The organism is Comamonas sp. GW821-FHT11H03 (assembly GCF_058807955.1).
The window spans coordinates 1-52177 of sequence record NZ_JBXARF010000014.1 but is presented as its reverse complement, the minus strand read 5'-3'; the positions used below and the strand labels follow the sequence as shown (position 1 = coordinate 52177).

Annotated in this window: 70 protein-coding genes (1 of these 70 cut by a window edge); 17 read left to right on the top strand and 53 right to left on the bottom strand. The window is 62.6% G+C overall.

All coding sequences use genetic code 11. The features are described from left to right. The 3 genes in view from atpE to AC1RTQ_RS23145 are tightly spaced (at most 45 nt apart) and all read right to left on the bottom strand, a layout consistent with a single transcriptional unit that may run on beyond the window. Positions 1–157, bottom strand: partial view of a F0F1 ATP synthase subunit C gene (gene atpE / locus AC1RTQ_RS23155; RefSeq protein ID WP_003059376.1) — the 5' portion only. The gene continues 95 nt to the left of window position 1, outside the view; 157 of the gene's 252 nt are visible here — the first part of the coding sequence; it begins with the start codon at positions 155–157; the stop codon falls past the left edge of the window. A gap of 45 nt (positions 158–202) precedes the next feature. Next, a complete protein-coding gene (atpB, locus tag AC1RTQ_RS23150; RefSeq protein WP_034372528.1) occupies positions 203–1066 on the bottom strand; it encodes a F0F1 ATP synthase subunit A in 864 nt (287 codons plus the stop codon). Between the two features lie 13 nt (positions 1067–1079). Continuing rightward, positions 1080–1547, bottom strand: a complete 468-nt coding sequence (locus AC1RTQ_RS23145; RefSeq protein ID WP_019042020.1) for an ATP synthase subunit I — start codon at positions 1545–1547, stop codon at positions 1080–1082. Between the two features lie 377 nt (positions 1548–1924). Between AC1RTQ_RS23145 and AC1RTQ_RS23140 the strand changes: the two genes are divergently transcribed. Genes AC1RTQ_RS23140 through lipA form a run of 3 tightly spaced genes read left to right on the top strand, consistent with a single transcriptional unit; the run spans position 1925 to position 3964 of the window. Beyond that, positions 1925–2242, top strand: a complete 318-nt coding sequence (locus tag AC1RTQ_RS23140; protein ID WP_003059380.1) for a YbeD family protein — start codon at positions 1925–1927, stop codon at positions 2240–2242. A gap of 38 nt (positions 2243–2280) precedes the next feature. Continuing rightward, entirely contained in the window at positions 2281–2973 is a 693-nt protein-coding gene (gene lipB, locus AC1RTQ_RS23135) for a lipoyl(octanoyl) transferase LipB (RefSeq protein WP_492879236.1), read from the top strand. A 10-nt stretch (positions 2974–2983) separates the two neighbouring features. Beyond that, entirely contained in the window at positions 2984–3964 is a 981-nt protein-coding gene (lipA, locus tag AC1RTQ_RS23130) for a lipoyl synthase (RefSeq protein ID WP_003059385.1), read from the top strand. A 396-nt stretch (positions 3965–4360) separates the two neighbouring features. On the opposite strand, the gene AC1RTQ_RS23125 is transcribed toward lipA, so the two are convergent. The 5 genes from AC1RTQ_RS23125 to AC1RTQ_RS23105 all read right to left on the bottom strand — a co-directional run bounded on the left by AC1RTQ_RS23125 (position 4361) and on the right by AC1RTQ_RS23105 (position 7921). Next, on the bottom strand, positions 4361–4543 hold the full coding sequence (locus AC1RTQ_RS23125) for a hypothetical protein (protein WP_492879215.1): 183 nt from the start codon (positions 4541–4543) through the stop codon (positions 4361–4363). A 42-nt stretch (positions 4544–4585) separates the two neighbouring features. Next, positions 4586–6361, bottom strand: a complete 1776-nt coding sequence (gene ptsP, locus AC1RTQ_RS23120; protein WP_304349912.1) for a phosphoenolpyruvate--protein phosphotransferase — start codon at positions 6359–6361, stop codon at positions 4586–4588. Between the two features lie 205 nt (positions 6362–6566). Beyond that, a complete protein-coding gene (locus AC1RTQ_RS23115) occupies positions 6567–6836 on the bottom strand; it encodes an HPr family phosphocarrier protein (protein WP_034359051.1) in 270 nt (89 codons plus the stop codon). Further along, on the bottom strand, positions 6805–7260 hold the full coding sequence (locus tag AC1RTQ_RS23110; RefSeq protein WP_034359049.1) for a PTS sugar transporter subunit IIA: 456 nt from the start codon (positions 7258–7260) through the stop codon (positions 6805–6807). Before AC1RTQ_RS23110 ends, AC1RTQ_RS23115 begins: the two co-directional genes overlap by 32 nt. A gap of 97 nt (positions 7261–7357) precedes the next feature. Beyond that, a complete protein-coding gene (locus AC1RTQ_RS23105; protein WP_492879212.1) occupies positions 7358–7921 on the bottom strand; it encodes a hypothetical protein in 564 nt (187 codons plus the stop codon). Positions 7922–8072: 151 nt separating this feature from the next. Between AC1RTQ_RS23105 and AC1RTQ_RS23100 the strand changes: the two genes are divergently transcribed. Next, complete coding sequence (locus AC1RTQ_RS23100) at positions 8073–8585, top strand: TlpA disulfide reductase family protein (protein ID WP_003081729.1); 513 nt, start codon at positions 8073–8075, stop codon at positions 8583–8585. 151 nt (positions 8586–8736) lie between these two features. On the opposite strand, the gene AC1RTQ_RS23095 is transcribed toward AC1RTQ_RS23100, so the two are convergent. After that, positions 8737–9183 (bottom strand): c-type cytochrome, encoded by a 447-nt coding sequence (locus AC1RTQ_RS23095; protein ID WP_302092964.1) that lies wholly within the window; start codon positions 9181–9183, stop codon positions 8737–8739. A 150-nt stretch (positions 9184–9333) separates the two neighbouring features. Here AC1RTQ_RS23095 and AC1RTQ_RS23090 point away from each other — a divergent pair, with 150 nt between their 5' ends. The 4 genes from AC1RTQ_RS23090 to AC1RTQ_RS23075 all read left to right on the top strand — a co-directional run bounded on the left by AC1RTQ_RS23090 (position 9334) and on the right by AC1RTQ_RS23075 (position 12583). Further along, the gene (locus tag AC1RTQ_RS23090) at positions 9334–10038 is read left to right on the top strand and encodes a cytochrome b/b6 domain-containing protein (protein WP_492879209.1); all 705 of its coding nucleotides are present in this window, start codon (positions 9334–9336) and stop codon (positions 10036–10038) included. Positions 10039–10120: 82 nt separating this feature from the next. Then, the gene (locus tag AC1RTQ_RS23085) at positions 10121–10609 is read left to right on the top strand and encodes a GNAT family N-acetyltransferase (protein WP_302092962.1); all 489 of its coding nucleotides are present in this window, start codon (positions 10121–10123) and stop codon (positions 10607–10609) included. Between the two features lie 153 nt (positions 10610–10762). Then, positions 10763–11557: a flagellin N-terminal helical domain-containing protein gene (locus AC1RTQ_RS23080; protein WP_492879207.1), complete on the top strand. Its 795-nt coding sequence runs from the start codon at positions 10763–10765 to the stop codon at positions 11555–11557. Positions 11558–11695: 138 nt separating this feature from the next. Next, the gene (locus AC1RTQ_RS23075) at positions 11696–12583 is read left to right on the top strand and encodes a flagellin N-terminal helical domain-containing protein (RefSeq protein ID WP_492879205.1); all 888 of its coding nucleotides are present in this window, start codon (positions 11696–11698) and stop codon (positions 12581–12583) included. Between the two features lie 107 nt (positions 12584–12690). Here the strand turns inward: AC1RTQ_RS23075 and AC1RTQ_RS23070 are convergent, their stop codons facing one another. The 13 genes from AC1RTQ_RS23070 to flgB are packed head-to-tail and all read right to left on the bottom strand — an operon-like array spanning position 12691 to position 23358. After that, on the bottom strand, positions 12691–13491 hold the full coding sequence (locus tag AC1RTQ_RS23070) for a PilZ domain-containing protein (protein WP_492879203.1): 801 nt from the start codon (positions 13489–13491) through the stop codon (positions 12691–12693). Next, complete coding sequence (locus AC1RTQ_RS23065) at positions 13478–14539, bottom strand: hypothetical protein (protein ID WP_492879201.1); 1062 nt, start codon at positions 14537–14539, stop codon at positions 13478–13480. The genes AC1RTQ_RS23070 and AC1RTQ_RS23065 overlap by 14 nt, the downstream gene beginning before the upstream one ends. Then, entirely contained in the window at positions 14536–15450 is a 915-nt protein-coding gene (gene flgL / locus AC1RTQ_RS23060) for a flagellar hook-associated protein FlgL (protein WP_492879199.1), read from the bottom strand. The genes AC1RTQ_RS23065 and flgL overlap by 4 nt, the downstream gene beginning before the upstream one ends. A gap of 40 nt (positions 15451–15490) precedes the next feature. After that, positions 15491–16876, bottom strand: a complete 1386-nt coding sequence (flgK, locus tag AC1RTQ_RS23055; protein ID WP_492879197.1) for a flagellar hook-associated protein FlgK — start codon at positions 16874–16876, stop codon at positions 15491–15493. Further along, the gene (locus tag AC1RTQ_RS23050; RefSeq protein ID WP_304349916.1) at positions 16873–17241 is read right to left on the bottom strand and encodes a hypothetical protein; all 369 of its coding nucleotides are present in this window, start codon (positions 17239–17241) and stop codon (positions 16873–16875) included. Before AC1RTQ_RS23050 ends, flgK begins: the two co-directional genes overlap by 4 nt. Before the next feature lie 11 nt (positions 17242–17252). Further along, positions 17253–18428: a flagellar basal body P-ring protein FlgI gene (locus AC1RTQ_RS23045; RefSeq protein ID WP_492879195.1), complete on the bottom strand. Its 1176-nt coding sequence runs from the start codon at positions 18426–18428 to the stop codon at positions 17253–17255. A gap of 6 nt (positions 18429–18434) precedes the next feature. Next, the gene (flgH, locus tag AC1RTQ_RS23040) at positions 18435–19106 is read right to left on the bottom strand and encodes a flagellar basal body L-ring protein FlgH (RefSeq protein WP_492879193.1); all 672 of its coding nucleotides are present in this window, start codon (positions 19104–19106) and stop codon (positions 18435–18437) included. Beyond that, entirely contained in the window at positions 19103–19888 is a 786-nt protein-coding gene (gene flgG / locus AC1RTQ_RS23035) for a flagellar basal-body rod protein FlgG (protein ID WP_302092952.1), read from the bottom strand. Before flgG ends, flgH begins: the two co-directional genes overlap by 4 nt. A 54-nt stretch (positions 19889–19942) precedes the next feature. After that, positions 19943–20665: a flagellar basal body rod protein FlgF gene (locus AC1RTQ_RS23030; RefSeq protein ID WP_492879191.1), complete on the bottom strand. Its 723-nt coding sequence runs from the start codon at positions 20663–20665 to the stop codon at positions 19943–19945. 13 nt (positions 20666–20678) lie between these two features. Beyond that, entirely contained in the window at positions 20679–21872 is a 1194-nt protein-coding gene (locus AC1RTQ_RS23025; protein WP_492879189.1) for a flagellar hook protein FlgE, read from the bottom strand. Between the two features lie 42 nt (positions 21873–21914). Next, on the bottom strand, positions 21915–22574 hold the full coding sequence (locus tag AC1RTQ_RS23020) for a flagellar hook capping FlgD N-terminal domain-containing protein (RefSeq protein WP_492879187.1): 660 nt from the start codon (positions 22572–22574) through the stop codon (positions 21915–21917). Continuing rightward, positions 22571–22990, bottom strand: coding sequence for a flagellar basal body rod protein FlgC (gene flgC, locus AC1RTQ_RS23015; protein WP_003081762.1), 420 nt, complete (start codon positions 22988–22990; stop codon positions 22571–22573). The genes AC1RTQ_RS23020 and flgC overlap by 4 nt, the downstream gene beginning before the upstream one ends. 2 nt (positions 22991–22992) lie before the next feature. Continuing rightward, the gene (gene flgB / locus AC1RTQ_RS23010) at positions 22993–23358 is read right to left on the bottom strand and encodes a flagellar basal body rod protein FlgB (RefSeq protein WP_302092948.1); all 366 of its coding nucleotides are present in this window, start codon (positions 23356–23358) and stop codon (positions 22993–22995) included. Between the two features lie 377 nt (positions 23359–23735). Here flgB and flgA point away from each other — a divergent pair, with 377 nt between their 5' ends. Beyond that, positions 23736–24488 (top strand): flagellar basal body P-ring formation chaperone FlgA, encoded by a 753-nt coding sequence (flgA, locus tag AC1RTQ_RS23005; RefSeq protein ID WP_492879184.1) that lies wholly within the window; start codon positions 23736–23738, stop codon positions 24486–24488. Here the strand turns inward: flgA and flgJ are convergent. Genes flgJ through fliE form a run of 17 tightly spaced genes read right to left on the bottom strand, consistent with a single transcriptional unit; the run spans position 24466 to position 37890 of the window. Beyond that, the gene (gene flgJ / locus AC1RTQ_RS23000; RefSeq protein WP_492879182.1) at positions 24466–25269 is read right to left on the bottom strand and encodes a flagellar assembly peptidoglycan hydrolase FlgJ; all 804 of its coding nucleotides are present in this window, start codon (positions 25267–25269) and stop codon (positions 24466–24468) included. The genes flgA and flgJ overlap by 23 nt on opposite strands. Beyond that, positions 25256–25717, bottom strand: coding sequence for a flagellar export chaperone FlgN (gene flgN / locus AC1RTQ_RS22995; protein WP_409811607.1), 462 nt, complete (start codon positions 25715–25717; stop codon positions 25256–25258). The genes flgJ and flgN overlap by 14 nt, the downstream gene beginning before the upstream one ends. Continuing rightward, positions 25714–26004 (bottom strand): flagellar biosynthesis anti-sigma factor FlgM, encoded by a 291-nt coding sequence (flgM, locus tag AC1RTQ_RS22990; protein ID WP_492879179.1) that lies wholly within the window; start codon positions 26002–26004, stop codon positions 25714–25716. The genes flgN and flgM overlap by 4 nt, the downstream gene beginning before the upstream one ends. A gap of 40 nt (positions 26005–26044) precedes the next feature. Further along, positions 26045–27007, bottom strand: coding sequence for a flagellar motor protein MotB (locus tag AC1RTQ_RS22985; RefSeq protein ID WP_492879177.1), 963 nt, complete (start codon positions 27005–27007; stop codon positions 26045–26047). Continuing rightward, positions 27000–27884 (bottom strand): flagellar motor stator protein MotA, encoded by an 885-nt coding sequence (gene motA / locus AC1RTQ_RS22980; protein ID WP_003081778.1) that lies wholly within the window; start codon positions 27882–27884, stop codon positions 27000–27002. Before motA ends, AC1RTQ_RS22985 begins: the two co-directional genes overlap by 8 nt. Positions 27885–27916: 32 nt before the next feature. Further along, positions 27917–28678: a FliA/WhiG family RNA polymerase sigma factor gene (locus tag AC1RTQ_RS22975; RefSeq protein ID WP_492879175.1), complete on the bottom strand. Its 762-nt coding sequence runs from the start codon at positions 28676–28678 to the stop codon at positions 27917–27919. Between the two features lie 17 nt (positions 28679–28695). After that, positions 28696–29157, bottom strand: a complete 462-nt coding sequence (locus AC1RTQ_RS22970; protein WP_492879173.1) for a hypothetical protein — start codon at positions 29155–29157, stop codon at positions 28696–28698. 6 nt (positions 29158–29163) lie between these two features. Next, complete coding sequence (locus tag AC1RTQ_RS22965) at positions 29164–30231, bottom strand: flagellar hook-length control protein FliK (protein WP_492879171.1); 1068 nt, start codon at positions 30229–30231, stop codon at positions 29164–29166. Beyond that, a complete protein-coding gene (locus AC1RTQ_RS22960; RefSeq protein WP_492879169.1) occupies positions 30228–30533 on the bottom strand; it encodes a hypothetical protein in 306 nt (101 codons plus the stop codon). The genes AC1RTQ_RS22965 and AC1RTQ_RS22960 overlap by 4 nt, the downstream gene beginning before the upstream one ends. Next, positions 30520–30918 carry a flagellar export chaperone FliS gene (gene fliS, locus AC1RTQ_RS22955; RefSeq protein ID WP_302092938.1) on the bottom strand — a complete coding sequence of 133 codons (399 nt, stop codon included), beginning with the start codon at positions 30916–30918 and terminating at the stop codon, positions 30520–30522. The genes AC1RTQ_RS22960 and fliS overlap by 14 nt, the downstream gene beginning before the upstream one ends. Positions 30919–30941: 23 nt before the next feature. Then, a complete protein-coding gene (fliD, locus tag AC1RTQ_RS22950) occupies positions 30942–32315 on the bottom strand; it encodes a flagellar filament capping protein FliD (protein WP_302092937.1) in 1374 nt (457 codons plus the stop codon). Between the two features lie 36 nt (positions 32316–32351). Next, on the bottom strand, positions 32352–32804 hold the full coding sequence (locus AC1RTQ_RS22945; RefSeq protein WP_302092936.1) for a flagellar FliJ family protein: 453 nt from the start codon (positions 32802–32804) through the stop codon (positions 32352–32354). Continuing rightward, a complete protein-coding gene (locus AC1RTQ_RS22940) occupies positions 32801–34132 on the bottom strand; it encodes a FliI/YscN family ATPase (RefSeq protein ID WP_302093165.1) in 1332 nt (443 codons plus the stop codon). Before AC1RTQ_RS22940 ends, AC1RTQ_RS22945 begins: the two co-directional genes overlap by 4 nt. An 8-nt stretch (positions 34133–34140) precedes the next feature. Further along, complete coding sequence (gene fliH, locus AC1RTQ_RS22935; RefSeq protein ID WP_492879166.1) at positions 34141–34836, bottom strand: flagellar assembly protein FliH; 696 nt, start codon at positions 34834–34836, stop codon at positions 34141–34143. Positions 34837–34838: 2 nt separating this feature from the next. Beyond that, complete coding sequence (locus tag AC1RTQ_RS22930) at positions 34839–35897, bottom strand: FliG C-terminal domain-containing protein (protein ID WP_302092934.1); 1059 nt, start codon at positions 35895–35897, stop codon at positions 34839–34841. Beyond that, positions 35875–37545 (bottom strand): flagellar basal-body MS-ring/collar protein FliF, encoded by a 1671-nt coding sequence (fliF, locus tag AC1RTQ_RS22925; RefSeq protein WP_492879163.1) that lies wholly within the window; start codon positions 37543–37545, stop codon positions 35875–35877. Before fliF ends, AC1RTQ_RS22930 begins: the two co-directional genes overlap by 23 nt. A gap of 15 nt (positions 37546–37560) precedes the next feature. Then, on the bottom strand, positions 37561–37890 hold the full coding sequence (fliE, locus tag AC1RTQ_RS22920; protein ID WP_492879161.1) for a flagellar hook-basal body complex protein FliE: 330 nt from the start codon (positions 37888–37890) through the stop codon (positions 37561–37563). A 212-nt stretch (positions 37891–38102) separates the two neighbouring features. Here fliE and AC1RTQ_RS22915 point away from each other — a divergent pair, with 212 nt between their 5' ends. Genes AC1RTQ_RS22915 through AC1RTQ_RS22885 form a run of 7 tightly spaced genes read left to right on the top strand, consistent with a single transcriptional unit; the run spans position 38103 to position 44300 of the window. Further along, positions 38103–38855, top strand: a complete 753-nt coding sequence (locus AC1RTQ_RS22915; RefSeq protein WP_409811623.1) for a hypothetical protein — start codon at positions 38103–38105, stop codon at positions 38853–38855. Continuing rightward, the gene (locus AC1RTQ_RS22910; protein ID WP_114865000.1) at positions 38852–39217 is read left to right on the top strand and encodes a FliM/FliN family flagellar motor switch protein; all 366 of its coding nucleotides are present in this window, start codon (positions 38852–38854) and stop codon (positions 39215–39217) included. Before AC1RTQ_RS22915 ends, AC1RTQ_RS22910 begins: the two co-directional genes overlap by 4 nt. Before the next feature lie 16 nt (positions 39218–39233). Beyond that, positions 39234–40001 (top strand): flagellar type III secretion system pore protein FliP, encoded by a 768-nt coding sequence (gene fliP, locus AC1RTQ_RS22905; protein ID WP_492879158.1) that lies wholly within the window; start codon positions 39234–39236, stop codon positions 39999–40001. A 4-nt stretch (positions 40002–40005) separates the two neighbouring features. Beyond that, positions 40006–40275 carry a flagellar biosynthesis protein FliQ gene (gene fliQ, locus AC1RTQ_RS22900; protein WP_003081826.1) on the top strand — a complete coding sequence of 90 codons (270 nt, stop codon included), beginning with the start codon at positions 40006–40008 and terminating at the stop codon, positions 40273–40275. 8 nt (positions 40276–40283) lie between these two features. Next, positions 40284–41060, top strand: a complete 777-nt coding sequence (locus tag AC1RTQ_RS22895; protein WP_492879155.1) for a flagellar biosynthetic protein FliR — start codon at positions 40284–40286, stop codon at positions 41058–41060. Positions 41061–41064: 4 nt separating this feature from the next. Then, positions 41065–42204 carry a flagellar type III secretion system protein FlhB gene (gene flhB / locus AC1RTQ_RS22890; protein WP_492879153.1) on the top strand — a complete coding sequence of 380 codons (1140 nt, stop codon included), beginning with the start codon at positions 41065–41067 and terminating at the stop codon, positions 42202–42204. Next, complete coding sequence (locus tag AC1RTQ_RS22885) at positions 42201–44300, top strand: flagellar biosynthesis protein FlhA (protein ID WP_302092927.1); 2100 nt, start codon at positions 42201–42203, stop codon at positions 44298–44300. Before flhB ends, AC1RTQ_RS22885 begins: the two co-directional genes overlap by 4 nt. 148 nt (positions 44301–44448) lie before the next feature. Here AC1RTQ_RS22885 and AC1RTQ_RS22880 read toward each other — a convergent pair whose 3' ends face one another. Next, entirely contained in the window at positions 44449–45207 is a 759-nt protein-coding gene (locus AC1RTQ_RS22880) for a hypothetical protein (RefSeq protein WP_492879151.1), read from the bottom strand. A gap of 203 nt (positions 45208–45410) precedes the next feature. On the opposite strand from AC1RTQ_RS22880, the gene AC1RTQ_RS22875 reads away from it, so the two are divergent. After that, positions 45411–45992: a hypothetical protein gene (locus AC1RTQ_RS22875; protein ID WP_492879149.1), complete on the top strand. Its 582-nt coding sequence runs from the start codon at positions 45411–45413 to the stop codon at positions 45990–45992. A 60-nt stretch (positions 45993–46052) separates the two neighbouring features. Here the strand turns inward: AC1RTQ_RS22875 and AC1RTQ_RS22870 are convergent, their stop codons facing one another. The 13 genes from AC1RTQ_RS22870 to AC1RTQ_RS22810 form a co-directional block, all read right to left on the bottom strand. Further along, the gene (locus AC1RTQ_RS22870) at positions 46053–46562 is read right to left on the bottom strand and encodes a peroxiredoxin (RefSeq protein ID WP_302092924.1); all 510 of its coding nucleotides are present in this window, start codon (positions 46560–46562) and stop codon (positions 46053–46055) included. Positions 46563–46678: 116 nt separating this feature from the next. Further along, positions 46679–46948: a 30S ribosomal protein S17 gene (rpsQ, locus tag AC1RTQ_RS22865; RefSeq protein ID WP_003059401.1), complete on the bottom strand. Its 270-nt coding sequence runs from the start codon at positions 46946–46948 to the stop codon at positions 46679–46681. A 9-nt stretch (positions 46949–46957) separates the two neighbouring features. Then, positions 46958–47155 carry a 50S ribosomal protein L29 gene (gene rpmC / locus AC1RTQ_RS22860; RefSeq protein ID WP_003059403.1) on the bottom strand — a complete coding sequence of 66 codons (198 nt, stop codon included), beginning with the start codon at positions 47153–47155 and terminating at the stop codon, positions 46958–46960. 10 nt (positions 47156–47165) lie between these two features. After that, positions 47166–47582: a 50S ribosomal protein L16 gene (gene rplP / locus AC1RTQ_RS22855; protein ID WP_003059405.1), complete on the bottom strand. Its 417-nt coding sequence runs from the start codon at positions 47580–47582 to the stop codon at positions 47166–47168. Between the two features lie 2 nt (positions 47583–47584). Further along, positions 47585–48454: a 30S ribosomal protein S3 gene (rpsC, locus tag AC1RTQ_RS22850; protein ID WP_003059406.1), complete on the bottom strand. Its 870-nt coding sequence runs from the start codon at positions 48452–48454 to the stop codon at positions 47585–47587. A gap of 16 nt (positions 48455–48470) precedes the next feature. Beyond that, positions 48471–48803 (bottom strand): 50S ribosomal protein L22, encoded by a 333-nt coding sequence (gene rplV / locus AC1RTQ_RS22845; protein ID WP_053284304.1) that lies wholly within the window; start codon positions 48801–48803, stop codon positions 48471–48473. A gap of 10 nt (positions 48804–48813) precedes the next feature. Continuing rightward, positions 48814–49089: a 30S ribosomal protein S19 gene (rpsS, locus tag AC1RTQ_RS22840; RefSeq protein ID WP_003059413.1), complete on the bottom strand. Its 276-nt coding sequence runs from the start codon at positions 49087–49089 to the stop codon at positions 48814–48816. Positions 49090–49099: 10 nt separating this feature from the next. Further along, entirely contained in the window at positions 49100–49924 is an 825-nt protein-coding gene (gene rplB / locus AC1RTQ_RS22835; RefSeq protein ID WP_003059414.1) for a 50S ribosomal protein L2, read from the bottom strand. A 2-nt stretch (positions 49925–49926) separates the two neighbouring features. Continuing rightward, on the bottom strand, positions 49927–50241 hold the full coding sequence (rplW, locus tag AC1RTQ_RS22830; protein WP_003059415.1) for a 50S ribosomal protein L23: 315 nt from the start codon (positions 50239–50241) through the stop codon (positions 49927–49929). After that, positions 50238–50861, bottom strand: coding sequence for a 50S ribosomal protein L4 (gene rplD, locus AC1RTQ_RS22825; RefSeq protein WP_003059416.1), 624 nt, complete (start codon positions 50859–50861; stop codon positions 50238–50240). The genes rplW and rplD overlap by 4 nt, the downstream gene beginning before the upstream one ends. Then, complete coding sequence (gene rplC, locus AC1RTQ_RS22820; RefSeq protein WP_003059417.1) at positions 50861–51535, bottom strand: 50S ribosomal protein L3; 675 nt, start codon at positions 51533–51535, stop codon at positions 50861–50863. The genes rplD and rplC overlap by 1 nt, the downstream gene beginning before the upstream one ends. 200 nt (positions 51536–51735) lie before the next feature. After that, the gene (gene rpsJ / locus AC1RTQ_RS22815; protein WP_003059431.1) at positions 51736–52047 is read right to left on the bottom strand and encodes a 30S ribosomal protein S10; all 312 of its coding nucleotides are present in this window, start codon (positions 52045–52047) and stop codon (positions 51736–51738) included. Positions 52048–52072: 25 nt separating this feature from the next. Continuing rightward, positions 52073–52177 (bottom strand): EF-Tu C-terminal domain-related protein (locus AC1RTQ_RS22810; protein WP_492878984.1); only part of this gene is annotated, 105 nt, incomplete at its 5' end.

Here is a 52177-nt window from a genome sequence, read left to right as displayed (position 1 = left end):
ACATCTTGGTTTGCAGTTCGTTGATCAGCTCAGGCTGACGTGCCGAGGATTCCAGGAACTTGCCACCCATCAGAGCGATACCGATCGAAGCGCCGATAGCGCCCAGACCAACAATCAGACCACAAGCCAGAGCGACGAGACCGAGAACGTTTTCCATGATGACTCCTAGGGATTAAAGAAAGGTTGAGTGAAAGAAAGGATTTCAGTGAGCTTCATGTGCTTGGCCGAGGTAAATCAGCGTCAGCATCATGAAAATGAAGGCTTGCAGGGTAATGATCAGGATGTGGAAGATCGCCCAGATCGAACCTGCAATGATGTGCCCCACGGGGAGCAACACACCGGAAAGCGACATGGCAGCCGCACCGCCCATCAAGGCGATCAGACAGAACACCAACTCACCAGCGTACATATTGCCGAACAGTCGCATACCGTGCGAAACCGTCTTGGCAATGTATTCAATGATTTGCATGGCCAGGTTCACAACACCCAGGATCACAGCAAACACGGGATTCTTCGAGGTACCGAACGGAGCGGTCACCAGTTCGTGAGCCCAGCCGCCCAAGCCCTTGATCTTCACGCTGTAGATCAGGCACAGCACCAGCACGCCGGTCGACAGACCCAGAGTGGTGGACAGGTCGGCGGTAGGCACGACACGCAGGTAGGCGTGAGAGTCGCCCTGGGCGGTCTGCCACAGCACGGGCAGCAGATCCACAGGCAGCATGTCCATGGCGTTCATCGCGAAGATCCAGACGAACACGGTCAGAGCCAGAGGAGCGATGAACTTGCGAGATTGAGCGTTGTGAATATTGGCCTTGGCCTGGTTGTCCACCATCTCGACCAGCATTTCCACTGCGGCCTGGAAGCGGCCGGGAACGCCGGAAGTCGCCTTGCGGGCAGCCAGCCAGAGGACGAACAGGCACAAAGCGCCCAGAGTCACACTCACGGCAATCGAATCCAGATTGAACACGGAGAAGTCGATGATGGACTTCTGCTTGATGTTCTGGAGGTGTTGCAAGTGGTGAACGATGTATTCACTTGCAGTTGGTGCGTGCGCTTCTGCGGCCATCGGTCAACTTCTCTCAAATATCAATCGGTTTTTGGACACTGGATCGCACCAGAAGCGCAACCCAATACGTTTTCATCACAACAATCAAGCCAACCAGCAGCGCCAGCCAGCTCAGGTCAGGTACCAGCTTGGGTGCCGCCGCCAACATGGCAATGCACAGCACCAGCTTCACCAGCTCCCAACCGAAAATCCCTGCCATGGCGCCACCGGCACCTCCCGGCCGCTGACGAACCACGCCTCTTGCAAACAGCGCCGCAGGCAGCACGACCGCCAGCGCTCCATACGCTGCCGACCAGCCTGCGGCTGCACGCCCCGTGATCAACCACGACAGCAAAGCCACGATAACGCCTACCAGCGTCTGAACCATGACGATGCGCCAGACCGAAACCTGCGGAAAGCGCGAACGCCACGCAGAGGCTTCTTGTGCAGTCAGGGGCTTGAAGTCTTCGACTTCGTCCTCATCCTGGAAATCAGCGGGCATGTTTGTCATGTTTTCTTTCACACCGCTGACCAGACAAGACTTTTTACAAAGCCTCTGATTATAAGTAAAAACCCCCGTCGTTAGATAGGGGTTGATACTGTCATGCGCAAAACGTCTTTGACAAGACCCGAGGGTTGTCGCCGAGTGACAACATTTGCCGCCCGCAGCTTTGGTGCGGCGCGAGTGTGCCTCAATTGAAAAACCTGATTGCCCTGAATTGCCTGCCTGCCCCCAGGGGCTTTGAAGGTTTGCAGGCTCTGGCCATCCATCGATTAGGCCCACGCACGCATGGCTGCGCGGTGTGGCGCACAATCTTTCTTACTCATTGACAGGCTGTTTCACCAACGGCAATTTTTCATTTCAGCCAAGGATTCTTCATGAGCGACACGCCCAACACCTCTGCCGCCAACGAGAACGGTCAGCAAGAAGACCCGCGCAAGGATTCGCTGATCGAGTATCCGAGCCAGTTTCCCATCAAGGTCATGGGTGTCAAGAATGAACATCTGGTGCATGAAATCACCAAGATCGCCGAAAAATTCGACCCCAGCTTTGACGCCAGCACAGTGGAGCTGCGCCCCAGCTCCGGCGGCAACTACCTGGGCGTGACCATCACCATCACGGCCACCAGCCGCGAGCAGCTGGACGATACCTACCGCGCACTGACCTCTCACCCCCTGGTGAAGGTCGTGCTGTGAGCGACAGCCCGATTGCTTCTGCCTTGTCCCCTGAACCCATGGACCTGCGCTTTCTCGGGCGCACCGGCTATGAAGCTGCGGTGGTCGCGATGCAGGAGTTCACGCGCACCCGCAACGCGAGCACGCGTGACGAACTCTGGATTTGTGAGCACTCACCGCATTTCACCCAGGGGCTGGCTGGCAAGACCGAAAATGTTCTGAACCCCGGCGATATTCCCGTGGTCGCCACCAATCGCGGCGGCCAGGTGACCTATCACGGCCCCGGTCAGGTGGTGGCCTATCCGCTGCTGGATCTGCAGCGCATGGGCTACTTCGTCAAAGAGTATGTGTACCGGCTGGAAGATGCGGTGATCCGCACGCTGGATCATTTCGGCGTTACCGGCCACCGCGTGGCAGGCGCGCCCGGCATCTATGTGCGCCTGGACGCCCCGCGCAGCCATGCCATGCTGGAGCAGCGCCCTCAGCACCGCGAAGCGGGTAGCCCGGCGCCCGAGCCGCATTTCGAGGGTCTGGGCAAGATTGCCGCCCTGGGCATCAAGGTCAGCCGCCACAGCACCTACCACGGAGTGGCCCTCAATGTCGATATGGATTTGGAACCTTATTTGCGAATCAACCCTTGCGGATACGCAGGGCTGAGGACGGTGGACCTTTCTACAATCGGCGTACAGACAACCTGGGACGAGGCCGCATCCGTGCTGGGCCGCCAGCTGAAGGCGCGTCTCTCACCCTGAAGGCAAGATCATGAGCACCAATGAAGTCGTGCGCGAAGCGCAGTCCGCCGAAAACTACAACCCGCTGGCCAAGCAGAAGGCTGCAGCCAAGCTGGCGCGCATCCCCGTGAAGGTGGAGCAGGCCGAAGTCCTGAAGAAACCCGAGTGGATTCGCGTCAAGGCCGGCAGCCCCAGCACACGCTTTTATGAGATCAAGGACATTCTGCGCAAGAACAACTTGCACACGGTCTGCGAAGAAGCCAGCTGCCCGAATATTGGCGAGTGCTTTGGCAAGGGCACGGCCACCTTCATGATCATGGGCGACAAGTGCACGCGCCGCTGCCCCTTCTGCGACGTGGGCCATGGCCGCCCCGATCCGCTGGACGTGAACGAGCCGCTGAACCTGGCACGCACCATTGCCGCGCTGCGCCTGAAGTACGTGGTGATCACCAGTGTGGACCGCGACGACCTGCGCGACGGCGGCTCGGGCCACTTTGTGGAGTGCATCAAGAACATCCGCGAACTCTCGCCCGAGACGCAGATCGAAATCCTGGTGCCCGACTTCCGCGGCCGTGACGACCGCGCGCTGGAGATCCTCAAGTCGGCCCCGCCCGATGTGATGAACCACAACCTGGAAACCGCGCCGCGCCTGTACAAGGAAGCGCGCCCCGGCTCCGACTATCAGTTCAGCCTGAACCTGCTCAAGAAGTTCAAGGAACTGCACCCCGATGTGCCGACCAAGAGCGGCATCATGGTGGGCCTGGGTGAGACGGACGAGGAAATCCTGCAGGTGATGCGCGACATGCGCGCCCACAACATCGACATGCTGACCATCGGCCAGTACCTGGCCCCCACCAACAGCCACCTGCCCGTGCGCCGCTATGTGCACCCCGACACCTTCAAGATGTTCGAGCAAGAAGCCTACAAGATGGGCTTCACCCACGCCGCCGTCGGCGCCATGGTGCGCTCCAGCTACCACGCCGATCAGCAGGCGCATGCCGCAGGCGTCTGAGCACCGAAGAAAATGCTCCCCCCAAAAGCAGCCCCACGGGCTGCTTTTTTCATGGCCACACGCAACAAGCAGTGCCGCACGCTCCAGGATTTGCCAAAAAAAAATAAAGCTCCTGAATAAGGAGCTTGATGCGCTTTTCCTGCAACGATTACAAGGTCATTTCATAGCAGGATCATTGCAGATCATGCGCTAAAAGCTATGAATTTTGAATAACTCACTGTTTGCATCGAAAAAACGCCTGGCTAACCGGCAAACCGCTGGCTGGCAAAAACGACTGCAGGCTGAACAGGCCCGACGAGTCGCCCCACGATGAAACTGAGCAATGCAGCACTTGATACCCCACCAGAGTCCTGCGCTGCAAGCTGGGGGGATATTAACATTAAATGAGAATCAATATCAATTAATTCCCACTTCCGACAAAAAGAAATCTGTAAGCACCTGTTTTACAGCCATTTCGCAACCGTTGGCACCTGTAGCCACAGCCGGCCTGGCGTGCGCTGCCAGTTGCTGCGCAAGCGCTGCATCTCCCAGCACCGGCTCAAGCGCACGGGCGATTTCCTGCGAATTTGCGTAATTCATCCATCCCTTTTTTGCCTGCCTTGAGGTCGTTCCCTGGCTTCTTCAGGGTGCCAGCATCTGCGCCGGGCATTCGCTGACCAGCACCTCGCTGGCCCAGGGTGCAAGCTTGCTGCAGTCCGAACGCAGCACCTCCTGCTTGACGGCCAGAATCTGCGCAGGGTGCATGGAAAAGCTGCGCAGGCCCAGGCCCAAAAGCAGCCGGGTCATGCTCAGATCGCCCGCCATTTCGCCGCAAACGCAGACTTCCTTGCCTGCCGCATTGGCTGCGGCGATGACCTCGGCCACCAGCCGCAGCACGGCAGGATGCATGGGGTCGTAGAGATGGGCCACGGTTTCGTCGGCACGGTCGATGGCCAGCGTGTACTGGATCAGGTCGTTGGTGCCGATGGACAGAAAGTCGAAATATTGGAGAAAGCTGCGCACCGTCAGGGCGGCCGCCGGGATCTCGATCATGGCACCCAGCTTGACCGGCCCGTAGGCGATGCCGCGCACATCGAGTTCATGCTGCGCCTGGCGCAACTGGGCCAGGGTCTGCTCGATCTCGCTGCGATGGGCCAGCATGGGAAACAGCAGCTTGATCTGCCCATGCGCTGCGGCGCGCAAAATGGCGCGCAGCTGGGTGCGGAACATGACGGGGTCGGCCAGACTCCAGCGTATGGCACGCAGGCCCAGCGCGGGGTTGAGGTAGTAGTCCTTGGGCTGAGCCTTGTCCAGCGGCTTGTCGGCCCCCACATCCAGCGTGCGGATGGTGACCGGCATGCCTTGCATGCCGTCGATGGCCTCGCGATAGGCGCGGTACTGCTCCTCTTCCCCAGGCAGATTGCCGCTGCGCCCCATGAACAGAAACTCGGTACGGAACAGCCCCACCCCGACTGCGCCAGCACGCACGGCAGCAGCTCCGTCGCTGGGCTGCTCGATATTGGCCAGCAGCTCCACCTTCTGCCCATCCATGGTGAGGGAGGGCGTGTAGCGCAGACGGGTCAGACGCTCGCGCTCCAGTTCGGTCTGGCGCTGGCGAAAGCTGTACTCCGCCAGAATGATGGGCGTGGGGTCCACGATGACCACGCCCTCGTTGCCGTCGATGATGACCCAGTCATCCTGGCGAATCAGCTGGCTTGCGGCCCGCGCACCCACCACGGCCGGAATGTCCATGCTGCGTGCGACGATGGCCGTGTGGCTGGTCTTGCCGCCCACGGCAGTGATGAAGCCCGCAAAGACCTTGCTCTTGAACTGCAGCATGTCCGCTGGCGACAGATCTTGTGCCACCAGCACCAGCGGGGTTTCCGTGGTGACATCGAGTGGCAGCTGCTGTCCATCCGCGACGAGCGTGGCGCCAGCCGGTGCCAACGGGGGCACAACCTGCGCTATCGGACTGGCCGCGCCCTTCATGTGGCGCAAAATGCGCTCCACAACCTGCTCCAGATCGGCCTTGCGCTCGCGCAGGTACTCGTCGTCCATCTCGTCGAACTGGCGCGAGACGATTTCCAGCTGCGTGGTCAGCGCCCATTCGGCGTTGTACAGCCGCTCCGAGATCCAGTTTCGGATGGCCTCGGCCAGTGCCTGGTCCTGCAGCAGCATCAGATGCACATCGAGCAGCGCATCCAGCTCTCCGGGCGCATCCTTGGGCATTTCTTCCTGAAGCCGGCGCAGCTCGTCAATCACCGCATTGCGTGCCGTGCGGGCACGCTGGATCTCCGACTCCACCTGATCGGGCCGGATGAAGTAATGCACCACCTCCATGCGACTGGAGGCCACAACGACCGCGCGCCCGATGGCAATCCCCCGGGAGACGGCCAGGCCGTGGATGGCAAATGTCATAGCGAATGCCCCTTCGCGAATTTCGCGATTGCTTTTTGCTTGCTTCTTGCTCTTGTTTTTGCAGCAGTCAGCGCCAACTATCGCTGCACTACAGCATCAAAAGCGCTCTACTTCATTGACAGCAAGATCTTGCCTGCTATCAAAAGAGCTAACCGTCGAGCCGCCACCTGCTCGCGGTCAAGCCGCGGCGCAGGTGAAGCAGTTTCTACTGGCCTTCGCCAAACTTGTCGTTGATCAGGGCCACCAGCGCATCCGTCGCTTCCTGCTCCTGCGCGCCATCGGTTTCCAGCTCCAGCTCGGATCCTATGCCCGCCGCCAGCATCATCACGCCCATGATGCTCTTGGCATTGACGCGGCGCTCGCCCTTGGTCAGCCAGACCTCGCAGGGGAAGCTTCCGGCCAGCTTGGTGAGCTTGGCCGATGCACGGGCATGCAGGCCCAATTTATTGCTGATGGTGATATTGGTCTTGATCATTGGAAGGTCGTGCGCTTTGATTTTGTCGGGAACTGCCGGCTACCTGCATCACCCCCTGGCTGCCGCCCACCATGGCCCGCGAAACCAGGGCATCCAGCGGCTCATGCCGATAGCCGATGGAGCGCAACAGCATGGGCAGGTTCACACCCGCCACCAGCCTGGCCTGCAACAGTCCCGTGAGACGCTGGGCCACATTGCATGGGGTGGCGCCAAACAGATCGGTCAGCACCAGGGTCGGCGCATCCAGTCCGCCATGTGCCACCAGCATGGCCAGGGCGCGCTCCAGCGTGGCCTCGGGCGCCTCTTCAGAAGGCACATCCAGGGCCAGCAAGTCGTCAGCGCTATCGGCAAACACATGCAGGGCGCATTCGCGCAATGCAGCGGCCAGAGGAGCGTGAGTGAGCAAAAGAATGCGCGTGGTCATGTAGTCACAGTTCTTGATAGCAAATTATGGCCTGTTGCCGCCTTCAACAAGGGCAATGAGGTGGAGGAAGCGCAAGGGTCATGATCTGGATGCGGGCTTATTGCAACTGCAGGCCCGAAAAAAACATCTCGGCCTCGGCAGACCTGAGCTTGTCGGCGTAAATCACGGCGTGATAGACCCTGGCGCCGCTGCCCTCCAGGCGAGCAAACCACAGGCCATGCCCCACCACCTTCTGCCCCCGGGGGCCAAGCCCCTCGAAGGTCATGCGCAAGGACTGCGGCAGATTCAACGTGCCCTTGGGCACCCACGGACCGTCCCCCTTGGCATCGAGCCTTGTCGCGACGCCGCCTGCCGACTTCAGCTGCGCCAGCACCGCCTGCTGCCAGAACGTCAGAGCCTCGGCCGCGCGGGCGGGTTCGGCCACGGCGAAATGCGATACCGCATAGGTCGCGCCCTGGGCCTCGCAGCCCACCACCGACAGCGGCACCTGGCCCAGGCCCAGCTCGACAGGGCGGCTGGCCGTCTGCGCATCGCAGGGCAGCAGCGCTTGCAGCGGCGCATCCTTGAGCTGGATGGTGCGCCAATTCAGCGCCGGGCTGCAGGCGGCCAGCAGCGCGCAGCAGACCAGCACCGTCGCAGCCCAGAGTCCGGTTTTCTTCATAACCCATTATCGGCAGCGGCATGGCCCCGGCCTGTCACGCAAGCCTAGGGTTGACCCGTGGGTCAGGCAGTAAGAACTGAACTTTCGGCGTGTTTGGCACACCAAACCACAGATCAGCAAGGTGCTGAAGATTTGTGCACAATCAATCTCTATGGCAAGCAAACATTGGATCGCAGGCATTGTGGCGGCCGCCGTCATCGGCGTCGGGGCCTGGGTGTATTCGGGCGCAGGGCAGACTGCGGCGCCGCAATCCACCTTTGTGCTGCTGGACGGCAGCCAGAAAACCACCGCAGACCTCAAGGGCAAGGTGACGCTGGTGAACTTCTGGGCCACCAGCTGCACCACCTGTGTGGCAGAGATGCCCGAGATCATCAGCACCTACCAGAAGTACCAGGGCAAGGGCTTTGACACCCTGGCCGTGGCCATGAGCTACGACCCGCCCAGCTATGTCGTGAACTTTGTCGAATCGCGCAAGCTGCCCTTCCAGGTCGCGCTGGACAACACCGGCAACGTGGCCAAGGCCTGGGGCGATGTGCAACTCACCCCCACCACCTTCATCGTCAACAAGCGCGGCGAGATCGTGAAGAGCTATATCGGCGCCCCCGACTTTGAGCAGCTGCACAAGCTGATCGAGAAGCTGCTGGCCGAGCCGGCGAACGCTTGATCTCATTCAAAAGCATAGCTAGCTACGCACGCTGCCGAACGATCTCAAGATGAAATCACACTGAAATCAGCCTGCAGAAAGCGCAAGGCGCTCACAAAAAAACCGGCAATGCCGGTTTTTTTACGTCTGCTTGATGCAGGACAGTCTTGGCTTACTTATTGCGGAAGCTGTCGTGGCAGCTCTTGCAGCTATTGGCGGCCGGGCCGAAAGCCGTCTTGAGATTGTCCAGATTGCCGGTCTTGGCGGCAGCGTTGAGCTTGACGACTTCGGCTTCCATCTTGCCCGACAGGTCATGGAACTTGGCCTGCTCCTTCCACACTTCAGGCTTGGTCTTGCCGCCTTCGGTGCCGGCGCCGAAACCGGCCCAGGGCAGCTTGGACATGAAGGCAACGACCTCGGCGCTTTCCTGCGCGCTCTTGGCATCAAAGGGCATCTTGCCGTTGGCCATGGCGCCCAGACGGCCGAAATGCGTGCCCAGCACGCTCAGGGCGCTCTGGCGGTATTTGATGGCATCTTCAGCCTTGGCGAACTGGGCCGAGGCAGGCAGGGCCACGGTGGCAACCACAGCAGCGAATGCCAGAGTGGAAAAAGCTTTCATCGGGGTATCCTTTCTTGGTTCCGCAGCCTGCCGCAGGCGGCCGCCTGACCAGTATGGCAGACGAAAGTGAAAGCATGCACTGCCGCTGCAGCTCGGCTTACCCACCCCTCAAGGCACAATGTTTGCACCGACACGCCACGAACAGAGTCCATGACGCAAGCCACCAACACCACTTCTACAGCCCCGCATAAAGTGCGCATCTGGGATCTGCCAACCCGCCTGTTCCACTGGCTTTTGGCAGCGTGCATCGTGGCCCTCGTCATCACGGCCAAGATGGGTGGCAATGCCATGAACTGGCATCTGATACTGGGTCAGGTGGTTCTGGCGCTACTGGTCTTTCGCATTTTCTGGGGCTTGGTCGGCGGCTACTGGTCGCGCTTTGGCAGCTTCATCCCCTCTCCCGCCGCACTGCAGCGATATATGCACGGCAAATCAACTACTCAAGATCGCGCCGGCCACAACCCGCTGGGCTCACTGTCCGTGCTCGCCATGCTCATTGTTTTGATAGCGCAAGTCGCCAGCGGGCTGATCAGCGACGACGAAATTGCCTTCAGCGGCCCCTTGACCCGCTTTGTGTCCGGCGACCTGATTTCCCAGGCCACGGGCTATCACGCCCACTGGGGTCAGTACCTCATTTACGGGCTGGTCGTGCTGCATGTCCTCGCCCTGATCTGGTACAGCATCAAGGGCGACAAACTGGTGCCCGCCATGGTGACGGGTGACAAGCTGCTGCAAGAGCCCGTGCCCGCCAGCCGCGACACCGTCGGCCGCCGCGCTCTGGCCGTGGTGCTGGCCCTGCTGGCAAGCGCCCTGTCCTGGTGGATTCAGCAACTTGGCCAAAGTGCTGCTTTCTAAGTTCTGACAGCAGCCGCCGCGCTTTAACCATGCAGCGCGCTTGCCGCTACACTGGCCCTTCTTTCATCATTGCCTAGCTGCCGTGGACAAGCCTGCCGTGGACTTGCTGACGCCCACACTCGAGGAGATGGACGCTGTGCGTCAGATCTTCCAAGAGTATGCGGACAGCCTGAACATCGACCTGGAATTTCAAGGATTCGAAACCGAACTCGCCGAGCTTCCCGGCGACTATGCCGAACCCCGCGGGCATATTCTGCTGGCTCGTGTAGACGGCAGCATTGCAGGCTGCTGTGCACTGCGCCCCCTGGATGACTCCGACTATCCCAATGCCGCCGAGATGAAGCGCCTGTTCGTGCGCAAGGCGTTTCGTGGCTTTGGCCTGGGGCGCCAACTGGCAGAGGCCATGCTCGACCAGGCACGCCAGGCCGGCTACGACCATGTGCTGCTGGACACGCTCGACGACATGGAAGCCGCCCGCGCACTCTATGTCGAGCTCGGCTTTGAATCCATCGCCCCCTACTATCACAACCCGCTGCCAGGGTCGCACTACCTCAAGGCCGATATCGGCTAAGGCCGCGCATCGCGCGCCTTTAGCGCCTCGAGAACACGGCAATTTTTTCTGCACCTCGATTTAAGTTGTGGCGTGACAGAGCCGCTTAGTACAGGCAAGAGCGCCACGGTGGCGTTCGGTCTGTCATAACGACTCTGTTTTTAGGAGCACTCCATGCTGAGCCTGCACACCAACGCCGCTTCCCTGAGCACGCAAAACTCCCTGGCCTCGACCAACAAGGCCTTGTCTTCCTCCATGACCAAGCTGGGCACGGGCTACCGTGTCAACTCCGCCATGGACGACGCCGCCGGCCTGCAGATCGCCACCCGCCTGAACGCCCAGGCACGCGGCATGTCCGTGGCACAGAAGAACACCCAGAACGGCATCTCCATGCTGCAAACCGCCGAAGGCGCTTTGTCGGAGGTCAGCAACATGATGCTGCGCATGAAGGATCTGGCCACCGAAATGACCAATGCCACAACCAGCGCCTCGGACAAGACCGCACTCGAAGAGGAAATGACTGCGCTGAGCACCGAAATCACCAGCATCATGGGCAACACCACTTTCGGCGGAGAAAAGCTGCTGACCGGTGGCAAGCTGGCCGCTGCCATGGACTTCCAGACCGGTGCGACAGGAGCAGACAAGGTTACCGTTGATGTCAATACCCAACTGACCGCTATCACAGTGCCAACCAAGGCCACGAGCATTGATGACCTGAATACAGCCATCAATGCGGTGGGAACGCTGCGTTCGTCCATTGGCGCGGGTGCCAACCGTCTGGAACATGTCTACAACAACCTGGGCAATATGATCCAGAACACCGAAGCCGCCAAGGGCCGTATCCTGGACGTGGACTACGCCAGCGAAACCGCCAACATGACCAACAAGCAGATGCTGATGCAAGCCTCTACCTCCATGCTCAAGCAGTCCTCGAGCATGAGCCAGATGGTGGCTTCGTTGCTGCAATAAGCACCGTCCCTCTCGCTCAAAACCGCCTTCGGGCGGTTTTTTTATTTAAGAAACTTTCCCTGGCAGTCGCTTTGCACAGACAAGAGCGCCGCAGTGGCGTTCGGTCTGTCATAACGACTCTGTTTTTAGGAGCATTCCATGCTGAGCCTGCACACCAACGCCGCTTCCCTGAGCACGCAAAACTCCCTGGCCTCGACCAACAAGGCCTTGTCTTCCTCCATGACCAAGCTGGGCACGGGCTACCGTGTCAACTCCGCCATGGACGACGCAGCAGGCCTGCAGATCGCCACCCGCCTGAACGCCCAGGCACGTGGCATGTCCGTGGCACAGAAGAACACGCAAAACGGCATCTCCATGCTGCAAACCGCCGAAGGCGCTTTGTCGGAGGTCAGCAACATGGTACTGCGCATGAAGGACCTGGCCACAGAATCGGCTACTGCGTCCACATCTGCAGACGACCGGACAGCGCTTCAGGCCGAGTTCGATGCGCTGGCCACAGAAATTGGCAGCATTATCAAGAACACCTCTTTTGGCGGCGCCAAGCTGTTCAGTGACGGCACCAAAACCGATGGTACTGGCGGCACTCTCGATAGCGCCACACTGACTTTCCAAACCGGCTCTACCAGCAGCGACACAGTCACGGCCGATACAAAAACCGACTTGGGCAAGCTGGCAACCGCTCTTGCTGCCATCTCTTCTAATTACGCGACTCCTGGCACTGCAGGCACAGAAATTACCAGCGCAACAAGCGCCAACACGCTGCTCACAAAACTAAGCACTGCCATTGACTCCATTGGCACCTATCGCTCGGATCTGGGCGCAGCTTCCAACCGCCTGGAACATGTCTACAACAATCTGGGCAATATGATCCAGAACACCGAAGCCGCCAAGGGCCGCATCCTGGACGTGGACTACGCCAGCGAAACTGCCAACATGACCAACAAGCAGATGCTGATGCAAGCCTCCACCTCCATGCTCAAGCAGTCCTCGAGCATGAGCCAGATGGTGGCTTCGCTGCTGCAGTAATTGCGGCACCGAGCGTGAGGCGCAGGCCTCTTTGCCCAACAAAAAAAGCCAACCTCTCGGTTGGCTTTTTTTGCTTCTGCACCTGCCTTTTCCCAAGGCTGTCGCGGCTAGTTCAGGCGCTCGGCCATGATGCGTTCCAGCGTGGCCTGCTGCTCCTGAGTCAGGCCTTCCAGGCTGCAGCCCACAACGACCAGCTCGCCAAGCAGAAACGAGCGGTAGCTGCGGCGCGAGCGCACCGTAAGGTCCACCTGGATCTGCACACCATCGCCGAGATTGAGCACCACCATGGGAATTTTTCGGCCCATGAACAGCATGGCGGTTTCGCTGCGCGAGCCGCGCAAGGCCACCCCCCCAGCGCTTAGATCTTCCACATGCAGTACGCAAGGGCGCTGACCGAACATAAAGCGGGCTTCACCGTACTGCCCCAGCGGCAGCGGCACACGCGGATAGCGCCGGCGCTGGTGCTGCAGCACCTGTGCCGGCCAGGGTGCCTCCAGGAGCCAGCCCCCGCCGGCCTGTTGCGTCCACTGCGCCTGCATCACCCATTGGGTAAGCAGCCCCCCCGGCAAATGCGCCACGGCCAGCACCTGCGTCGGCAGGGGTTGCAGCGCGCCGGAGACATCGAGTGCCAGCTGCTGCTGGTCCGCATCAATACGGCTCAACAGCCCCATGCCGCAGGGACGGCCGCCGGTATCGCCCAGGCAGGAGGCATCGTGCGCCTCAGCCCGCAAGGTCATCACGCTTTGCTGGCGCTGCAAGGTCTCGAACACCTGCAACAGAGCACCCGGGCTGTCCAGGCGGGAGTATGACGAATCAATCATGGCAGGTACGGCATTAGCTTGAGGCAGCTTGGTGAACACCATATTGTCGATGGACAAAGACCAGTAGCGGTCTTTACCCCAGCTCACCACGGCTTTGCAGCAAACGCGCCACGCGCCGACGGGAGATGGCCCGCACCGCAGGCACCACGGCCAGCACCCAATCATAGGCAGGCACCTGAGCAGCACTGGTGAACGCGATGGCAAATTTCTGCATGGCCGCAGTCTGTGCGGCCTGGTCTTGCAGGCTGAGGCCCGCGCCGGTCTGAAAGGCCTGCACGGCAGCCAGCGCCTGACTCACTCTCTCGCGCACCACCGGCAGTGTGAGCTGCAGCTCTTGGACACGCCCAGTGTCCGCCACACTCCAGCCTGCGACTGACAGAGCCTCGGCCACCGTCTGCAGCCTGGGCGCCACCCATTGGCCCGCAGGAAAACGCTGACCATTGCCCTTGACCATGAAGCGCTGCTGCACCTGGGGCCAGCAGCGCTCATCGACCGAAAGCTGCAGCGGCTGCTCCAGGGGGCCAAGTTGCATGCCAAGCGGTGCCAGGGCTGCGGCGAGCGCATGGCGGCTGGCACCGGCCGAGCGCGTCTGGCTAGCCTGCCAGGTGCCATGGGCACCATCCTGCCCCAGCAGGCAAAAGCTCACCAGCTCCTTGTCCTGAGCGCTCAGGGCCTGCAGAGTCTCCCAGCTCCAGCCTGCCAGCAGGAATGGCTTGCGCGCGACGCGCTCCGGCGACCACTGCAGACATTCATCCAGACTGTCCAGCGTGCGCGCGGGGCGCTGCGCCCATAGCTCCTGCACCTGCTGCAGCGCAATACGCATGCGTGCCAGAGCGGCTTCCGAGGGCAGTTTGCGCTGGTGACGAGCGGCCTGTCCCAGCAGACCCAGCGCCTGCCCCAGCGCGATCAGAAAATCCAGCGTCATCTGCGCCTTGCTGACCTGCACCTGAAACTCGCGCACATGCTGCGCAACCGCCGCAGCCATCCAGCCCTTGGGCCAGGTGCTCTGGTAACGAACCTGGGGCAGCAGCTGCGCCGCAACGGCAGCAACCGGCGCCGTAGCTATACCAGGCTGCGACCCGCCCACACTGCCCGTACGCCCCGGCGCACCGCCGGCAATCCGCGTGCTGCTCACAGGGCGTCAAACAGGCTCAGTTGGCTGACCTTGCCATAGGCGGCCTGGGTGGCCTGCACGGCTGAAATCAGGCTTTTGAGCTGCACCGCCGCAGTTGAGTAATTGAGTTGCGAATACTCGAGCACCGAGGTCTGGTTGGCCGTGCTGAGATTGCTCCAATTGGTGTTGAGCGTCGCAATGATGTTCTGGGCGCCACCGAGCTTGGAAATCTTGGTGGAGACCTGGTCCATGGATTGGTCCACGCCGTCGAGGGCAGCCTGCAGCGTGGCTCGCGTCGCCGGATCATTGGCCGTGGTGTTGCCACCGCGGATGACACCGATGGCGGCGTCCAGCGCATTGAGCACACTGGCCATTTCACCACCCAGGGTCACGTTTGCGGGCTGGGTGATGCCGTTCCCGACCACCACCATCTGCTGCTCGGCATTGCCGTCGGCGCTGTAGCGGCTGCCGACGGCAGCGGTCCGGTCCAGACCCAGCGTCGGCGTCTTGCTCAGCGTGCCGGAAAACAGGTAGGTGCCTTCCTGGTCCTTGGTCAAGGTACTCGCATACAACCCGTCACGCAGGGCTTCCAGGCTTGTGGCCATGGCGCTCAGGTCTTCTGCAGTGTTGCCGCCATCCAGCGCCCAGACCAGCAGGTCGCGCCCTGCAAGCAGATCGCTGTTGATGCTGCTGAGCACGGTCTCGCTTTGCGTCATGCGGCTGGACAAGGCTCCAATATTGTCCTTGTACTGCGCAATGCTGGCTTCCTCGCGCTGCAGGCGTGCAATGCGCACATGGGCGATGGGGTCGTCGCTGGGACGGGTCAGGCGGTTGCCCGAGGCCATCTGCCCCATGAGCTTTTCCAACTGGGCGTTGGACTTCTGCAACGAGGCGTTGACGGTGATGTGGTACTGGTTGCTGGAGACGCGCATGGCGTGATTTCCCGATTCGTGAATGTGAACGCAACGCGCCTCAGCGCATCTGCAGCAGGCTGTCGAACAGCTCGTTGGCCACGGTGATGACCTTCATATTGGCCTGGTACATCTGCTGGTACTGCATCAGGTTGACGGCCTCTTCGTCCGTGTTGACCGCGCTGGTGGAGCGCCAGTTGGCCTCAGACTGGTTGCGCACGGTCTGGGCCGTCTCGTAGGAGGCGTTGTTTTGCTGGCTGTACATGCCCAGCTTGCCCACCAGCTGGGTGTAGACGTCACCGAGCAGCACCGAAGAGCCCACCATGCCGGTGTTGCCCGCGCCATAAATGTTCACGGCCTTGCTTTGCAGGGCGATCAGCGCCTGCAACTGGGCGCTGTCGCCCACCTTGGCAGGATCACCCGACAGACCCAGACGTTCCGGCGTCAGACTGCCGCCCACCGTCAGCAGAGCCGAGCTGGAGGTGGCATCAAACACAAACAGCGGGGCGCCGGCCTGACCGTCAAGACCGTATCCGGCCTGTAGCACCTGATTGGCTTCCTGAGCAATGACCCCGGCCAGGCCGCGCACCGAGGCATCCATGGGTGCGAGCACATCGCGCTCCAGCGCCGCCAGACCGCCCAAGGTGCCACCCCAGTTGTCGGCGCCCAGCTGGAAGGTCTCGGTGCCGAAAACCACGCTCAGCGACTGCGAGCCAGGGTCCAGCTGCACTGTGGCTGCGCGATTGCCCACCACCAGCGGCTGGCCGCCCTTGAGCGAGAGGTTGACCGAGCCATCGGGCTGCAGCGTGCTCTGCACGCCCACCAGTTTGGACAGCTGGTCGATCTTGGCATCACGCTGATCTTGCAGGGACGAGGTATTCAGGCCCGCCCCCGAGCTTTGGGCAATCTTGTCGTTGAGCGCGGCGATCTCGTTGATATACGAGTTGACCTGGTCCACGGCCACGCTGCGCTGCTGGCGCACGGCCAGCGCCTGATTGGCCACGATCTGGCTGATGTTGTTGACGGTCTGCCCCAGAGCCTTGGCCGACTCGATGATCTGCTGGCGCAACGGAGTGGATGTGGGCTCCACGCTGGCGGCGCTCAGGGCACTGAAAAATCCGTCCAGCGCCATATTGATGCCGCCATCGGCATCGCCCATCACCTGCTCGAGCTGCAGCAGATAGGTCTGTGCCGCCTCGTACTGGCCCTGGGTGCTGGCCGCGCGCCACATCTGCTGGGTTTTGTAGGTGTCGGCATAGCGGATCAGCGAGGTCACGGCCACGCCGTCACCCGCGGCCAGCGCGCTGTTGGCCGCGGCCTTGGCCGTCAACATCACGCCCTGGCGGGTGTAATTAGGCGTCAAGGCATTGGCCAGATTCTGGCTGACGGTGTTGAGGGCGACCTGAGAGGCCTGCACACCCGTGAGACCGTTGAAAAGCATGCTCATGAAAGTTTCCTGATTGCGGCAGAGCCGGTCGATGCCGGTGCAGCGGGCAGCATCTGGCGCACCAGCACATCGGCAATGCCAAACGCCCGCTGTCCGGCCAGCCCGTCGGCCACGGCCTGTTCGGCCAGCGCCAGCGTGCTGTCGTTGACGCGCTGGTTGATGGCGCTGCCGGGATCGGCAAGAGCCGCCGTGGCCTGGCGCATCTGCTTCATCATCTGGGCGACAAAAAAGCTCTCAAACTTCACTGCTGCCGCCGTCAGACGCTGCACCGTGTCAGCGTCCGGGGCCGTGGCGGCAGGCGCGACGGCTTCTGGGGCTTGCTTGCTTGCCGTGGCCTTCTGAACCAAAGTGCGTGCGATATCCATGTGGTGAGGCCTCAAATTACGATCAGCTCACCCTGCAGGGCACCGGCCTGGTCCAGAGCCTGCAAGATGGACATGATGTCGTCCGGCGAGGCACCGGTGCGGTTGATAGTGTCGATGATGGTCTGCAACTTGGCACCGGCCGGCCATTCAAACATCTGGCCGTTGCCTTCCTTGACCAGTACATCGGATTCGGGCGTCACCGCCGTGCGGCCCTGGCTGAATGGCGCGGGCTGGCTGACATTGGACTGCTCGCGAATCACCACACGCAGCGCACCATGCGATACCGCAGCGGCCTTGACCGTCACGCCCTCGGCAATCACCACCGTGCCGGTGCGCGAGTTGAAGACCACGCGCGGCAGCTCCTGGCCCATGGCCACCTGCAGGTCCTGCAGGTCGGCGACAAAGCCCACGCGCTGGGTGGGCACGCTCGGCGCACGCACCTCGATGCTGGTGCCGTCGCGCGTGCTGGCGATGTCGCCGTAGCGCGCATTGATGGTCTGCACGATGTTGCGCGCCGCGCGAAAGCTGGGGTGACGCAGCGACAGCAGCACGGTGTCGCCGTTTTCAAAATCCGTGGGGATCTCGCGCTCCACCGTGGCGCCGTTGGGAATGCGTCCCGAGGTCGGGGTGTTCACTGTCACGCTGGAGCCGCTGGCACCAGCGGCACTCAGGCCGCCCACGACCAGCTGGCCCTGAGCGATGGCATAGACCTCGTTGTCCACACCGCGCAGCGGAGCCATCAGCAACATGCCACCACGCAGGTTCTTGGCGTCGCCCAGCGAGGACACGGTAACGTCGATGGTCTGGCCTTTGCGGTAGCCGGGCGGAAATACCGCACTGACCATCACCGTGGCCACGTTCTTGAGCTTGGTACTGCTTTTTTCGGGCAGCTTGACGCCAAACTGCGTGAGCATATTGTTCACCGACTGCCCGGCAAACTTCACCTGGGTGCTGTCCCCAGAACCATTCAGGCCCACCACCAGGCCGTAGCCGATCAACTGGTTCTCGCGCACGCCCTCGACATGCACAAGATGGCGCAACGCGCGCATGCTGACTTTGGCAGAGCTGTCCACCCCGGCCCGCGCGAGACGGGGGGCGGGCTGCGCCGCAGCGTGCAAGGCCGTGACGGCCAGCAGCAAGGCCAGCGCGCTGCGGCCAGAGCCGCGAATCAGGAAGGCAGACAACATCGTTAATCAAAAAGGAAAAAGCGGGCTTTGGAAAACACGGGTGAGCCAGCCGGCCTGGCTGGCATCGGACAGGGCGCCGTGGCCCGAATAGCTGATGCGCGCATTGGCCACCCGCAGAGAAGACACGCGGTTGTACAGGTCGACATCGGTAGCGCGCACATAGCCGCTCAGGCGCAGCACCTCATCGCCCTGGTTCAGCGACAGCGCCCGGTCACCCTTGATGTAGAGCAGGCCGTTGGGCATGACTTGCTGCACGATCACGGTCATGGAGCCGGTCAACGCGTTTTGCTGCGTGCTGCTGCCACCACCTTTGAACTTGCTGCTGCCCTCCAGCCCGATATCGGCCTTGATGCTCTTGCCTGCGAGGACGGGCGGCGCGATGCTGGCACTGCTGCCCTTGTTGGTCTGGGTGTCGGCTTTTTTGCTGGCCTGCGTCACTTCTTCGAGCATCACGGTCAGCACATCACCGGCACGGTGGGCACGCTGATCGGCCAACAGACCCGTGGATGCATGGGGCACGAACAAGCCGCCTCCCTGGGGCCTGGCCTGGGGGACGGACAGAAAATCGGGCGCAGGCTCGGGCAACTGCGAAACCTCGGGCGGACGCGTTGCGCAGCCGGCCAGCACCAGGCCTGCCAGCAGCGCAGCGGCGGCGCGCCATGCAGCCAGGGCCCTCATGAGGCCTGGGCCAGATTGCGCATCATGTCGTCGGCCGCGGACAGCACCTTGGTGTTCATCTCATAGCTGCGCTGGGCCGAGATCATGTCCACCATTTCCTCCACGGCCTGAACATTGGAGCTCTCCAGGGCGAACTGGCGCAGCGTGCCAAAGCCGGCTTCACCGGGTTCGCCCAGCACGGCATCACCGCTGGCCTGCGAGACCAGATACAGGTTCTCGCCCTGGGCCACCAGACCGGCCGGATTCACGAACGACGCCAGCTGCAGCGCGCCCAGCTCCTGAGGCGTAGATTCGGTACCGACCGTGGCAGAAACCCGACCCGTGGCGCTGATGCTCACGGATTTGGTCTCTGCCGGGAAGGTGATCTCCGGCTGCACCACCAGGCCGTTGGCATTGACGAGGCGGCCTTCGTTGTCCACCTGCAGCTGACCGGCGCGGGTGTAGGCGGTTTCGCCATTCGACAACAGCACCTGCAGAAATCCGTTGCCCACGATGGCCACATCCAGCTGCTGGCTGGTGTTTTGCATGCTGCCGTCGGTGAACTGCTTGTGCGTGGACACCAGGCGCACGCCCGTACCCAGCTGCACGCCGGCAGGCACGCGGTTGTCGCCCTGGCTGTTGCTGCCGGGGCGGCGCGCGACTTCGTAGAACTGATCCTCAAAAGCAGCACTGTTGCGCTTGAAGCCCACGGTATTCACGTTGGCCAGGTTGTGCGCGATCACCTGCAGCTTGGCTTCCTGGGCCTGCAGGCCGGTCTTGCTGACGAGCAAAGCGGGATTCATGTTTTGGTCTTTTCCTGGAGTTCGGTGCCACCCGCCGGGGTGGCGTGCATTGTCTTAACCGCGCAGCAGGCGGTTGCCGGCCTCGGCCATGCCGTCGGCGGCCTGGTAGAGCTTCATCTGGATTTCGAACTGGCGGCTGATGTCCATCACGGCCACCATTTCTTCCACCGCCCGCACGTTCGACGATTCGAGCGCTCCGCCGCGCACGCGCACGGTCTCGCTGGCCGGCAAGGCCTGGCCGTCGCGCGCCACCAGCAGGCCCGAGGTGTTCTTGATCATGGGCTTGCTGCCATCCACCAGCTTCAGACGGTCGACGTCCTGCATCTCGGTGCCGCTTTCCGGCAGCACCGACAGCGTGCCGTCGGCCGTCACCGACACCGCGCGAAACGGCGGCAGCACCACCGGGCCGCCGTCCCCCAGCACTGCACGGCCGTTGATGGAGAGGTTGCCTTCGGAATCCACCAGCATGGCACCGGCGCGGGTGTAGGCCTCGCCCTCTCCGTCGGCCACGGCAATCAGACCCTGGCCCAGCACGGCGATGTCCAGATCGCGCCCTGTCTCACGCACCGTGCCCTCGCGCCGTGCCACCACATCGGTGGCAGCCTTGCTCTGGTGGCGGCTGTCAAAGCCATAGCCGGGCACGACCTGGCTGCCCGCGACCTCGTAGTCGGCGCGGAAACCCGCGGTATCGGCATTGGCCAGATTGTTGGAGTGCACCTGCTGGGCGTGAAACGCCCGCTCCGCGCCCGTCATGACAGTAAAGATCAGCTTGTCCATGACCGCACCCGCCTTACAGCACCTGCATCAGCGACTGCATGATTTCGTTCTGCGTGCTGATCACCTTGGTGTTGGCCTGGTAGTTGCGCTGGGCGCCCATCAGGCCCACCAGCTCGTTGGCCACTTCCACATTCGACTGCTCCAGCTGCTGGCTGGCCAGCTCGCCCAACTGGCCCGTACCCGGCGTACCGATCAAGGCCGTGCCGGATTTGGCCGTGGCCTGCCAGCTGGTGCCATCCACATTGGACAGACCGCTTTCGCTGGCAAACGTGGCCAGCGCGATCTTGCCCACGCTTTGCACCATGCCGTTGCTGTACTGCGCGTTGACCGAACCGTCGGCCGCGACCAGCACATTCACCATCGTGCCCGAGGCGTAACCGTCCGAGGCATTGGTGGTGGTGGCGGTATCGCCGGCAAACTGGGTGGTGCCGGCGTAGTTGAAGGCCACCGACAGGGGGTTGGCACCGGCCGGGGCCAAAGCCACGGGTTTGATTACCGACCCCGCTGGCGGAGCCGTCATATCCAGTTGGCCTGCGCTGGTGAAGCGTAGCGTGCTGGTACCCACGGCATTGTTTTCATTCTGGTAATGCACCGTCACCTCGTTGCTCGCCGTCTTGACGAAATACTGGGTGACCGTGTGCTGGCTACCCAGCGAGTCATAGACCACCGAGACGGTGGAGCTGTTGTAGCTGCTCGAGTTCTTGGGATCAAACGCCACGGCGGGGGCGACCCAGTCCGCCGACAGATTGCCGACAAAGTCCACCGAGCTGCTGGCCTTGGCCGGAATCTGGCCCGTAGGCACCTTGAGCTCGCCCAAAGCGCCCAGCGTGGTGCTGCCGGGCTGCTGGGCATAGCCCTGCACCTGGCGGCCCATGTGATCCACCACATAGCCTTGCTTGTCCACATCGAACACGCCCACGCGGGTGTAGTTCATCACGCCGGTGCTGTCCTTGACCATGAAGTAGCCCTTGCCGGCAATGGCCACGTCCAGGTTCCGGCCTGTGCTCAGCAGGCCGCCGGACATGTCCAGGGTCTGGGTCGTGGACGATGCGCGCACGCCGTTGGGCGCCGAGCTAGAGTACATGGCCGAGAAGTTGGTTCGACTCGACTTGTAGCCCGTGGTGCCGGTGTTGGCAATATTCTGGGAAATCGTGTCGAGCTGGGAGTTGATCGCTTGCAGCGCCGACAGGGCAATCTGGTAGCTCATGAGTTCAGGCCTGGTGAATGAAGAAAGAGAACGTCAGGGCACTCAGGCCTGCTGACCCACAAAACGCGTGATGCTGGCTGGCGAGACATCGCCCAGTCCCTCGACCTGCAAGGCCACGGCGCCGGCCGCTGTCAGGCGCACGGCCTGCAGGGTGCCGGCCACCTCCACGGGGTAGCTGGTGCCGCCTGCATCCTTGACGGCGATGTCATAGCGCCCGGACGCCAGGCCCAGTGCTGCGGGGTCGATGGAAAAATCGGCATCGCCCACGGCGCGCGAGCCGAGGCTCACCCTGGTCACCTTGCCGTCGGCGCCGGTCAACTCCAGCGTCAAATCGGCCGTGGCCGGCAGGTTCACCGCGGCCTTCACGGGAGCCTCGCCCAACTGCAGGCTCTTGGCTGAGACCATCACGGTGGAGCCCACCTGGCTGCCCAGCTGCAAGGTCTGCAGGCTGCCCAGAATTGAGGACTGCATGCTCAGCTGCGACTGCAGCGACTGCAGCGATTCGGTCTGGCTCAGCTGCGTGAGCTGGGTGATGAAGGTGCTCGAATCCGTGGGCTCCAGCGGGTTCTGGTATTTCACCTGCGCCACCAGCAGCTTGGTGAACATCTGGCCAAGTTCCGTGCCGCCCAGGGCCTGGGTGATGGGATCCGGCGCATTGCCGACCTTGGTGCCAGTGTCGGTGGTTGCGTTGATCAGACTCATGCTTGCTCTCCCAGGCGCAACAAGGACTCCTGCATGGAGCGCACACGACCCAGCACTTCCACATTGCTTTCAAAGGCGCGTGACGCGGACATCATGTCCGTCATCTCGGCCACCGTGTTCACGTTCGAGTAGTAGACAAAGCCCGCTTCATCGGCCACCGGGTTCTCGGGCTCGTGCACTTTGCGCACGGGCTCGGTGCTCTCCAGCACATCGAGCACCTGGACGCGCGCGGCGTAGCTGTCCAGCGTGCTCTGGCCCATCACGGCGGCGAACACCGGCTTGCGTGCCTTGTAGGCCTCGGTGTCCGAGGAGGCCGCCGCCCCGGCATTGGCCAGATTGCTGGCCACGGTGTTCAGGCGCGTGCTCTGGGCCGTCATGGCCGAGCCGGCGATCTGCGCAATTTCACGAAATCCCATGCCTATTCCCCTTTGATGGCGGAATGCAGCCCGCGCAGCTTCATGTTCAAGAACGTCAGGCTGGTCTGAAAGTCGGAGGTGTTCTGCGAGAACAGCGCCTGCTCCACGCCCACTTCCACGGTGTTGCCGTCCTGCGCGGGGTGGTTGGGTACGCGAAAGAGCGCATCCCCGTCGCCACCCCGACCCAGCCCGGCTTGGCCAGCCGCGTCGGCGGTGCGGGCCATGGTGGCCGCAAAGTCAATGTCACGGGCCTGGTAGCCCGGCGTGCTGGCATTGGCCAGATTGGAGGCCAGCCATTGCGTGCGCTCCGAGCGCACGCGCAGCGCCTGCGCATGCACGGAAAGCGCGGAGTCGAAATTCAGTGCCATTTCGCGAAGTCGCGCCCCTGCTGGCGACGCGACCCAGTGGTTACGATATTTGCGCAAGAGATATTTCTTGCGCTCTTTAAATCATACTATGCGAATGTTTCAGAGTGCTACTTTTCAATGCAATCTGATACACAACTGTCGAATTTGATGTTTTTTCATAGCATTGATTGCCTTCTATAGAAGGATTTCCATGTCAAAGTCTTTTAAAAGTATTGATTTACATATGTTAGAAGCTATTGTTTTATTGAAATATTCGCCAATCGTATGATTTTCAGCACAAACAATTGAAATGTTTGCACTCACATACTTTAAGCAATTCTGTTTGCAACTTTTACAAAAATAGCAAATTACATATCTTGTTTGCAATTGAAAAAACCATGATCATGGCCTGCGCCGCCTTTCTGCTGGCGGGCACCCCGGCCCTGGCTGCAGCACCCGCCACACCACCGCCCGAGCTACCCGAGTCCGTGCGTGGCGCGGTCTATCGGCAGGTGCACGCGGCCTTGCTGCAGGCCCTGCCCGCAGCACAGCGCGAGGGCGCCCAGGTGCAGATAGGGTTCGGTGCAGCACGCGGCGCTGCACACCAGCCCTGCCCCGGCGGCTGGGAAATGGGCCCACTCAACTTCCGGCATCTGGCCCGGGTGACCGTGCCGCTGCGCTGCGAAAGCCAGCGCGGCAGCGTGGTGGCCCAGGTACAGGCCCGCGCACCGGTATGGACGCTGCGCGCCGATGTACCCGCCGGACGGGCCCTGCGTGCCGAGGATTTGCAGCTGCAGCTACGCGAGCTGACCCAGCTGGAGGCGCTGCTGCCCGAGTCCGCCCTGCTGGGCATGCAGCTGCGCGCCGACGGCCGCAGCGGCCAGATGCTTGAGCCGCGCGACATAGCGCGACCGGTGGCGGTGCGCAGAGGCGACAAAGTGGAAATTCGCGCCCAGGACGATGGCGTGCAGGTCAGCGTGGCCGGCATTGCCACCGGCAGCGGCAAGCTCGGCGAGACGGCGGTGGTGCGCAACGCCCGCAGCGGCCGCCCTGTCAAAGGTACGCTGATTGCCCCCGGGGTGCTGCTGGCGGGCAGCCAGGCACCCAAAGACGGCGTTCTGGTTCAGGTTACTGCGGAATCTGACGACTGATGCGCACCAGCTTTTGCGCGTACTGCGGGTCGGTGGCGTAACCGCCCTGGGCCAGCGCACCGGCAAAAGCCTGCACATCGTCACCCGAGCGCAGCGCCGCCTCATAGCGCGGGCTGTGGGCCAGCAGGCGCACATAGTCGGCAAAGGTGGCGTCGAGATCGGCGTACTGCCGAAACGGCTGAGACTGCGGCACGGCCTGGCCGTTTTCGTATTCGGTGGTCTGCGCCTGAACGCGCTCGCCCTGCCAGCCGCTCAGGGCCTTGATGCCGAACAGGTTCAGGCTGTCCCGCCCCTGTGCATCGCGCACCGGGCGCTGGCCCCAGCCACTCTCCAGCGCGGCATGCGCCATCACCGAACGCGGCGACACGCCCAGGCGCTGCGCAGCCTGGCGGGCCCAGGGGCCAATGCGCTCCAGAAACGCCAACTGCTCCGCGCGCAGAGGCGGGCCGGGCTGCGCGTCCTGCGTCTCGGCACCGGGCTGCGTGCCACCGACGGCGCTCGATCGCTCGGGACCATCCTTGCGCGCAGCCTGGCGCGCGGCCTGCAGCGCCAGCCAGCTGGCCTGGGGAGAGGCCAGGGCACTGGCAGCGCCGCCGCCCTGGTTGATGAACTGCTGCACCTCACGCAGCACATCCTGACCCAGCGGGGTGTAAGCCGCAGCGTCCGGAACCTGGGGCATTCCCGGCACGCCGCCCATGGACGCAGCAGCCACGGCTGGCGACTGCGGGAAGGCGGGCAGCGCCGGCAGACCCGGCTGCGTCATGCGCTCAGAATGGAACATAGATATCCGGCTGGCTGCTGCCCGCAATCACGCTGCGCATCACCTCGGCCTGCTCCATGATGAGTTGGCAATTGCGCAGATTGCAGGCCTTGCACTCCTGCACCCGCGCCTGCAACTGGGCCCATAGCGCCTGCAGTTGCTGCTGCAAAGGCGGTTGCAGCAGGGAAAACAGCGCCGTCATCGACAGCGCCGCGCCGGCCGGCAACAGCGCCCGGGCATGCAAGCTGCGCTGCTGGCGCGTGCCGTCCAGCTGCTGCACCTGGGCCGCAATCTGCCGTGCCACTTCCTCCATGGCCGCCGCGTCATGCCGCAACGCTGAGTGGAACTGGGTCTGCAGCAGGCCGGACAGTCCGGCATAGGCGGCCAGGTCCTGCTGCATGCCCCGGGCGATGTCGGCCCAGCGCTGGCGCTCCGTCAAACCGGAGCCCGCTTCGGGCTGCATGCTCATGCCTGGCCTCCGTGGTGACGCGCAATCAGCTGCGCCAGCTTTCGGGGATTGAAGCTGATGTCGCCGCGTGCCAGGGCATCCTTGATTTCAGCCACTCTGGCTGAATCCAGCTCGGGCATGGCGGCCAGTGCGGCCTGTGCGCGCTGCATGCGCGCGGCCTGGCCGCCCAGTTGCACGTCGGGAGCTGCCACGGCGGCCGCCGCGGGCAAAGGGGCAGCAGCGCCCTGCACCGTATCGCCCTGCACGGTCGCTGCACCGGTCGCCGGTGTCATGGGGGAGAGTTTCATCCTCGAGCCTCTGAGTTTGCTGCTTTGCATGATGACAGTTTTATGGCGCGCTCTGCGCGTTAGCCTTCACGGGCTTCAGCAGCAGGTTGCGCAGCGTCTCCAGCATGGGGGTATCTGCCGGTGTGCTCTCGAGCTCGCGCGTCAGCGGCTCGCTTGCCGGCAGCTTGCCAAAGGTCTGATAGATGCTGCGAGCATGGGCCCGGGTGGTGACGAGCAGCTCCACGCGGCGGTTCACAGGAGCCTGGGGATGCTCTGCGTCCAACGGCGCCACTTCGGCCATCCCTATGACTTGCAGCACGCTGCGCTCGGGCATGCCGCCCATCAGCATATGGGCGCGCGCGGCCAGGGCACGCTGCATGGACAGCGTCCAATTGGAGGCCGCAAACGCGTTGTGGCTGCTGAACTGCAGGGCATCGGTGTGCCCGGCGATCACCAGCTGGTTGTCGATCTCGCGGAACATGGGGCCGATGCGGCGCAACAGGCTGATGAATTGCGGCGTGGGCTCGGCACTGCCAAGCTTGAACATGCCGGATTTTTCGGTGTCGTGCACCATGATGCGCAGGCCTTCGGCGGTGACCAGCATGGTCAGGTTCTCGCCCAGTCCCACCAGCGAGCCCACTTCGCGTACACGCTTCGAAAGCGCAGCAAGTTCTTCGGGCGACTCCAGCAGCTTCTTCGCCTCCAGTTGACCGCCCGAGCGTTCCTGGACTCTTTCGGTCACGGGCTGGCGCGGGATCAGCTCGCCGGGCTGGTACTCGCCGATCATGCGCTCGCCCTGACCCTCGTAGCTCATCTTCTGCGCGCCACCACCGGCCATGGCCATCTGCAACTCTTCCTTGTCGCGCGCCGCAAGCACCCACATCACCAGAAACAGGCACATCAGCGCCAGACAGAAATCTGCGAACGCGACTTTCCAGGCACCGCCATGTTCGTCGTGCTGGTGTTTGCCGCCGCCTTTTTTGACGACGACCTCGCCATGCTCCTGGCCGGGCCGCTTAGCCACGAGCCGCTCCGCTGTCGCGACTGTTCATGTCGTTGATCCAGGTCTCCAGCAGCGCAAAGCCGGGCTTGCTATTCAAGGGCACCAGGCGGCGGCCCGCGTCGATGGCCAGTAGAGGCGGCTTGCCCGCCACATGGGCGACCAGCACCACCTTGACGCACTCCATGGCTGACAGATGCTCCATCACGCGCTGCTTCATGAAGTTGCACAGCGGGTCCAGCACGCCATAGCAGAGAAAAATGCCGATAAAGGTGCCGACCATGGCCGCGCCCACCTTGACGGCAATCTCACCGGCCGTGGCGCCGTCGGCCACATAGCTCATGGCCATCACAATGCCCAGCACCGCCGCCAGAATGCCGAAGCCAGGCATGGCTTCGGCGATCTTGCCCAGCGACTTGGCCGGTTGCAGCAGCTCTTCGTGAATGGCCTCCAGCTCCTGGTCCAGCACGCCTTCGAGCTCATGGCTGCTGATCTTTCCCATGGCCATCAGACGGAAGTTGTCCACGATGAAATGCAGCAGTTTGGTGTCTTCCAGCACCAGCGGATAGCGCTGAAAGAGGGTACTTTCGGCCGGCTTTTCCACATGGGCATCGAGGGCCTTGAGGCCATTGGCCGCCGTGAGCAGCAGCTCATACATCAACAGCAGCAACTGGCGCTGGAACTCCACGGTCTGCTTGGTGCGCGACAGCACCTGGCGCAGCTGCAGCCAAAGCTCGGCCAGAATATGTTTGGGGTTGCCCAGCACCAGGGCTCCGAGGCCGGCGCCGGCAATGATCATCAGCTCCATAGGCTCCCAGATCACTGCCAGCTTGCCGCCGCTGAGCAGGAATCCGCCAAAGATGGTGGCCAGCACAATGAAGATGCCCAGTAGTTGCAACATGCTCTGTATTTCCCTTGGTAGCGGCAGGTGGCTCAGGCCACCTCAAGCGCGGCGCGCATCTTGCGCAGCGCTTCCTTGTTGATCTGACAGACCCGGGCCTCGGACAACTCCAGCACCGCTGCAATTTCCTTGAGATTGAGGTCGTATTCGTAGTAGAGCTGAATGACGCGCTGCTCGCGCTCGTTCAGCTGCGCCAGCACCTGCTCCAGCAGGTGGCGCTGCAGCACGGCGTGCTGCGGATCGGCAGCCGAGCTGGCCATGTCCATGCCCTGGCCCACCAGCTCGTCCAGGCTGGCCATGGCTTCGGCCGATTCCGCCTGCTCGTAGGCCAGATAGGCCTCGTCATCCATGCCCAGAGCCTGCTGAATCTGCAGCGGCGTAGGTTCAGCGCCGAGCTGGCGACGCAACGCCCGCACGGCATCGCGCGCCTTGTGCGCGCTCTGACGCACGGTACGCGGGCGCCAGTCCTGGCGGCGCAGTTCATCGAGAATGGAGCCACGCACGCGCTGACGGGCATAGCCGGCAAACGCCTCGTCCACCGGACCGTAGCGGCGCAGGGCTTCGAGCAGCCCCATCAGCCCCACCTGAGTCATGTCGCTCTGGTCCATGACATCCATGGCCTGGGAGGCCAGCTGGCGAACCACGCGCTTGACCATGGGCAAATAGGCCTGCAGCACATCCTGCTCCTGCTGCGGCGTCACCTGCACCGTGCCATAGGCAGCGCCGGCCTGCGTCCACGCATACCCCGCCAAAGCGGAGGCATCGCCATAGCTTGCGCATTCGTGCTGCAGCATAGGATGGGCGCCCCGACCTACTCGATGATCAGGCGCGAGACCATGACCTTGTCGAACAAGCGCAAGTCGGGATGACTGGCATAGGCGGCCACCAGATCGGCACTCAGCAGCTCGGTCCACTGATCAATGCTCATGCCCCTGGCCTGCGTCAGCTCCACCTGGGACAGCGTGCGCACGGCAACCCCCTTGAGCATGGGCAGCTCCGCCTTCAGGGCTTTTTCGTGCGGTTTGTCGGTGCGCAGCACCAGGTCCAGCGACATATAGCTGTTGCCCATCCGCTCGCCCAGGTCGGTCTTGAGCATGACCACGATCTTGTCCAAGGACACATAGCTGGCATGGCGCGGGTCCAGGCTCGGGCCGCTGACCTCTGCCGGCTCCGCAACCGCCGCCGCCTGCTTCTGCCCCCACCACCAGACACCGCCTGCCGCGCCCAGGCACAGCAAGACCGCAACCACGACTCCTATCACTACTTTTTTCATAGTCCTTCAGCCTTTATCTGCCCCCAGGCCTTCTGCCTGCTGCTGCCAGACCTGCAGGGCCTGGCCAATCACATCGTCTTCTGCGGCCAGAGTCCAGGGCAGAGCCTCGTCACGGGCGCCTCCGCCCTGGCCTGCGGCACCGCCGCTGTGCCGCCCCTGGGCCACGACCACGCTGGCTTCGCCGCTGCTGCGCGCCTGCAGCTCCTGGCGCAAGCCTTCGGCCAGACCTGCCAGCTGACGGCCCACCTCGGCGTGCGACGCCTGAATGAACACCTGCACCCCACCTGCGTCGTGCTGGATGCGCAGCTCCACGCTGCCCCATTGCGGCGGATCCAGCCGCACCGTGGCCACATCCACACCTTGAGCCTGTTGCAGCTGAATGCGCTGCGACAAGGCCTGCATCAGCGGCTGCGCGGCCCGCGCGGCACTGGGCGTGGCTGCCGCTGCCGTGCGTGCAGCAGAGTGCACCGAAGCCACAGGCTCTGTCGCTGACAACGCAGGCGACTGCAGCGCCACCACCTCTGCACCTTGGGGTGCAGTGGCGGACAAGGTCCCACCCTCTGCGATCAGCGCGGTCACCAGACGCGCCGCAGCAGCTGCATGCGTCGGAGCCTGCTCGGCGAGCTTGGCCACCGCGGACTCTTTGCCATCACGTTGTGCCTGCACCGCTGCCGGATTGAGCGCGGCGACAGCCACGCTGGAGGATGGCTTCTGCGCTGCGCTGGGCTCAATAGACACCGAGCCGAGCTGGGCCTGAACCTCGGGCTGCCAGGTCGGCGCAAAGCTAGCCAGCAGAGGCAGAGCATCTGCCGCTGCAAGATCTGTCGACTCATGGGCGGAGGGATCCGTCTGCTCGCCATCGGCGGCCTCCGGCAGGGCGCTGATCTGAGCCGACAGCGCGGCCGCACCCAAAAAACCAGCCAGCTCAGCGAACATGACGGGCGGCGGTACGGCTGGCAATGCACTGGACTGCTCCAGCCCATTGCCGGCGATGGCGGGTGTGCCAGTCACACCGCCTGCGGCGGCAAGGGCCGCAGAGGATGCAGGCACGGAGGTCGTCGGCATGGCGTTCATGAAAATTGCTCCTGCCAGGCATAGGCTTTATGGGCTTCGTTGTGATGCTGTAAATCGCGCAGGCGCACCCCGGCTTCGTGCAATGCCTGCTTGCAGGCCGCATGGGCGGCAGCGTGAGCAGCGGCAAGCTCCTGCCAAGCCACACGCATGTCCTCATCCGCGGGCAACAGGGCCGGCGACCGGGTCGCCCAGTCGGCCACCAACCGGTCCAGTTGCGCCAAGCGCCCCCAGTCCTGGGCCGCACTCACCACCTGCAGCTGCCGGGCAAGCGCCAGCAAACGCTCTCGATCAGAGACGGGCATCCGCCATCCCTTGCCAGCCGGAGCGCAGCGTCTGCAAGATGCCATGGACCTCATCCACCTTGGCGACATCCATGTCGAAACCTGCCTGATTCAGGCGCTGGGCGCAGAAGTCGTACAGACGCGAGAGGTTCTCCACGACTTCATTGCCGGCGTCGGCCTCCAGCGCGCTGCCCAGCCCGGTCAGGATGTCGGCGCACTTGGCAATAGAGCGCGCCTTTTCCTCAAAGCGCTTCTGGGCGATATGCATGCGCAGGCGCGCCATCTCTTCGAGCAGGCCGTCCACCAGCATCAGCACCAGCTCCACCGGAGATGCCTGGGCGGTCTGCGCCACCGTATTGGCGGCGCGATAGTCGCCGTATCCGTCGTTCCAAAGGTTGTCGTTCATGGGTTATGGGTCCTGCGCCCCGGCTAGCTCTTGGACGACGGCGCGAACATCGAGCTCAGATAGTTCGAGGTGTTGCTCATCGTGGCTTCCAAATTCGCCAGGGTCGTAAATTGCGTCAGATAGCGCTGATATGCCTGTGCATACAGCCGCTCGATGGTCGACTGGTCTTTGGTGTACTGCGTCAACTGCTTTTGCAAGCCGTCCTGACGAGTTTTCAGATAACCGGTGGAGCTGTTGGTCCAGCTGCCCACATAGGTCTGCAGGCTGCCCAGCACGCCGGTGCGCTTGTATTCCAGAGTGTCGGTCTTGCCCAACAGGCTGGTCAGCGCATCGGGGTTGGACGCCACTTTTTTGGCGAACCGGCCAGCGTCCAGCGCGATCGTTCCGTCGCGCTGCGCGGAGATGCCGAAGTCGGTCAGACTGACACCGTTCACGGTGCTGCGCAGCAGGCTGTTGAGCTGGTTGCGCAGACCGCGCACGCCGGAGTCCCCATTAAGTGCAGCAGCCGCCACACCGCCTTCTGCGGAGCCCGCCGCCGTCAGCTTGTCGATGGCCTTGACGAGGCCGTTGTAGGCGTCGATAAAGCCCTGCATATTGGCCTTGGTCGCGGCCTCGTCCTTGGCGACGGTGACGGTGAAGGGCGAAGTCGTCACTTCCTTGAATTCCAGCGTCAGGCCTTCGATGCCGGTGTAGGTATTGGAGGCTTGGCGGATTTCCACTCCGGTGCCTGCACCCAATGTGAAGACCGCATCCTGGGCCTCGGACAGCTTCTGGCCTGCGACCAAAGCCACTGCGCTGCCATCCTGTTTCTGCATCTTCAACTCAAAAGCATTCGCTTCACCGGTCTCGGTGCTGGTCAGCATCAGCTTTTGCTCGCCGCCCTGCGTCACCATCGACGCCGTGATCTTGCCTGCGCTGGCCTGGTTCAAGGCCCGGGCGATTTCGGTCACCGACAGCTTGCCGTCGCCGTTTTCATCGGCCTTGTCCAGGTCCACCTGAACATAGCCTGCTCCGCCCACGGCAGACACCACCATGGTCGCGTCCTTGGGATAGTCTGTATCGGGCGCCAGGCCCAGATCCTGCATGCTGTAGAGCGTCTGCTGGGCCGTGGCCAGCTTGCTCACGCCAAAGGTGTAATTGCCTGGCGCAGCGGCACTGGACACCGTCGCCGCTGCGGCGCTGCTGCGCGACACCGCCGCCGTCTGAGCGATCACGCTGCCCTTGCCGGACAGGCTGCTCAACGCCGTGGAGAAGCCCGACAGCGCCGATTGCAGCGATGTCAGCGCCGTGGTTTTGCTCTGCGTCTTCTTGGTGTTGGTATCCACCTGCGCCTGGCGGGCGTGGACGTAGCTTTCGGCCAAAGCCTTGGCGGTTGTAACCGGATCGTAGGTAGCCACTGTGTTCCCCTTGTATGCGTTCGCGAATGGACAGTGCTAGCGGTTTCCGGCGACCTGCTGGCGGGCCTGGCGCTGCCAGGCCTGACCAGCCAGTTCATCCATGGCATTCTGCGCCTTGCGCTGCGCCAGCTGCGCCATGTCGGCGCGCGCCCGCTCCAGCACCGACTGCATGCTGTCGTGCTGGCGCAAGGCGGCCTGCATGTGCGCACTGGCCTGGGCATATTCGAGCTGCTGAACGCCACAGGCGTCCTTGCATTGCCCGGCCATGTCCATCAACCCCGAACGGAAACCTGCTGCATTCGCATACAAGGCGACATTCCCATGCAATTTCTTCACCCCGGCGCTGTGCGCCATGCTGTGCAGGCGCTCCAGCTGGGATTGGGTCTTGACCAGCAGCGCCCGAGCCCGGGCGGCCTCGGCCATGGACTGCTGGGCGCGCTGATCCAGGACGTCCACATATTGCGCCAGGGCCACCACGGGCAAGCTCATGCCAGCACCTCGCCCAGCTGGGCCACACAGGCTGCAAAAGGAGCAGCCTCTGCCGTGCCCTGGCGCAAGAATGCCTCCAACTGTGGCCAGCGCTGCACGGCCTGGTCGGTGCGCGCATCGGCGCCGGGCACATAGGCCCCCATGGGGATCAGCTCGCGCACCTGGGCATAACGGGCCTGCAGCTCCTTGACCTGGCGCGCAGCCTGCAAATGGGCTTCGGAAACCACCAGCGGCATGCAGCGGCTGATCGAGGCCCCCACATCCACGGCCGGGTAATGTCCGCGCTCTGCCAGCTCGCGCCGCAACACGATATGGCCATCCAGAATGGCCCGCGCCGTATCGGCGATCGGGTCTTGCTGGTCATCTCCTTCGGCCAGCACGGTGTAGATGGCCGTCATGCTGCCCTCGCCGCGCTCGCCGTTGCCGGCGCTCTCCACCAGCTGCGGCAGCATGCTGAACACCGACGGCGGATAACCGCGCGTGGCCGGAGGCTCGCCCAGGGCCAGCGCAATTTCGCGCCGCGCCATGGCATAACGGGTCAGGGAGTCGAGCAGCAGCAGCACATTCAGGCCTTGATCGCGGAAATGCGCGGCAATCGTGTGGCACAGCTCGGCCGCCATCATGCGCATCAGCGCCGGCTCGTCCGCCGGTGCCACCACCACAATGGCGCGGCGCATGCCTTCCGGCCCCAGGGAATGCTCAATGAACTCGCGCACTTCGCGGCCCCGCTCACCGATCAGGCCCACCACGATCACATCGGCCTCGGTGTGGCGCGTAATCATGCCCAGCAGCACGCTCTTGCCCACGCCGCTGCCGGCGAACAGGCCCACGCGCTGGCCACGCCCCAGCGTCAGCAGGCCGTTGATACAGCGCACGCCCACATCTAGCGCCTGCTCGATCGGGCGCTTTTTGAGTGGATTGACCCTGGGCGGTTGCGCAGGCAGCACACCGTCCCCAGTCAACCGCCCCAGCCCGTCCAGCGGCTCTGCCAGGCCGTTGATGACCCGCCCCAGCCAGCCCATGCCGATGCCCGGCTGCTGGCGTTCGGAATCCAGCGTCACACGCGCCCCGGTTGCCAGGCCGGTGACCGGCTTGAGCGGCATCAGATAGGAGACGGCACCGCGAAAGCCCACGACCTGGGCCGGCAACCAGGCGCCAGCCTGCCATTCGATCTGGCAACGGGCAGCCAGCGGCAGGGCCGCACCCGTGCACTCCAGCAGCAATCCGGTGGCCGCATGCACGCGTGCCGCCGGCTGCGCCACCGGCACATCGTCGAGCTGAACGCTGCGCAGCGACTGCGCCAGTCCGATGCTGTTGCCTGCCGCCATGCCCGTGGTCACAAGGCCTCCGCTGGCTGCAGCTGCTCACGCACCTGTTCCATACAGGCACCCAGGCGCTGCTTGCAGCCGGCATCGACCTCGGCCTCTCCCACGCGCAAACGGCATTCGCCGGCATCGAGAGTGCTGTCGGCCTGCAGCTTCCAGTCGGGAACGCGCGTGCTGTCCAGCTCCTGGATGCGCTGCAGATCGACCGGGTTCAGGTAGACCTGGACCTCGCCCGTGCGCTGGGGCATGCCCTGCAGGGTTTCCTCGACCAGCGCCAGAATCTGCGCCGGCTGCAGCGTCAGCTCGCAGCGCACCACCTGGCGCGCCACCCGCTCGACCAGGTCGATCAAATCCTTGCGCAGGCTGGCCTCCCAGTCGGCATGCAGCAACAGCAGCTGCTGCTTCAGCTCCGTCACTGGCGCGCCCAGGCTCTGCAGCTCGTCGCGCGCGCCCTGCAGGGACTCGGCGCGGCCCGCCTGAACGCCGGTTTGCAGCCCGGCCTCATAGCCGGCGCGCTCGCCCTCGGCCTGCCCCTGGGCAAAGCCCTGGGCGTGGCCGCGCTGCACCGCCTGTTCATAGGCCTGAGCCAAGGCCCGGGCATCCTCCGGCCCCACGGCATCGCCGGCGGCGCTGCCGTCTGCGCCCTGCTGCGCGCGGTCGGCCTGCACCAGGTCCAAGGGCGGAAAATGATAGGGGCGGTAAAGCACGCTCACTCCACCACCGCTTCGGCGAACAACTGAATCTCCAGCTCACCCGCGTCAACCATGGCCTTGACCAGATCCATGATCTCTCGCCGCGCCTGCTCCACACGGCTCAAAGGCACGGGGCCGCTGCGGCGCATCTGGTCTTCAAAGCTCTGCGCCTGGCGGCGTGGCATGGCGCCCAGCACGGCCTTGCGCACCGCAGGCTCGGCGCCCTTGAGCGCCAGCGCCCACAGCTCGGCCGGCACGGCCTCGATGATCTGGGTCAGCGTGGTCTCGGACTGGGTCGAGAGCACGAAGAAGTCATACATCTCGGTTTCGATCGCGGAGGCGATTTCGGGATCGCGGGCCCGCAGGCGCGCCACCAACTCCTGCTTGTTGCCTGGAATGCGGTTGAGAATTTCCGCCGCCTGCTTCACGCCCTCCATGGACACGCTTTGCGTGCCGAACTCGGCCAGATATTGCTCGGTCAGCATTTCCAGTTGCACCAGCAGATCTCGATCCACGTCCTTGAGCTTGGCCACGTTGAGCACCAGGGCCTCGCGGCCCGACTCGGGCAGATGCTCGATCACATCGCCGGCCAGTTTGGGCGGCAAAAAGGCCAGAAACACCGCTTGCATGCGCGGGTGCTCCTGGGCCAGCCGCTCGGCCAGCCAGGCCGGCGCCGCCCATTGCAGCCGCGCCATCTTGGGGCGGATCTCGTCGCCGTAAATGCTGTCGAGCACGCTGCCGGCGATGTCGCCGCCCAGCGCCAGCGCCAACGAGCGCTGCAAGAAGCTGCGCGAGGCACCATGCACACCGCTTTGCTCGCGGTAGTCATCGAAGAAATGCTGCAGCGACTGGCGCACCGAATCCACGCGGATACCGCTGAGGCGGGACATCACCTGAGTGACGGCCAGCAGGTCTTCGCGCTCCAGGCAACGCAACACGCCGGCAGCAGGCTCCTCGCCCATGCTGAGCAGCACGATGGCAGCCTGCTCGATCAGATCCAGACTTTCCGGGGCCGGCTGCTCCAGCAACGCCACGCCTGCCGCGCCTTCGGCGCTAGTCACCAACTGGTTGGCCATGTTTTTGTACCCATTGTTTGACCACTTCCGCCACCCGCTCCGGCTCTTTAGCCGCCAGGGTGCGCAAATGCTCGACCATCACATCCACTTCCGAACCCTGGGGTGGCAGATCCACGTTCTCCAGCAGCGACACCATGGACATATCGGAGGCGGCACGCTGACGCTCCGGCGCCGGCAGCAAGGAGGCGCCGCCCGCCGCCACACCGGCCAAGGCGACAGCCTCGCCCGCCTGCGGCACCTTGGTTGCGGCAGCGCCGCGCAGCACGGCATTGACCAGGCGTGCCAGCAGCACCAGCAGCGCGAGACCGCCCGCAGCCCACAGGGCCGTCACCACCCAGCCATACCAGTTGCCGGGCTCCTGCCACCAGGCCGGCAGCGGCGTGGGCGCCGTGAACGGCATGCTGGAGACAGCGATCTGGTCGCCGCGCCCGGCGTCCACCCCCAGGCCCACGCGCAGCAGCTTTTCAACCCGTGCCAGCTCGGCTTCACTCCATGCCTTGGCCTCCTTGGGCGCCACGGCATCGTCGAGCATCACCGCCACATGCAGCTTGTTGATGCGGCCCTTGCCGCGCTTGACCTGTATCACGCTGCGGTCGTAGGCATAGTTGCGCGAGACCGCCGCACGGAAATTGTTGTTGCTGTCCTTGCCTTCCTTGCCCGCATCGGCCTGCACATTGACCGGGCGGTTGCTCAGCGAGCCCGGCACGCCCAAAGCAACACCACCGGAGCGGTCGTTTTCCTCACGGGTCGCTTCATTTAGCACCCGGGGATCGCCGTTGTACTTCTCGTAGGATTCCTCGGTGCGGTCCTGGCTCAGGTCGGCCGTGACCGTCACGCGGTAGTGACCGGCGCCCACGGCGGCCGAGAGCAGCTCCTGGGCGTTCTGGCGCAGCTCGGCACTGATCTTGCCCGACTGCCCGTCCTGCGCCAGCGGATCAAAGCCCTCCGACAGGTCCACGCGGGCCGAGAGGAAGTTGCCCGCCTGATCGGTCAGCGCCACGCGCTGCGGGTCGAGCCCGGCCACGCTGCTGGAGACCATATGGATGATGGCCGCGATCTGCTCGTTCTTGAGCTGCTGCCCGGGCTTGAGCTGCAGCACCACCGACGCCGAGCTTTTGTCGCCGGTATTCACCACGAATGAGGAGGAGCGTGCAATCGACAGATGCACGCGTGCGCCTGCCACGGCATCCAGCGAGCCGATGCTGCGTGCCAACTCGCCTTCCAGGCCGCGGCGGAAACGCACGTCCTGCACGAACTGGCTCACGCCCAGAGGATCGTTGCGATCCATCAGCTCCAGCCCCTCGGGTAGCTTGGCGGCCACACCCTTGGCGGCCAGCAGCATACGGGCACGACCCAGATCGCTGTCGGCCACCAGCACCTGGCCCGATTCCGGGTGCAAACGGTATTTCAGACCTTCCGCCTCCAGCGCCGCCACCACATCGGCGGTCAGCACATTCTCGCGGGCGCCGAACAGAGGACGGTAATTGCTGCTGCCCTGCCACAGCAGCATGACCACCAGCGCGGTGGCGATGACCGCAGCCAGCAGCAAGGGCACGCCCATGCGCAGCGCGCCGGGCCGTGAAGAAAAGGAGAGCAGCCGCTGTGCGCCAGGCATAGCTGAGAAGCGGTTTTTAATGGAATCCAGCACGAACGTTTCCCTGTCTTACACCTGCAGCTTGACGACTTCGTCCACCGCACCCATGACCTTGTTGCGCACTTGCATCAGCATGGAAAACGACAGGCTGGCCTCCTGACTGGACAGCATGGCCCCCACCAGATCATCGCTGCGCCCCGCGTCCACGGCCGCCATCCGCTCCGAAGAAGCCTGGTTTTGCGCGTCCACCGAGCGCACCGCGCCCTCGAACATCTGCAGAAATCCGCTCCCCGGGGCAGGGCTGTCGGCAGCGGGCGCAATCGAGCTTGGAAGTAGCGACTCAAAGGCCGCAAAAGCACCGGCGGTGCGCATCAAAAGGCTGGAGGGTTCGATCTTCATCGTTCGTTCCCCAAGCCATTTCCTCCGACGCGGCGATTACCACTGGAGCCAGCCCTTCGGGGGGATGTTGTTGCACGAACAGTATACTATTCACAATTGATACAAATTTTATCGATTTAGCAACTCGTTCAGGCTTCATAGAGAAATTGCCGAAATTCGCGCAAAATCCCGCCACCTCGCCACCAAAACAACAAGCGAAAAAGATATCTACTGTGCAGAACGCAAAAACCCTGGACCCGGTCATGCTGGGACGACCGGTGCAAGCCTTCGACCAGTTGGCCGCGCTGCTCGCCCGCCAGGTGGAAACGCAGATGCAGCAAACCGGCCATCGCCCGGTAGCCATGCGTATCGAACACGCTCACTTCACGCCGCTGCGTGCTGCGGCTCCGGCTCAGCCGCAGATCACCCTGACCCGCGCCACCGTGCAGGCGCACATGGCTGCACGCTACGGCTTCGCGCAGGACGACATGGCCCCGGCGCCCGACGACCAGCCCGCCAGCCCGACCGAGCAGCGCATTGCCACCGCCTTGCACGATGCGGTGCGCCGCGCCACCCAGACCACGCTGATGCCGGCCGCAACGGCTCAGCCCCTCATCACGGCCAGCACCTGGCAATGGCAAGCCCAGATCCAGGTCGCGGACAGTGCCTGGCAACCGTTGAACATCGCGCTGGACACCGCTTGCTGTCAGGCGCTGGAGCAACAGGTGTTGCAGCTGCGACGCACTCGCCCCGCACCCACCCCGGCCACGCCCAAGCCGGCAGCGCCGCTGCACATCCAGCTGACCGCTCGGCTGCTGGAAAAAACCGTCTCCACCGCCGATGTGCAGGCCCTGCGCACCGGCAGCGTGCTGCCGATTGCCCTGGGCACCACCACGGTGCTGATCAATGGCGAAGCCCTGCTTGCGGCCACCGTGACCGAACACCAGGGCAAGCTGCACCTGACGGCCTTTGAGACTTTGGAATGAACACGATGGACCTTCACACCGATATGGACCTGCAGGATCTGCTGGACAGCAATGCACAAGCCCCTGCCGCCGATACCCCTGCGCCAGCGCTCAGCCCCGCCGAACCCGAGCGTCTGTCGCCGTTTTTGCACCGCATCCCCGTCACGCTGACGCTGGAAGCCGGCTCCGCCCGGATCACCCTGCAGGAACTGGCCGATCTGGGCCCCGACAGCGTGGTGCCGCTGGACACCGTGGTGGGCGAGCCGCTGACCATCAAGGTCAATGGCTCGGCCATCGGCAAGGGGGAGGTGGTGGTCTGCGGCGAGGCATACGGACTCAAGGTCCTGGAGCTGAGTGCCAATCTGCCTGCACTGAGCCACTGATCCACAGATTTCCAGCATGCAACAACACATGCACAGGGCGCTTCGCGCCCTCGTTTTTTTGAGTCTGGTCAGCGGTCTATGGCTTTGCGTGAGCCACGCCCAGGCCGCCAATATCCCGCTGCTGGAAAGCCAGCAAAGCCACGGGGTGACACAGCTGTCGATCAAGACGGAAATCTTCATCCTCATGACGCTGCTGGGCCTGCTGCCCATGATGGCCTTGATGATGACCACCTTCACGCGCTTCATCATCGTACTGGCTCTGCTGCGCTCCGCACTTGGCCTGCAGCAAGGCCTGCCCACGCGCGTGCTGACCGGAGTTGCGCTGATCCTCACCCTGCTGGTGATGCGCCCGGTGGGCGAGCGCCTGTGGACCGAGGCCTTCGAGCCCTATGAAAAAGACCAGATCGGCTTGATGGAAGCGCTGCGCCGCGCCGAAAAACCGATGTCGGACTTTTTGCTGGCCCAGACCCACGAGGCCGCACTCAAGCAGGTCAGCGCCCTGGCCAAGGAAGGCCCGGTGGCCAGCCCGCAGGACCACGCCTTCACCGTCAAGGTGGCGGCCTTTGTACTCAGCGAGCTCAAGACCGCGTTCATGATCGGCTGCGTGCTGTTCATTCCGTTTCTGGTGATCGACCTGGTGGTCTCGTCGGTGCTCATGGCCATGGGCATGATGATGCTGTCGCCGCTCGTGATTTCGCTGCCCTTCAAGATTTTGCTGTTCGTGCTGGTGGACGGCTGGTCGCTCACAGTCAACACGCTGGTCACCAGCGTCCAGGGGCTGTAGCAGCATGACGCCCGACATCGCCGTGGACCTGATGCTGCAGGCCATCCAGCTGGTGCTGGTCATCGTGGCCGTGCTCGTGGTGCCAGGCCTGCTGGTCGGCCTGTTGGTGAGCCTGTTTCAGGCCGCCACGCAGATCAACGAGCAGACGCTGAGCTTTCTACCCCGCCTCATGGTCACCTTGCTGGCCTTGGCACTGAGCGCGCGCTGGTTGGTCACCCAGCTCATGGATTTTTGCGTGCGCTTTTTCCAATACGCCAGCACGCTGCTGGGCTGAGCCTGAACATGGAGCAAGGCCTTTATCCGTATCTGCAGCAATGGCTGCAGCCGCTGTGGTGGCCGTTCGTGCGCACCATGGCGCTGCTGTCCTTCGCCCCGATTTTTGGTGACCCTACCGTGCCCCAGCGGGTGCGCGTCATCATCGCCATGGTGCTGGCCGTAGTCATGCTGCCCAGCGTCGCCCCCCATGTCTCGGCGGTGGAGGCGTTTTCGCTGCACGCCGTGGCGCTGACGCTGGAGCAGATCGCCATCGGCGCGGTGCTGGGAATAGGCCTGCAATTTGCCACCACGGCGCTCAGCATTTTTGGCTACCTGAGCGCTTCGCAGACCAGCCTGGCCATGGCCATGCTCAACGACCCCGTGCATGGCAGCTCCTCGGACGCGCTCTCGGTGCTGGCACTGCTAATGGGCATGCTGCTGTTTTTCGCCCTCGACGTGCACCTGCTGCTGGCCGGCATTCTGGCCGCCAGTTTCGACGCCTGGCCCGTGGGCCAGAGCCTGAGCCGCCTGCAGCTGCAAACCGTGGCCTACAACATGGGCTGGGTGTTTGCCGCGGCCTTTTTGCTGGCCACGCCCATCATCTTTGCCGCCATGCTGGTGCAGTTGGGCTTTGGCTTCATGGCCCGCATCTCGCCCAGCCTCAATATTTTTGCGTTGGGCTTTTCGGTGGTCACACTGTTCGGCCTGGCCATGCTGGCCTTCATGCTGCGCCACATCCCTGCGCACTATCTGCAGATGACGCGCCGCGCGCTCGATATGCTGACGCAGCTCATGAAGGGCTGACATCGTGGCCGACAGTGCTGGCGACAAGTCCGAAAACGCCTCGGACCACAAGCTGCGCAAATCGCGCGAGGAAGGCCAGGTGGCGCGCTCGCGCGATCTGGCCACGGCCGTGGGCCTGGTGGCCACGCTGCAGGTGACGGCACTTTTCATGCCCGACTATCTGCGCAAATTCCACGCCCTGTTCCAGCGCGGGCTCGACGACACCTCGGGCCCCGGCGCCCTCAACAACATCGTGGGCGCGGTCTGGGCCGACGCCGGCTGGCTGTTCGCCCAGATGCTGCTGCCCCTGTTCATCACGCCGCTGCTGGTGGCCGTGGCCTCGCTGGTGCCCGGTGGCTGGCTGCTGTCGGCCAAGAATCTGCAACCCAAGTTCAGCCGCCTGAGCCCCCAGCAGAACCTGTCCAAGTTCTTCAAGGCCAAGCATTACGGCGACCTGGTCATGTCGGTGCTCAAGGTCTCAGCCGTGGCCGCCGTGGTCTACGCCTACTGCAAGGCCAATGTGCGCCACTTCACGGCACTGCCATCGATGACGCTGGATCTGGCGGTGCGCGAGGGCATACATCTGTTTCTATCGGGCGTGATGTCCATCGTGGTGATCTTCATCATCCTGGCCCTGATCGACGTGCCGCTGCAGCGCTTTTTCTTTCTGCGCGGCCAGCGCATGAGCAAGCAGGAAGTCAAGGAAGAGCACAAGAGCAACGAAGGCCGGCCCGAGGTCAAGAGCCGCATCCGCCAGATCCAGCGACAGCTGGCGCGGCGCAGCGTGCGTGCCACCGTGCCCCAGGCCGATGCCGTCATCGTCAACCCAGAGCACTACGCCGTGGCCGTGCGCTACGACTCGCAGCGCGCCGAAGCCCCCTATGTCATCGCCAAGGGCGTGGACGAGATGGCCTTCTACATCCGCGACATTGCCACCCGCCACCAGGTGGAGGTAGTCAGCCTGCCGCCGCTGGCGCGAGCCATTTACCACACCAGCCAGGTGAACCAGCAAATCCCCTCGGCGCTCTACCAAAGCGTCGCCCAGGTGCTGCACTACGTGCTGCAGATCAAGGCTTTCCGCCAGGGCCGACGCCCGGGCCGCCCCGATCTACCGCGCGAGCTGGATATACCCGCCGAACTGTCCGACCCCCAACCCGCCCCATGAAGTACCTCACCGAACTGCGCCAGGCGCTTTCCCGCCACCAGTGGGCCGTGCCCGTGTTTCTGCTGGCCTTGCTGGCCATGATCATGCTGCCGCTGCCGCCGCTGGCGCTGGACATCTTCTTCACCTTCAACATCGTGGTGTCGCTGGTGGTGGTTCTGGTGGCCGTGGGGGTCAAGCGGCCGCTGGACTTTTCCATCTTTCCCACCGTCATCCTGGCCACCACGCTGATGCGCCTGGGCCTGACCGTGGCCTCCACGCGCGTGGTGCTGCTGCACGGCCAGAACGGCCCGGATGCGGCCGGCCATGTGATCGAGTCCTTCGGCAACGTGGTGATCGGCGGCAATTTCGTCGTAGGCCTGGTAGTGTTCGTCATCCTGATGATCATCAACTTCGTGGTGGTGACCAAGGGCGCAGAACGCATTTCCGAGGTCTCGGCCCGCTTCACGCTGGACGCGCTGCCCGGCAAGCAGATGGCCATCGATGCCGACCTGAATGCCGGTCTCATCAATCAGCAGCAGGCTCAGACGCGCCGCCGTGACGTAGCGACCGAGGCCGACTTCTACGGCGCCATGGACGGCGCCTCCAAGTTCGTGCGCGGCGATGCCATCGCCTCCATCCTGATTCTGGTCATCAACCTGATCGGCGGCGTCGCCATCGGCTCGCTGATGCACGACCTGCCGCTGGGCGAGTCCTTCCGTCTCTACGCACTGCTGACCATCGGCGACGGCCTGGTCTCCCAGATTCCGGCCCTGCTGCTGTCGGCAGCCTCGGCCGTGATCGTCACCCGCATCAGCGACGCCGATGCGGGTGAATTCCCCGACCAAGTGCGCCAGCAACTGCTGGCCAAGCCCACGGTGCTGTACAGCGCTGCCGTGGTGATGCTGGTGCTGGGCCTGATTCCCGGCATGCCCTGGCTGCCCTTCCTGGCTTTTGCCAGCGTGCTGGTGCTGGGCGGCTGGGTCATGGCCAAGCAACCAGCCAGGCCTCTGCCCGCCCAGGATGAAATGGTCTTGCTGCAGACCGTGACCGCAGCCGCTGCCCAGGACTTTGGCTGGCACAGCCTGCCGATCACCGAACAGTTGTCGGTACGCGTGGGCTACCGCCTGGTCGGCCAACTGGACCCGGCTCAGGGCGCACCTCTGGCCGTGCGCCTGCGCGGCGTGCGCCAGACCATCAGCGAAGCCATGGGTTTTGTCCTGCCCCCTGTGCATGTGCGCGATGACCTGACGCTGCCGCCCAACCAGTACACCGTGCTCATCAACGACACCGTGGTGGCCAAGGCCGAGGTGCATGCCGACCGGCTGATGGCCATTCCCTCGCCCCATGTCTACGGTCAGCTTGACGGGATCCCCGGCATCGAGCCCGCCTACCAACTGCCCGTGACCTGGATCGAACCCAAAGACAAGGCCCATGCCCTGGGCATGGGCTACCAGGTGGCGGACTGCGTGAGCATCGTCGCCACCCACCTCACACGCGTGGTGCGCAGCCATCTGGACGAGCTGATCCGCTTCGAGGACGTGCACGCCATGGGCGAACGCCTTACGGCCTTGTCGCCCAAGCTGGCCGCCGCGCTGGAAAAAGCCTGCCCCGCGCCGCTGCAGCACACGGTGTACAAGCAGCTGCTGCGCGAGGGTGTTTCGCTCAAGGACATCGTGCTGATCGCCACCGCCCTGGTGGACAGCGCCGAAGCCACCAAGGACCCCATCCTGCTGGCCGCCGAGGTGCGCTGCGCGCTGCGCCGCCAGATCGTCAACTCCACCGTGGGATCGGTGCCCGAGATCCAGGCCTTCACTCTGGGCAACAGCCTGGAGCAGCTGCTGCTGGGCGCGCTGAACACCGCACGCCACACCAACAAGAAGGTCGCGCTGGATAACTTCCCGGTGGATCCGAATCTGCTGGGCCAGTTGCAGGAGCACATGAGTCATGCGCGCGATCTGATGAAACAGCAGGCCACGGCACCGGTGCTGCTGGTCACCCCCCAGCTGCGCCCCCTGCTGGCGCGCTACGCACGCCTGTTTGCCCAAGGTCTGCAGGTGCTGTCCTTCAACGAGGTACCGGAGGGCAAGGAATTGAAGGTGCTAGGGACAGTTGGCTAAAAGAGGAGCATACAGCGCAATAGCTACAATTGTTTCAGCATGAAAAGCCATTGAAATCGATGCCTAAAAAGCGGTATATGCTATATTTTCTATAGCAATCGATACATCCAGGCATCGCACTCATGAATACCATGCCCGCACCAGCGGACTACAGGGGCTGTGCCAGCTCGCCCGCCCCAAATGGCACAGTATCTAGAGCTTGCCCGGGCAGATAACGCCGCGCCATCCAGCCTGGCAGATGCACCTGCATCTGATCGCTCCCCTGAAGCAGGGCCAGCAGTGGCGTACCGGCGCGCACATAGGCCACCTGGCGCACGCGTGTCGGGTCCGGCCAATCGGCCAGAGGAATGATCAGGACATCGATATGCCGCAGGTCCTCGTCCTCGTAGAGCAGCCGTTCGAACAGATCCGGGCGCAGCGCCATCTGCCGCACATGGGCCATATCGCGCTCGGGACTGCCTCCCTCTTGCGCCACATATTGGGCAAAGCGCGCCAGCAGGTCCTTCTGGAACTCGGCGGCGCTGCGGCGCACGTTCAGAAAGCGCATGCCCGCACCCTGCTCGCGCAGCATCTGGCGCGTGGGTGCCACGGTGGCATTCGTGCCCACCTCTACCTGCAACTGCAGGTAGGCAAATTGCGCTTGTGAGGTGCGTGCCACCATGCGCCAGTGCTGTAACTCGTCGAGCGCATCGCGAATACCAAAAAGCGCCAGCAGCCCCATACCGGAGCGCGGCGCTCTGGCATCCATAGCCCGGTTGTGAAATGGAATCGAGCTCGCAACCACCTGCAGACCATGCCCTTCATCGTACACACGCTCCGCCCCAACCACGGGTTGCAGATGCTTGCCATGCAGGCGAAACAGGCTGAGCAATGTGAGCTGGACACGAGACGAAACGGTATGGGACATAGGTGCGGGAAACGTCTACATCGGGGGTGGGTGAATCAATGGCGTGACATACAGTATATTCACAATGCTAAATTTCACACCAAGATTCCTTCTATTCTGTCGTTTCTGCACGCATTGCGTCAGCCGAACAGGGTCGCCATGACGTCACTTGAGCAGCAGGCACCTGAACAAGCCTAAACTGCAACAATCTCACCCTTCACACCATGATCCCTTCCAACCGCCCCGTCCTAGGCCGTGATCTGGATGCTGTCCGTCAGGAGTTCGGCTTGCTGACCAACGACATCATCTGGGTACTCAGCATGTCGATCACACGTTGGATGCAGGTGGTGCGTCAGGCACCGGATGAGCCCGTCAAAGATCCTACCCTGGCCTTGCTGGTGCGCTTTCTGGCTCAGCACCCGGAACTGGCCGTGATCCCCAAACAGCCCACTGCGCCCGAGATGCTGGCCTTCATGAGCGAGATTGCCGATATTGAGCCCAAGCGCTTTGCCACCTATTTCGGTGCCGAAAGCTCTGCCGCCTATCGCTGGATGCGGCCCGATGCCCGACCGTCATCCACCGTCACACGGCTCATGCACTTTCTGAAGACTGCTTTGCTGATGCAGGACGCAGCAGGACGCACCCAGTTGCTGGAAGATTGGCGCAAGACAGTAGCCCAGGAAGCACGCAATCGGGGCGTGGACGACGTGTTCAAGACCGGACGCTGGACCACGCCCATTCTCGACAACGGCGCACCGTCCTCCCCTCTCAAGCGCCCTGCAGCCCCCGTCGACGCCGAAGACTAAGACAAAAAACGCCGCAAAAGCGGCGTTTTTGGAGCAGGCTTCGTACAGCCGATCAGAGACTTAACCCTGCTTGGCCTGAGCCAGCATGGTGCCGGCATCGCTGACTTCAAACTTGCCGGGAGCTTCCACGTTCAGGGTCGCAACCTTGCCGTCCTTGACCAGCATCGAGAAGCGATTGGCGCGCAGGCCCAGGCCCTTGCCGTTCAGGTCCAGCGTCAGGCCGGTCGCCTTGGCAAAGGCCGCATCGCCGTCGGCAATCATGCGCACCTTGCCAGCCACCTTCTGATCGCGGCCCCAGGCGCCCATCACGAAAGCATCGTTCACGGCCAGGCACCAGATTTCATCGACGCCAGCAGCCTTGAGCTCTTCGGCCTTGGCCACATAGCCTGGCAGGTGCTTTTCGGAGCAGGTGGGCGTAAAAGCGCCGGGCACAGCAAACACGGCAATAGTCTTGCCGGCCAGAGCCTCGGGCAACTTCACGGGGTTGGGACCAAGGCTGCAGCCATTGCCTTCCACTTCCACATATTCCATCAAGGTCACTGCGGGCAGGGCATCACCAACTTTAATCATGACTATCTCCTTTGTTGCAAAGCACGGACCGCATTCTTGGCGGCCCAAATAAAAAAACGACCCACAGCATTGTGGGTCGTTTTCAAGGGCTTTGCAGCCGGCGGGCCTGGTTAGGCTTACACCAGAGCAGCCTTTTGAACCAAGCGGGTAGCAACCCAGTTCTTGGTCTTGGAGAGAGGACGGCTCTCGGTGATTTCAACCACGTCGCCCAGCTTGTACTCACCTTGCTCGTCATGAGCGTGGTACTTGCTCGACTTGATCATGATCTTGTCGTAGATGGGGTGCTTGACGCGGCGTTCCACCAGAACGGTCACAGTCTTGGCACGCTTGTCGCTGACCACCTTGCCAATCAAGGTGCGCTTGAGGGATGTTTTAGCTTCCGTCATGTCGGCTCCTTACTTGGCGGCTTGCTTTTCAGCAAGGATGGTCTTGGCACGAGCGATGTCACGGCGTGTAGCCTTGATGGTCGCAGTGTTGCCCAGTTGTTGCGTGGCCTTTTGCATGCGCAGACCGAAGTGAGCCTTTTGCAGGGACTTCACTTCAGCTTCCAGACCAGCCACGTCTTTTTGGCGGAGTTCAGCAGATTTCGTCATGTTGATCTCCTTAAGCACCAATGTGACGGGACACGAAGGTCGTGCGCAGAGGCAGCTTTGCAGCAGCCAGGCGGAACGCTTCACGGGCCAGCTCTTCAGGTACACCCACGATTTCGTAGATCACCTTGCCGGGCTGGATTTCGGCCACGTAGTACTCGGGGTTACCCTTACCGTTACCCATACGCACTTCGGCGGGCTTGGTAGAGATGGGCTTGTCCGGGAACACGCGGATCCAGATACGACCACCACGCTTGACGTGACGGGAAATTGCACGACGTGCAGCTTCGATCTGGCGTGCGGTCAGACGACCACGGTCAGTAGACTTCAAACCGAAATCGCCGAAGGCAACGGAGTTGCCACGGGTAGCGATGCCGGTGTTGCGGCCTTTTTGTTCCTTACGGAACTTGCGGCGTGCAGGTTGCAGCATGTTTATTCTCCTTTACCGTCCGCTGCTGTAGCGGGCGCGTCGGCCTTACGAACGCGCTTAACGGAATCAGCACCAGCGCCAGCAGGCTTGTCGCTGCCATCGGCAGGAGCGGCATTGGTGCCTGCGGGACGACGGCCACCACGGCCAGCGCCATCACGGCCATCACGGCGACCGTCACGACGAGGACCACGAGGACGACGTTCGTCTTCAGGACGGGGCGTTTCCACGGCGGGCAGATCGTTACGGCCCAGGGTGTCACCCTTGTAGACCCAGACCTTCACGCCGATGATGCCGTAAGTCGTCTTGGCTTCGGAGAAGCCGTAGTCGATGTCGGCACGCAGAGTGTGCAGAGGCACGCGGCCTTCGCGGTACCACTCGGTACGAGCGATTTCGATACCGTTCAGACGACCGGAAGACATGATCTTGATGCCTTGAGCACCCAGACGCATGGCGTTCTGCATGGCACGCTTCATGGCGCGGCGGAACATGATGCGCTTTTCCAGCTGTTGGCAGATGGAGTCAGCGATCAGCTTGGCATCGATTTCAGGCTTGCGCACTTCTTCGATGTTCACAGCCACGGGCACGCCCAGGCGAGCAGCGAGTTCCTTCTTCAGGGCCTCGATGTCTTCACCCTTCTTGCCGATCACCACGCCCGGACGAGCCGAGAAAATGGTGATGCGGGCGTTCTTGGCAGGACGCTCGATCAGAACGCGAGCCACGGCAGCGTTCTTCAGCTTGGCCTTCAGGTACTCGCGCACCTTGATGTCTTCGGCCAGCATGCCGGCGAAGTCACGGTTGCTAGCGTACCAGCGGCTTGCCCAGTTGCGGCTCACCGCCAGACGGAAGCCGGTAGGATGGATTTTCTGTCCCATATTCTTCCTTAAGGCCTCAGTTACCCACTGTCACATAGATGTGGCAGGTAGGCTTGCTGATGCGGTTGCCACGGCCCTTGGCGCGAGCAGTAAAACGCTTGAGCGTAGTGCCTTGCTCGACGTAGATGGTCTTGACCTTCAGTTCGTCGATATCGGCGCCGTCGTTGTGCTCAGCGTTGGCGATAGCGGATTCCAGAACCTTCTTCAAGATCACAGCAGCTTTTTTCTGTGTGAACTGGAGAATGTTCAGAGCTTGATCCACCTTCTTGCCGCGGATCAGATCCGCGACCAGGCGACCCTTGTCAACAGACAGGCGGACGCCACGGAGAACAGCACGTGTTTCAGACATGTTCTATTCCTTACTTCTTGGCTTTCTTGTCCGCAGGGTGACCCTTGAAGGTACGAGTCAGCGCGAATTCACCCAGCTTGTGGCCAACCATCTGGTCAGTCACATAAACCGGCACGTGTTGCTTGCCGTTGTGCACGGCGATGGTCAGACCGATGAACTCGGGCAGGACCATGGAGCGACGCGACCAAGTCTTCACTGGCTTCTTATCCTTGGTGGCGATGGCCTTTTCGACCTTAGCCAGCAAGTGATGGTCAACAAACGGACCCTTTTTAAGAGAACGAGTCATTTGCTACCCCTTACTTCTTACGGCGCGACACGATCATTGTCTGTGTGCGCTTGTTGTTACGGGTACGGTAGCCCTTCGTCAGATTGCCCCATGGGTCAACTGGGTGACGGCCTTCACCGGTCTTACCTTCACCACCACCGTGCGGGTGGTCGACAGGGTTCATGACCGTACCGCGGACGGTAGGACGAATACCCATCCAACGCTTCACACCGGCCTTGCCCAGACGGCGCAGGCTGTGTTCTTCGTTGGCAACTTCACCGATGGTGGCGCGGCACTCAATGTGCACCTTGCGGACTTCGCCCGAACGCATACGCACTTGAGCGTAGATGCCTTCGCGAGCCAGCAGAGTGGCGGAGGTACCAGCCGAGCGAGCGATCTGAGCACCGGCACCGATCTTCAGTTCGATGCAGTGGATGGTCGAGCCCACGGGGATGTTGCGGATAGGCAGGGTGTTGCCCACGCGGATAGGAGCTTCGGAGCCGCTGATGATGGTAGCGCCGACTTCCAGGTTGCGAGGAGCAATGACGTAGCGACGCTCGCCGTCTGCATAGCACACCAGAGCGATGTGGGCAGTACGGTTGGGGTCGTATTCAATGCGTTCAACCTTGGCGGGGATACCGTCCTTGTTGCGCTTGAAGTCCACCACACGGTAGTGGTGCTTGTGACCACCGCCCTTGTGGCGAGTTGTGATGTGACCGTTGTTATTACGACCGGCCTTCTGGAATTGAGCTTCCAGCAGGGGGGCAAAGCCCTCACCCTTGTGCAGGTGGTCGCGAGTAACCTTCACCGCGCCGCGTTGGCCGGGGGTCGTAGGTTTGAGCTTGATAACAGCCATGATTACGCAGCCTCCCCAGACAGGTTCAGCTCTTGACCGGGCTTGAGCATCACGTAAGCCTTGCGCACATTGTCGCGACGGCCCACGGTCTTGCCAAAGCGCTTGGTCTTGCCCTTGGTGTTCACCACAGACACACCAGCCACTTCAACCTTGAACATCAATTCCACAGCGGCCTTGATTTCGGGCTTGGTAGCGTTCTGCAGCACCTTGAATGTCACAGCATTGGACTTTTCAGCAACCAGAGTGGCCTTTTCGGACACGATGGGAGCGACCAGTACTTGCATCAGACGACCTTCGTCAAACTTGGTAGTGCTCATGCGAACATCTCCTTGAGTTTGTCGATCGCACCCTTGGTGACGAGCACTTTCTTGTAGTGCACCAGCGACACGGGGTCTGCATAGCGCGGCTCAACCACGAACACGTTCTTCAGATTGCGGGATGCCAGGTACAGGTTCTCGTCGATTTCTTCAGCGATCACCATCACCGACGAAGACAGGTTCATAGCCTTGAACTTGTCTGCCAGCACCTTGGTCTTGGGGGTATCCAGCGTCAGGGATTCCACAACTGCCAGACGGCCTTCGCGGGCCAGCTGAGACAGGATGGCAGTCATACCGGCGCGGTACATCTTCTTGTTGATCTTCTGCGAGAAGTTTTCTTCGGGCAGATTGGGGAAGATGCGACCGCCGCCACGCCACAGAGGCGAGGAGGACATACCAGCACGTGCACGGCCTGTACCCTTTTGCTTGAAAGGCTTGGCGGTGGTGTGACGCACTTGTTCACGGTCCTTCTGGGCGCGAGTGCCTTGACGTGCGTTGGCACGGTAGGCAGTCACCAGCTGGTGGACCAGATCTTCGTTGAATTCACGACCGAACACAGTCTCGGGAGCTTCCACCTTGGAAGCGGCCTGGCCTTGTTCATTCAGGAGTTCGAGCTGCATTAGTTCGCTCCTTTGGAAGCTTTAGCCTTGATCGCGGGGCGCACGGAAACGAAGCCGCCCTTGGCACCAGGAATGGCACCCTTGATCAACAGCAGTTGGCGTGCTTCGTCGATACGAACCACGTCGAGGTTTTGAGTAGTGACGGTTTCGTCGCCCATGTGGCCAGTCATACGCTTACCGGGGAACACGCGACCGGGGTCTTGTGCCATACCGATAGAACCGGGAACATTGTGCGAACGGCTGTTACCGTGCGAAGCGCGCTGCGAACTGAAGTTGTGGCGCTTGATCGTGCCGGCGTAACCCTTACCGATGGAGGTGCCTTGCACGTCCACCTTCTGGCCAACGCTGAACAGCTCTGCCACAGGCAGAACGGCACCAGCGGCATACTTGCCAGCGGTTTCATCAGTCACGCGGAATTCACGGGTCACTTCACCGGCTTCGACACCCGCCTTGGCGAGGTGGCCGGCTTGAGGCTTGGTCACGCGAGAAGCCTTGCGTGCACCGAAAGTGACCTGCAGGGCCACATAGCCATCGTTCTCTTGGGTTTTGACCTGAGTCACTCGGTTGTTAGAAACATCCACCACTGTGACAGGCACTGCGTCCCCATCATCAGTGAACAGACGCATCATGCCCACCTTGCGACCCAGCAACCCCAGGGAGTTGCTCAGACTCATTTGTTTGCTCCAAAACTTTTGCCGCTGAAACTGCAATTGGCCCAGCGTTGTGCCTTAGCAATCATGCATAGCACACAAAAGAAGGTTAATAAAACTTCGCATCAAAAGCGAAGCTCCAAATTTTAACGCGAACTGCTTTTTCAAGCAAGTTCGCGTTAAACAAAGACCCTTAAAAGCCTCTTGCGAGGCTTCCAAAACTCTTATTGCAGTTTGATCTCGACGTCCACACCTGCGGGCAGGTCCAGCTTCATCAGAGCGTCAACAGTCTTGTCAGTCGGGTCCACGATGTCCATCAGACGCTGGTGCGTACGGATTTCGAACTGGTCACGGCTGGTCTTGTTGACGTGAGGCGAACGCAGGATGTCGAAGCGCTTCATGCGTGTCGGCAGGGGCACGGGACCCTTGACGATGGCGCCGGTGCGCTTGGCGGTATCAACGATTTCAGCTGCAGACTGGTCGATCAGCTTGTAATCGAAAGCCTTCAGACGGATGCGGATTTTTTGCTTAGACATTGTTAATTCCTAGCTTTTCTAAGAATTAGGCAATGATCGTGGCAACCACACCAGCGCCCACAGTACGACCACCTTCGCGGATAGCGAAACGCAGACCTTCTTCCATGGCGATGGGGGAGATCAGCTTCAC

Coding starts and splice junctions, on each gene's coding strand:
- atpB (WP_034372528.1), bottom strand. CDS start 1,066: ATGGCCGCAGAAGCGCACGCACCAACTGCAAGTGAATACATCGTTCAC.
- AC1RTQ_RS23145 (WP_019042020.1), bottom strand. CDS start 1,547: ATGCCCGCTGATTTCCAGGATGAGGACGAAGTCGAAGACTTCAAGCCC.
- AC1RTQ_RS23140 (WP_003059380.1), top strand. CDS start 1,925: ATGAGCGACACGCCCAACACCTCTGCCGCCAACGAGAACGGTCAGCAA.
- lipB (WP_492879236.1), top strand. CDS start 2,281: ATGGACCTGCGCTTTCTCGGGCGCACCGGCTATGAAGCTGCGGTGGTC.
- lipA (WP_003059385.1), top strand. CDS start 2,984: ATGAGCACCAATGAAGTCGTGCGCGAAGCGCAGTCCGCCGAAAACTAC.
- AC1RTQ_RS23125 (WP_492879215.1), bottom strand. CDS start 4,543: ATGAATTACGCAAATTCGCAGGAAATCGCCCGTGCGCTTGAGCCGGTG.
- ptsP (WP_304349912.1), bottom strand. CDS start 6,361: ATGACATTTGCCATCCACGGCCTGGCCGTCTCCCGGGGGATTGCCATC.
- AC1RTQ_RS23115 (WP_034359051.1), bottom strand. CDS start 6,836: ATGATCAAGACCAATATCACCATCAGCAATAAATTGGGCCTGCATGCC.
- AC1RTQ_RS23110 (WP_034359049.1), bottom strand. CDS start 7,260: ATGACCACGCGCATTCTTTTGCTCACTCACGCTCCTCTGGCCGCTGCA.
- AC1RTQ_RS23105 (WP_492879212.1), bottom strand. CDS start 7,921: ATGAAGAAAACCGGACTCTGGGCTGCGACGGTGCTGGTCTGCTGCGCG.
- AC1RTQ_RS23100 (WP_003081729.1), top strand. CDS start 8,073: ATGGCAAGCAAACATTGGATCGCAGGCATTGTGGCGGCCGCCGTCATC.
- AC1RTQ_RS23095 (WP_302092964.1), bottom strand. CDS start 9,183: ATGAAAGCTTTTTCCACTCTGGCATTCGCTGCTGTGGTTGCCACCGTG.
- AC1RTQ_RS23090 (WP_492879209.1), top strand. CDS start 9,334: ATGACGCAAGCCACCAACACCACTTCTACAGCCCCGCATAAAGTGCGC.
- AC1RTQ_RS23080 (WP_492879207.1), top strand. CDS start 10,763: ATGCTGAGCCTGCACACCAACGCCGCTTCCCTGAGCACGCAAAACTCC.
- AC1RTQ_RS23075 (WP_492879205.1), top strand. CDS start 11,696: ATGCTGAGCCTGCACACCAACGCCGCTTCCCTGAGCACGCAAAACTCC.
- flgL (WP_492879199.1), bottom strand. CDS start 15,450: ATGCGCGTCTCCAGCAACCAGTACCACATCACCGTCAACGCCTCGTTG.
- flgK (WP_492879197.1), bottom strand. CDS start 16,876: ATGAGCATGCTTTTCAACGGTCTCACGGGTGTGCAGGCCTCTCAGGTC.
- AC1RTQ_RS23050 (WP_304349916.1), bottom strand. CDS start 17,241: ATGGATATCGCACGCACTTTGGTTCAGAAGGCCACGGCAAGCAAGCAA.
- AC1RTQ_RS23045 (WP_492879195.1), bottom strand. CDS start 18,428: ATGTTGTCTGCCTTCCTGATTCGCGGCTCTGGCCGCAGCGCGCTGGCC.
- flgH (WP_492879193.1), bottom strand. CDS start 19,106: ATGAGGGCCCTGGCTGCATGGCGCGCCGCCGCTGCGCTGCTGGCAGGC.
- flgG (WP_302092952.1), bottom strand. CDS start 19,888: ATGAATCCCGCTTTGCTCGTCAGCAAGACCGGCCTGCAGGCCCAGGAA.
- AC1RTQ_RS23030 (WP_492879191.1), bottom strand. CDS start 20,665: ATGGACAAGCTGATCTTTACTGTCATGACGGGCGCGGAGCGGGCGTTT.
- AC1RTQ_RS23025 (WP_492879189.1), bottom strand. CDS start 21,872: ATGAGCTACCAGATTGCCCTGTCGGCGCTGCAAGCGATCAACTCCCAG.
- AC1RTQ_RS23020 (WP_492879187.1), bottom strand. CDS start 22,574: ATGAGTCTGATCAACGCAACCACCGACACTGGCACCAAGGTCGGCAAT.
- flgC (WP_003081762.1), bottom strand. CDS start 22,990: ATGGGATTTCGTGAAATTGCGCAGATCGCCGGCTCGGCCATGACGGCC.
- flgB (WP_302092948.1), bottom strand. CDS start 23,358: ATGGCACTGAATTTCGACTCCGCGCTTTCCGTGCATGCGCAGGCGCTG.
- flgA (WP_492879184.1), top strand. CDS start 23,736: ATGATCATGGCCTGCGCCGCCTTTCTGCTGGCGGGCACCCCGGCCCTG.
- flgJ (WP_492879182.1), bottom strand. CDS start 25,269: ATGTTCCATTCTGAGCGCATGACGCAGCCGGGTCTGCCGGCGCTGCCC.
- flgN (WP_409811607.1), bottom strand. CDS start 25,717: ATGAGCATGCAGCCCGAAGCGGGCTCCGGTTTGACGGAGCGCCAGCGC.
- flgM (WP_492879179.1), bottom strand. CDS start 26,004: ATGAAACTCTCCCCCATGACACCGGCGACCGGTGCAGCGACCGTGCAG.
- motA (WP_003081778.1), bottom strand. CDS start 27,884: ATGTTGCAACTACTGGGCATCTTCATTGTGCTGGCCACCATCTTTGGC.
- AC1RTQ_RS22975 (WP_492879175.1), bottom strand. CDS start 28,678: ATGCTGCAGCACGAATGCGCAAGCTATGGCGATGCCTCCGCTTTGGCG.
- AC1RTQ_RS22970 (WP_492879173.1), bottom strand. CDS start 29,157: ATGAAAAAAGTAGTGATAGGAGTCGTGGTTGCGGTCTTGCTGTGCCTG.
- AC1RTQ_RS22965 (WP_492879171.1), bottom strand. CDS start 30,231: ATGAACGCCATGCCGACGACCTCCGTGCCTGCATCCTCTGCGGCCCTT.
- AC1RTQ_RS22960 (WP_492879169.1), bottom strand. CDS start 30,533: ATGCCCGTCTCTGATCGAGAGCGTTTGCTGGCGCTTGCCCGGCAGCTG.
- fliS (WP_302092938.1), bottom strand. CDS start 30,918: ATGAACGACAACCTTTGGAACGACGGATACGGCGACTATCGCGCCGCC.
- AC1RTQ_RS22945 (WP_302092936.1), bottom strand. CDS start 32,804: ATGAGCTTGCCCGTGGTGGCCCTGGCGCAATATGTGGACGTCCTGGAT.
- AC1RTQ_RS22940 (WP_302093165.1), bottom strand. CDS start 34,132: ATGGCGGCAGGCAACAGCATCGGACTGGCGCAGTCGCTGCGCAGCGTT.
- AC1RTQ_RS22930 (WP_302092934.1), bottom strand. CDS start 35,897: ATGGCCAACCAGTTGGTGACTAGCGCCGAAGGCGCGGCAGGCGTGGCG.
- fliE (WP_492879161.1), bottom strand. CDS start 37,890: ATGAAGATCGAACCCTCCAGCCTTTTGATGCGCACCGCCGGTGCTTTT.
- AC1RTQ_RS22910 (WP_114865000.1), top strand. CDS start 38,852: ATGAACACGATGGACCTTCACACCGATATGGACCTGCAGGATCTGCTG.
- fliP (WP_492879158.1), top strand. CDS start 39,234: ATGCAACAACACATGCACAGGGCGCTTCGCGCCCTCGTTTTTTTGAGT.
- fliQ (WP_003081826.1), top strand. CDS start 40,006: ATGACGCCCGACATCGCCGTGGACCTGATGCTGCAGGCCATCCAGCTG.
- AC1RTQ_RS22895 (WP_492879155.1), top strand. CDS start 40,284: ATGGAGCAAGGCCTTTATCCGTATCTGCAGCAATGGCTGCAGCCGCTG.
- AC1RTQ_RS22885 (WP_302092927.1), top strand. CDS start 42,201: ATGAAGTACCTCACCGAACTGCGCCAGGCGCTTTCCCGCCACCAGTGG.
- AC1RTQ_RS22880 (WP_492879151.1), bottom strand. CDS start 45,207: ATGTCCCATACCGTTTCGTCTCGTGTCCAGCTCACATTGCTCAGCCTG.
- AC1RTQ_RS22875 (WP_492879149.1), top strand. CDS start 45,411: ATGATCCCTTCCAACCGCCCCGTCCTAGGCCGTGATCTGGATGCTGTC.
- AC1RTQ_RS22870 (WP_302092924.1), bottom strand. CDS start 46,562: ATGATTAAAGTTGGTGATGCCCTGCCCGCAGTGACCTTGATGGAATAT.
- rpsQ (WP_003059401.1), bottom strand. CDS start 46,948: ATGACGGAAGCTAAAACATCCCTCAAGCGCACCTTGATTGGCAAGGTG.
- rpmC (WP_003059403.1), bottom strand. CDS start 47,155: ATGACGAAATCTGCTGAACTCCGCCAAAAAGACGTGGCTGGTCTGGAA.
- rplP (WP_003059405.1), bottom strand. CDS start 47,582: ATGCTGCAACCTGCACGCCGCAAGTTCCGTAAGGAACAAAAAGGCCGC.
- rpsC (WP_003059406.1), bottom strand. CDS start 48,454: ATGGGACAGAAAATCCATCCTACCGGCTTCCGTCTGGCGGTGAGCCGC.
- rplV (WP_053284304.1), bottom strand. CDS start 48,803: ATGTCTGAAACACGTGCTGTTCTCCGTGGCGTCCGCCTGTCTGTTGAC.
- rpsS (WP_003059413.1), bottom strand. CDS start 49,089: ATGACTCGTTCTCTTAAAAAGGGTCCGTTTGTTGACCATCACTTGCTG.
- rplB (WP_003059414.1), bottom strand. CDS start 49,924: ATGGCTGTTATCAAGCTCAAACCTACGACCCCCGGCCAACGCGGCGCG.
- rplW (WP_003059415.1), bottom strand. CDS start 50,241: ATGAGCACTACCAAGTTTGACGAAGGTCGTCTGATGCAAGTACTGGTC.
- rplD (WP_003059416.1), bottom strand. CDS start 50,861: ATGCAGCTCGAACTCCTGAATGAACAAGGCCAGGCCGCTTCCAAGGTG.
- rplC (WP_003059417.1), bottom strand. CDS start 51,535: ATGAGTCTGAGCAACTCCCTGGGGTTGCTGGGTCGCAAGGTGGGCATG.
- rpsJ (WP_003059431.1), bottom strand. CDS start 52,047: ATGTCTAAGCAAAAAATCCGCATCCGTCTGAAGGCTTTCGATTACAAG.